The following is a 57671-nucleotide window of genomic DNA, read 5'->3' as shown; positions in this document are numbered from 1 at the left end:
CCATGAGGCGGTGAGTTTTTTACAGATTTGGGTCATCCCAAACAAAATGAACGTTGAGCCTCGTTATCAGCAAATCCGTATGGGTGAACTGATGAAGCCAAATGCGTTTAACCAAATTTTATCGCCTAATAGCGATGATGCAGGCGTGTGGATTCATCAAGATGCATGGTTCAGTATGGGCGATTTTGATAAAGGCGTGACAGAGACGTATCAGCTTAAAAATCCTAACAATGGCGTCTATATTTTTGTCATTAGCGGTAAAGTCGTTGTAAACGGTAACACTTTGAGTACCCGCGATGGTCTAGGTGTTTGGGATACTAAGAACTTTACGATGGATGTCCTCGATGGTGCTAAAGTATTACTAATGGAAGTACCTATAAACTTTTAAGACTAAATGAGCTTTTAATGCCAAATAATAGACATTAATTTTTATCTTTTGGTCACACTAGATTCTATATCACATCATAAGAGGTAAATTATGAGTATTGAAACCCTAGGGCCGCGCTTAGCAGATGTGGGCGGCATTCCCATTGCTCGTCTGTTACCCAGTAAAGGTAAGCAGCCAATTGGTGCTTGGTGCTTTCTAGACCATGCAGGTCCTGCTGAATTTAGCGAAGATGAAAGCGGTATGCAAGTCGGTCGTCATCCGCACACCAACCTGCAAACCTTTAGCTGGATGCTAAATGGTGAAGTACTGCACAAAGACAGCTTGGGTAATAAGCAAGTGATTACCAAAAACCAAGTCAACGTCATGACAGCAGGTACTGGCCTTACCCAAGGTATCAGTCATACAGAGCAGAGCGTTTTTCCTGATACCGGTGGTTCGGCAGATGCCGCTCGTGGTCTAAGTATGGTACAACTGTGGATTGCGCTACCGACCGATCAACAAATCGAACGCAGTTTCCACCATTATCCAGAGCTACCGACATGGCGTGAAGATAACGTCGAGATGGTATTGACGACGGGCAGCTATGACAGCGTCACAGGTAAGCGCTATGAAGCGCCAACCATTCAGTACTCAAAAATGGTCGGTATCGACGTTTACTTTTTAGAGGATGGTGAAGTTACGCTTAACCTAGAACCGGGTTTTGAATATGGTATCTTGGTGACAGAAGGACAGATTGAGTCTGAAGGCAAAATTTGTGAGCAAGATCAATTGTTCCGCTTCCACGATAGCGACGTTGCCAATAATAAAAGCATCAAGCTAGTCGCCAAAAAAGGCACCCGTGTGATGTTTATCGGCGGTGAGCCATTAAACAATCAAGTGCTGCTGTGGTGGAACTTTGTCGCCGACAACAAAGAAGAGATTGAGCAATCTATCATCGACTGGAACAACGGTCATGAGCGTTTTGGTAATATCGACTCAGACATGAAACGCTTGCCAGCACCAGAATTACCACAAGGCTTTAAAGGTTAGTTTGTTTAGTTTATTTTGGTTTTCATAAACTATTAATAAGATATAATTACAAAAAGGAAGTATTGATTAAGGTCAATCTTTCTTATAATACAGCAGATTTGTTGATAGTACGCTTGCTTGGTATTACCCATTAATCGTACTCGTATTCATTAGCCTCTAATCACTAATATACTTAATCACTAATATTCCTAATAAATAATATGGAGAAAACTATGTCAGACCTAAAAACATTAGAGAAATTGGCAGAAAAACGTCGTTCAGTTTATGCTTTGAGCGATCAATTACCCGTTTCAAATGATGAAATCGTCAAGTTGGTTGAACATGCGGTTTTACATACGCCATCGTCATTTAACTCGCAATCAACGCGTATAGCTGTTTTGTTTGGTGACGACCATAACAAGCTTTGGCAATTAACCGAAGATACCCTACACGATATCGTCGATAACGAAGAGCAATTTGCGGCGACCAAGCAAAAAATGGATGGCTTTAAAGCAGGTGCTGGTACTATCTTGTTTTTTGAAGATCATAGCGTCGTCAGAGACATGCAAGCTGCTGCGCCTTTGTATGCAGACAAATTTCCAATTTGGGCGCACCAAACCAATGCGATGCACCAGTACATTATTTGGACGGCGTTAGCCAGTATTGATGTCGGCGCCAACTTACAGCATTACAATCCTATTATCGATAAAAAAGTCGCTGAAGAGTGGAATATCGATGAGCATTGGGAGATGAACGCGCAATTGGTATTTGGCGCTATCGAACAACCCGCAGGCGACAAGGAATTTAAGCCTCTCGAAGAGCGTATGAAAGTATTTGGTAAATAAGCTATTTTTTAAAATAGCTAGCAATTAGAAAGAGCGCCACTCAATGGATTATTGGGTGGCGCTTTTTCAACTGTATTAAACGGAAAAGTTAAAATAGTAGCAGCATTAAATACCGTTTATTGAGCTTTTTTACGGCGCATCAAGCTATTAGCTACCCATGCTGGACCAATCAGCAAGAACTGCAAATCTTCAAAGAAAGACGGTTTTTTGCCTTCAATTTTATGGCCAACAAATTGTCCAATCCAAGCAACCACAAAGATAGCTGCCCAAACCTTAAAGCCCCACGGCAGTAGCGTCATCACTGATAAGCAAATGAGAATAAATATGCCCATTGCCAAAAACAGCGGCGTCGATAAACGCATATAAAATATTAAAACTAAGGCGCTCATCACCAAGGTGAACCAGACCGATAGCGACATGCCCATGCCTAAGATACTGACAAAAATGGTTGGAACACAGAGCCAATGGATTTTTTTATTGACTAGGTTTTGATGGCTGACAGAATATTCACTGAGCCATTGCTCAAGTGTGCGTTTTGACATACGGCCTTGACGGGTACGAGACATACTAACCTCCTTGTTAGCAAATAAATTTATTCTTACCAGTTGTAGCACTAATTGGCACAACCTGCCATTTTATCTGGTAAACCGCACAGTCAAATCATACCAGCACTTAACTACATTAAACCGTTCTTCAGCTTCATATCGTTTATTAAAATTATCCCTTAACGTACTGGTTGGGCTGACTCCCTAGAGTCTTGCTCGCTGCGATACCATTCATACAGTCCGACAAACGAGTTGACTTGGTAAACCATGGTTTGAATAGCAAAGATATAATTGCCCGACATTAGGTTCACGGTTAGCCAAACGAAATTGGATAAAATCCATAACCACCAGTTAAATGAATAACGCAGAATCATCGCTGCCTGCGCAGTGATAGACAGCACAAAAGCGATAACGTTAATCCAAAAGAAAGAGATAAAACCTAAGAATTTACTGTTATCATCTTCAACGACGGCGTAACCATAGCTGGCAAGTAAGTTATTTACTGTAGGAAACAGCGCCAAACCGATGACCATAAAAGCGATGGTTAATAGCCAAATCCAGCGACTGGCAGATTTGGGCACCATATCGCCATCGGCGTCGGTATGCTTGGACCAATAAAAAATCCCATACAGATGACTAAAAAAGTTAAATAACGGCGCGAGCATCAAACCAACGGCGCCAGAGGTCGCTTGAACCACAAATTCACCTGCGGTTGCCGCCATTCCAAAACCATTACCCAAAATATTTTTGCGGAACGATAATGACACCACGCAAATCAAGCCAATAAATGATACGGCTAAGTAAAACCAGTCAAGGGTCGTATGTTCGGTGGTCAGCCAAAAGCCTGCTGATAAGGCAATCACGCCGCAAATAAACCAGATGACAATCCATTGTATCGCCCATTTTCCGGTGATGTTGTCTAGGAGCTGTATACGCATAACGCCTTTTTCCTTAAAGTATAAAAGCTATAATAGTTTTTTTCTTTTTTTTAGTATGGTTTAGTATGCCGTTTTTGCCATTTCTAATACTTGTCATAGTCATTTACTTCTAGCAATAATTTTTGCTTTCGTTCTTTTTATTTTCGTTTTTTGATACTGTTACTTGCCATAAATAACCTCATCAATAATTAACAAAGCTTGCCTATAGCGGGCATCATAATCTGGTTTATCAATCATATGCGGCTTAATATCATGACGGGCGAAAATATCTAATAAGCGCTGCTCAAAGCGACCGCGAGCCTCAGGCGTACCCAATGAGCGCATGCCATCATCAACCCATGGGGTATTGTTATCGACCATAATGGTATGGTCTAGGCGAAACTCATCGATACAAGCAGTCACAAAAGGATGGCTACGACCCTCGTACTCTTCACAAAAAGCCTGAGTGGTGACAAAGTCAGTATCAACAATAGTTACGGGCGCTGTTGCTCTAGCGGCGGCATCACGGATTGCTTGGGCATGATTGAGCGCAATGGGTCCGTAATCGCTGTACTGCAAGCCAATCTCGCTACCGCCCAAATCTGTACCGACATACAGCCGTCCCATCTCTAGCGCAAAGCTGGCCCCATAATAGTTGGCAAGCTTATGTACCAATGTCGTCTTGCCCGAGCTTTCACCGCCAACAATCGCCACCGTTTTGGTATAGTCGCCGCGTACTTGTGGGTGCAGCGCCGACCAGTGGGCGACCGGATTATGTGCAATAGCGTAAGAATCAAATTCAGATTGCAATGGCGTCGTGACTACTGGCATGACTAACTGTCCAGAAATGTCCGATTGGGCTAATGGATGGTTTTCTGCGGCAAACAAAACCGTGTCCGCCGGCAGCGCTAACGCGTCTATCAATCGTTGCAGCTTGGCATTGCTAGCTGCAATATCGATGATTACATCGGCAAAGCTTTCATGCAGCGGCAGCTCAATCTCATCAGTGGTATGAATATGGATAAAGGGCAAATCTGCGCACGCCATCTGTAGCCAACGTGCCTTATCTTGCAAGGTAATAGTAAAGTCTGGATGCGGCGCAGGGTGCGTCATAATCACAATATGCAGCGTCTTTGCTTGTCCTGCGGCGTCCAATATACTGCGCATTTGCCCCAAATGTAGCGGTTCAAAATGTCCAATTATTAGTCCTGATTCGTACATAGCTTTCCTTATGTGCTGTTTTTATTTTAGTTATGATTCATCGTGGCAATTCATATTTCCTAAGCCTTGATGATTTAATAGCATGGTATAAAGGTTTGGATAGATTTACAGGTAGGTTATTGTAAATAGGCGTTATTTTAGAAAGGGCTTTTAATATTAAATTATCAATAGATAATAAAGTTTTTACACCTAAACAGATTTAAAGTGATTGCTTGAGCTTTTTAAACTTGTAACAGAATATGTAATATAAGCGAAACAAAGTGAATAGTGAAACATTTTGAAATAGTTATTTAAAATCAGGAGTTTAGGCGCAATTATGAGAGCTTAGAGTAAGCTTAAGTAGCATAAACTCACAAAGCACGTCTATATCATCAACAGATAAAAAGTCAATAGTTGCTATACTTATTTATAAGTTCATAAGTTCATAAGTTCATAAGTTCATAAGTTCATAAGTTCATAAGTTCAAAAGTTCATAAGTTCAAAAGGGCTATGAATTTTTATAACGTTTTAAAATAAATGATAAGAATAACGTTACATAATACATTCAAAATAAGTAGAAATAATAAGAGAGGTATTTGATTTGGCTAAGTTAGCAAAATTACATCGCTCAAGAAATAATCGTATGATCGCAGGTGTGATGGGCGGTATTGCAGAATATGTCGGCTGGTCGCCAACATGGGTTAGATTGTTATTTGTGATTGTCTCCACCATGAGCGCCGCTGTCCCAGGCATCTTAATTTATATTATCTTATGGATAATCATGCCTAAAGTAAATAATCAGTCTTATCAGTAAAAGCAAAGTTATAAAGTTAAGATGAATATTGATTGTTAATATTAATGTTATCTAAATCTAAAGTCATTTAAATAAAGACAACGTTAAGAACGTAAAATACAAGGCTAGAATAAAAACAATAGCCCATGAAAAAACAAAAAGCCTGACTCATCAGGATGCCTGCGACACACTTTTCCTCCTGCCCGAATGCTCACGCATTTGGGTATTTTTTTATCTTGTTTTTATATCTATCGGCTTAACGACGCTGATAGGTATAGTTTGACGATGAACATAGCCAATAACTGGCTATTTGAGCGATTTAGACAAATTTAATTGCGCTAAATATAGATAAAATGGTCAATTTTTAGTAAGGTGAGCAGGCAAATAGAGCCGTTGCCAAATAGGCCATACGCGCGCTATCAATATCTTATTTTATAATACCTATTCCACCGCGGCGTTATGACATGCCCCAAACTATGACAATCCAAACTATGACATCTCAAGCGACAACTTCGATGACCGCAGAAAAACACGCTCAGCCGATGACTTTTCAAGATTTAATTCTCACCTTACAGAACTACTGGGCTGATAAGGGCTGTGTGGTTTTGCAGCCTTATGATATGGAAGTCGGCGCTGGTACCTTTCATACCGCGACATTTTTGCGCTCGCTAGGTCCTGAGCGCTGGAATGCGGCGTATGTGCAACCATCACGCCGTCCAACCGATGGCCGCTACGGTGATAACCCGAACCGTTTGCAGCATTATTATCAATTTCAAGTGGTTTTAAAGCCCAATCCACCCAATATCCAAGAGCTGTATTTGGATTCACTACGCGCTATCGGTATTGATCCATTGGTGCACGATGTGCGTTTTGTTGAAGACAACTGGGAGTCGCCAACGCTTGGTGCGTGGGGACTTGGTTGGGAGATTTGGCTCAACGGCATGGAAGTCACCCAGTTTACTTATTTCCAACAAGTTGGCGGTATCGAGTGTTTCCCCGTGACAGGCGAGATTACTTATGGGCTTGAGCGCTTGGCGATGTATGTGCAAGGCGTTGATAGCGTCTATGATTTGGTCTGGGCAGATGGCGAATTTGGCCGCGTAACCTATGGCGATGTTTTCCATCAAAACGAAGTTGAGCAATCAACCTATAACTTTGAGCACGCTGATGTGCCAATGATGGGTCAGATGTTTGATTTTTATGAGCAACAGGCGGATAAGTTGGTTGCTGAAGGTTTGCCATTACCTGCCTATGAGATGGTACTAAAAGCGTCGCATGCCTTTAACTTGCTTGATGCGCGCGGTGCGATTTCGGTGACAGAACGTCAGCGTTTTATTCTGCGGGTACGTACGCTGGCGCGTAAAGTTGCCTTTGGTTACGTCGAAGCACGCGCCAAATTGGGCTTTCCGTTGGCCGATGAGGCCCATCGTCAAGCGGCGCTCGATAAGTATTTGCCAAAAGAAGATGTGCTAACTGAAAATACAGATGATAATCAAACTACTAACAATAATAAATAGGAGCATCCCATGAGTACTATTTTATTTGAACTGGGGTGTGAAGAGCTACCTCCAAAAAGCCTAAAACCGCTACGTGATGCGCTACAAGCAAGTGTCACCGAGCAGTTAAATGAGGCTGATATCACGTTTGATAGCATCAAAGCATTTGCCGCGCCGCGTCGTTTGGCGATTCAAATTGAGGGTATCAGCGATAAGCAGCCTGATCGTAGCGAGCAAAAACGTGGTCCGGCTATTAAAGCGGCGTTTGATAGCGATGGTAATCCAACGCGCGCAGCGATGGGTTTTGCTAAGGGTTTAGGTATCGACGCCAGCGAGCTGATCACTATTAACACCGATAAAGGTGATTATGTCGGCTATGAGCAGATTATTCAGGGTCAAGCGACGACTGAGTTACTACCTACTATTTTCCAAACCGCGCTTGATAATTTGCCGATTGCTAAGCGTATGCGTTCTGGCGCGAGCCGCAATGAGTTTGTACGTCCGGTACAATGGGCGGTATTGATGCAAGATGATGTGGTCATTGATGCGACTATCCAAGGACATCAAACTGGCAAGCAAACGCGCGGTCATCGCTTCCACAGTCCTGACTATCACGAGATTACGCACGCCAATGATTATGAGCAGCTGCTCGATGGTTTAAAAGTCGTGGCAGATTTTGATAAGCGTCAAACGTTGATCAAAAATCAAGTCAAAACGCTAGCCGATGAAGTTAATGCCGATCCTATCGTGCCGCAAGATTTGTTAGATGAAGTGACGGCGTTGGTTGATTTCCCGATTGCGCTGCGAGCAAACTTTGAGCCGCGCTTTTTACAAGTGCCGCAAGAAGCGCTTATCTCGACCATGCAAGCGGATCAAAAGTATTTTTGCTTGACCGATAAAGCAGGCAAATTGCAGCCGTACTTTATTTTTATCACCAATATTGAGTCAAAAGATCCGAATCAAATCATCGAAGGCAATGAGAAAGTCGTGCGTCCGCGTTTAGCTGATGCGGAGTTTTTCTTCTTGCAAGACCAAAAGCAGCCTTTATTTGCTTTGACTGAAAGCCTAAAAACGCGTGTCTTCCAAGATAAGCTCGGTACGATTTGGGAAAAGTCTGAACGTATTGCTAAGCTTGCTGCCTTTATCGCTACACTGATGCAGCAGCAAGGACGCGATATTAATGTTGATGAAACGGTACGAGCTGCAATATTATCCAAAGCGGATTTGGCTAGCTCATTGGTCGGTGAATATCCTGAACTGCAAGGTATCGCCGGTACGTATTATGCGCGCTTAAATGATGAACCTGAAGCCGTCGCGGCCAGCCTGCAAGAGCAATATTTGCCTAAGTTCAGCGGTGATGTATTACCGCAGACACCGATTGGTATTTGCTTAGCGTTGGCTGATCGTTTAGATACGTTGGTTGGTATTTTCGCCATTGACCAAGCACCGACTGGCTCAAAAGACCCATTTAGCTTACGTCGTTCAGCCATTGGAATTTTGCGTATTTTGATTGAAAAGCAATTACCAATTAATTTGGTGGCGCTCGTTGAGCAAGCGATTAAAGGTTATAGCACCAGTGAAGGCAGTAAAATTGCTAAAATGGGCGATACCTTTACCCAAGTGATGGCGTTCTTAAACTCGCGCTATCGGGCGATGTATACCGAGCAGGGCGTCAGTGTCGATACGATTCAAGCCGTGCAAGCAATCAATCCGCATATGCCGCTCGATTTTGATCAGCGTATTCGCGCTGTGCAAACCTTTAGTGAATTGCCACAAGCCGAAAAGCTTGCCGATTCAAACAAACGTGTTGCCAATATTTTAGCGAAATCAGAAGTAAGTGTCGCTGACACTGTCGATGAAGCGCTATTATCTGAACCTGCTGAGCAAGCGTTATATCAAGCGATTCAGCAAGCGCAAACGGCGGTCAAACCTTTGCTAGAAACTGCTGACTATACGCAAGTATTGCAAACGCTGGTCAGTTTGGATGCGCCTTTGTCAGACTTTTTCGCTGACGTCATGGTCAATAGTGAAGATGCGGCGCTGAAAAACAATCGCTTAGCACTGCTCAAGCAAGTGCGCGCCTTATTCTTAACCGTGGCTGACATCAGTGAGCTGCAGCTGTAGTTTGTTCATTATAGTTCGACAGTGATAGACCTCTGTTAGTTTAAGCATCTATGAGGTTAATTTATTAACGACTTAAAAAACTGGCTGTATATGGCCAGTTTTTTATACGTTTATTCTACAGCGTTGGGTTTATAATGTCTTAGAACGTATCCAAAGGAGCATTGCCGTGTTGGCCGTTATCATTGTAATTCTTATTATCTGGGCTGTGATGTGGGGCTTTTATAAGTTTATGTACCCGCGTGCGCCAAAAAGCATGATGCCAAAAAAGGGCGATGTGACCACGCCGCGCCAGTGTGATTTTTGTGGCAACAGTTTGGCTGAGTATCGCGGTGTGCTGGAATCTACACCTACTTTAAATAGTAATAATGATATGGCCGCTAATAAAGCATTGTTCTTTTGCAATTATGAGCATCAAGCAGACTTTCATGCTGGTAAGACTTATCAAGCAGATGCCTAACTTGTAAGCCATAAGTTGTTAATCACAAGTCGATAAGCTTTTATCACCATTTAAAAAAGCGCTTAGCTCTGATGAGTTAAGCGCTTATCTTTTTAGAATACCTATTTAATATTGAGGCAAATTTATAAAATGGAATGCGCATCTTTCATAATTTTGTTGAGCAGTGCTTCAGACTGTTTGCTTTGTTGGAGACGATCTTCTTCGTTTCTTTCATGAGTTTGGATTTTTTCATATAAATTTAAGCAGGTTAATACCAGTAGGTTTTCTTGGCTAAGACTTGGTGCATCTCTTCTTAACTTTAGAGCAAAGTCGTTGATATAGGAAACTGCTGCACGCAATTCTTCTTGCTCGTGTACAGGACAAAAAATAGGGTAGGTTACGCCAGCAATCGCCACATCGACCTTTTTAATTTGTGGTTCAGGAGCGCTTGCAGGTTTAGCAGCGCTATTTACCGTATTACTATTTGTCTTATTGTTATTTGCGTTATTGTTTACATTGCTATTTGCATTGTTATTTTGCGGGTTCGAATTATTTGGCATGGCTTTTTGTGGTTGCGTGGTTTGTGTTTGATTGTCTTTTGCTGGAATGGCTGTTGATTGAGTGTTTTTGGATTGAATGTTATGGGTCTGACTGCTTGGCAGCTGACGCTCTACAGGGTTTGCGCGGTCATCGGTCATGATAAATCCTACAATATGTGTCATTAAAGTGAATAAATAGCTGTCACTGCTCTAAATAGGGTGCTGATAAACCTAATAAACTTAAATGCTGAATAGATAAAGTTAATCAGCAAAATTGCTCAAGTTAAGCATGATGAATATCAACGTCTGCTTAACTTTCGGCTTGGTCAATGCGTGTCAAACGCTGTAAGACCACTTGGGTACGCTCAGCGGCCAATTCATTTTTCTTCTTCAAGTCACTATTTTGCTGCTTAATATCGCTATACTGCTGTTTTAATTCATTATTACGCTGCTGCAGTGCATGGTTTTGGTGCTGTAATTGCTCAATCTGCTTGTTTAATTTGTCTTGTTCTTCGCCAATCATATGATGGGCTTCGGCAAGGCTTTGGTAGCGCTTATCAAGATCGTTTAATTGTTTTTTGGCACCGTCACGCTCGCTATAGCTGCTATCGAGCTTGGTTTTAAGAGCGGTAAGCTCTTTTGGGTCAGTCACTGGTTGTTGTTTGAGGCTGCTAAGTTCAGCACTGACAAGCTGATACTGTTTTTTAATATCGAGTACCATTTTTTCTAATATTCTAAGTTGGTCATACATAGTCAGTTTTTATCCTTAACAAGTAAGCGTAAATGAATTTTGTTCTCTGCGTTTAATAATGCCATAGGTGACCGCATAATATCTATATCAACAAAGTAATTGTATGGCGCTTTGTTTTGTGACTTTTATCACTTGCCGCTTTATGAATCATATCGGGCGGCGTCTGTTGGTATTTACCACTATTAATCAATTACTAGGACATCTATTATGAATGACAATATCTCTGGCTGGAATACTTGGCTGGCTGCGTTTGATGACTGGACGGACGTGTCTATCAGCGAGGTACACGGCTTGATGACGGGGCTGATGACCGCCTGTAATGCCCCTGATGAGCCAGTTTGGGCAAAGGTGTTTGAAGAGCTGAGCTTTGCGCCGCTGCCTGATGCCGCATTAACTTTACTCACCGAAGAGGCAGAAGACATCGTTTTTCAGTTAAAAGACAAAGACGATGCTTATGCGTATATGCCACTGGTGCCAGATGATGAACATGACCTGTACGAGCGCGTGATGGCGCTGAAACAGTGGGCAAATGGCTTTATGACCGGTTTTGGTATTACCGATTGTGGTCTAAGCGCTGAAGAAAACGAGATACTTTCAGATTTGGCAAAAATTGGCGCGATACGTTTAGAAGATGATGAAGACTTCGAAGGTGGCGAAGAGTCTTATCTGCATATTTTTGAATTTGCACGCATGGTTCCGGTTAGTTTTGCTACGCGTCAACGCAAGCCTGTGAAAGATATTGCTCTGATTGCTGGCTTGGCTATCGATGCCAAAACCACCAAAGAGCTACAAGCAGAAGGTAGGTTGCCTAAACCGATGCCGCCGGTCGTTGATGTGATGAATCAAAACCGCCCATCATAATTAACATGATAGGATAAAGGGAATGAGAAATAGCTGAGATTGATGCCAGAGAAATGGTACTTGGCTATTGGATAGCTATCCAAAATAATGAAAGGGATATGATGATGACTACTGATAATGAGATGGTTTATTTACGCCGCTGCATTGAGCTCGCTGCTGAAGCATTAGAGGCGGGCGATGCGCCGTTTGGTAGCGTGTTGGTCGATGGCAATGGCAAAGTATTACAAGAAGATCGTAATCGTGCCAATACGGTCGATGCGACTTACCATCCTGAAATTGCCGTCGCCAAGTGGGCCGCGCAAAATATGACCCCTGAGGCACGAGCAAAAGCCGTGGTATATACCTCGGGTGAGCATTGCGCCATGTGCTCAGCGGCACATGCGTGGGCTGGTCTGGGTCGTATTGTCTATATCAGCTCATCAAAACAGCTCGGTAAATGGATGGACGAGATGGGTGTGAGCTCAACATCGCCCATCCATTCATTAAGTATCCAAGAAGTTGCACCGAATGTGCCCGTCGAAGGTCCGATTGCCGGTTTAGATGAAGAAATCAGAGCCCTACAGCAGCGTTCATTTCAAAAAAATAAGTAAAAAACTTAAATAAAAAATCTGCTTAAAAAGGCTAGGGCGTGTCTTCATTATTACGCTTATTAAAAAAGCTGTGCCTTTTTATCTTAGTACGATAAGGAAGTCTTATGACGCTAAAAAATTACGATAACGTTGCAGAACGAGAAACGCCCAATACTCATTATTCTACTGGCAATTATCCAAAAGACAGTATTGATTGGCTGACAAGATTAATTGCGTTTGATACGGTCAGTCGCCATTCAAATTTGGCGTTGATTGACGATGTGAAAGCGTATTGCGAGCAATTGGGCTTAACGGTAGGTTTAACCTTTAATGATGCTAAAAATAAAGCCAATTTATTCGTTACGGTGCCAGCGGGAAAAGATGCCGATGAAGTGAATCATGGTCTGGTACTATCGGGTCATACCGATGTCGTACCAGTAGATGGGCAAGACTGGACGTCGGAGCCGTTTACCGCGACCATTCGTGGCGACAAGCTATACGGTCGCGGTGCTTGTGATATGAAAGGCTTTATTGCTTGTGCGCTGACACTATTGCCGCAAGCGGTAAAACTCTCTAACGCAGGCCAGCTGCGTCGCCCATTGCATTTGGCATTGTCGTTTGATGAAGAGGTCGGCTGTTTGGGCGCACCGCTACTCTTGGCAGATTTGAAAGCGCGCGGTATTACGCCTGATTACTGTATCGTCGGTGAGCCGACTAACATGGCGATGGTGGTGGCGCATAAAGGCATCGCGGTTTACCGTTGCCGTGTTCATGGCAAGTCTGGGCATTCGTCATTGACTGCCCAAGGTGTCAACGCTATTAGCTATGCCAGTCGTTTGATTGGTTATGTTGATACTTTAGCAGAAGAAATCAGCCAGCGCGACGATAACGACGCCATGTTTGATGTGCCTTATTCGACATTGTCTGTTGGCACCATACAAGGCGGCACCGCGACCAATATCGTCCCTAAACTGTGTGAATTTACCTTTGATTATCGTAATCTGCCGCATATGACACAAGACGATATCCTCGCACCGATTGCGGCAAAAGTTGCAGAGCTCAGCGCCCAAATGCAAGCACGCGCTGCCGATACTGGTATTGAGCTGCTACAAGAAGAGAGTGTACCAGCGATGACCGATAGCGATAGCGCTGAGCTACAAGCGTTAATTATCGCTCTGACCGGTGACGATACACGTCATAAAGTCGCTTATGCAACTGAAGGCGGTCAGTTTACTAATAGCGGCATCCCAACGATTATTTGCGGTCCTGGTAGCATTGAGCAGGCGCATAAAGCCGATGAATATGTCGCGCTAAGTGAAATGGCACGTTGTGATGAGTTTTTACAAAAGCTGCTAAACAGCTGTGCTATTAATTGATAAAATAGTCAACAAGCAATTCTATTGCAATATAGATGCGCATGACATACACCGTCTTTATGGCGGTGTTTATTTTTTCAACATGACGCATGCTTTTCAACATGGCGCATGTATTATTTAAATTTTTACCCCACTCTCAACTTCGAAAGTGATTGAAAAAAGAAGAGCACCTCACTAATCTATTGTTTTCGACCAAGAATACAATGGAGTTGTGAGATGCCCATAGACGAATTTATCATCAATATCTATTTAATGGTAGAGCAATATTACAAAATAGTCGTCACCAAACCCTTGCGAAGTGCAGGTTACGCGCCAAAGCTGAGTGATCCTGAGGTTATTTGCATGGAGATGGTCGGTGAATTTTTACACCTTGATCAAGACAAACAAATTTGGCAATACTTTACCCAGCATTGGCAAGCCTGGTTACCAGCCATCGGCTCATACCCTAACTTCGCAAAGCACTGCGCCAATCTGTGGCAAGTCAAACAGCAGATACAAGATAACGTCAGTCAAATTGAAGGCCGTGACAACATCCATTTTATGGATGGTTTTCCGATACCCGTCTGTCATTATGGACGCGCTTATCGGCATAAGAATTATCAAGACTTAGCAGCTTTTAGCTACTGTGCCGCTAAGCAAGAGAGGTACTATGGCTTTGAAGGCCATTTGCTTGTTAACTTATCGGGCATGATTAAAGGCTTTACCTTTGCTCCTGCCAATGTTGATGAAAGAGCGGTTGCGCCTGATATTACTGACCATATTTATGGTTTGCTCGGTGCTGATAAAGGGTATATCAGCCCTAGTCTGACATCGTACTACAATGTTCAAGGCGTGGATTTACAAACGCCACTCAGAGCCAACATGAAAGAGGATAGACCCAAACCTGTGGTAAGACGGCTGATGAAAGTCCGCCGTATCGTTGAAACAGTCATTGGTCAGCTATCAGAAAGATTTAACTTACAAAGAGTGAGAGCAAGAGATTTATGGCATTTGTCTCATCGATTGATTCGTAAAATCCTGTCACACAATCTGTGCTTTGTACTCAACAAAAAACTTGGTAACCCGCCTCTTCAGTTTGAATTGCTTATTTCAAGTTGAGAGTGGGGTAATTTTTATAAAAAAGTAGGGGTTGGTTGATGTCTTGGCATCTGTTTGCGGTATTTTTTGCAAGTACGTTTTTTATCTCAGCGACCCCCGGTCCAAACATGCTACTGGCCTTTCAGTATGGCCTTAATTATGGCGTCAAGCGTACCTTATGGACGCTGGCAGGTTTAAGCCTTGGGCTGTTTATTTTACTGCTGTCAACGCTCCTTGGACTTGATGTTATTAGTCGTCAATCGCCATGGTTATTGACAGTGATTAAGACCGTTGGTGCGATTTACCTTATTTATTTGGGTGTCGCATCGTGGCGCGATAGTGGTAGTAGCAGCTTAATGAGTGATGCCAGCGAGCTGAGTACAGAAGTTCATAAAGAGCTGACTACGACTGCGGAAATGGCAGATAAGCCTATGCCGCGCTCACTTTCGAGCGCGGCTGTTAAAGCGCCGCCTAGCGATTGGTTATTGTTTCGAACGGGCATGTGGGTGTCACTGTCTAATCCAAAAGCGATATTGTTTTTTGCCGCCTTTTTTCCCAAATTTATCAATTTTAGCGCGCCGCTGTGGCCGCAGTATATTATGCTGACTTGTGGGCTGTTTTTGAGCGAGACGATTTGGCAGCTGATTTATACCATTGGCGGTAAAAAGCTGGCTGGTTGGCTTGATGTTGGTGAGCGTTTGGCATGGCTCAATCGCGGTTGCGGGGTGATATTTATTTTAATTGCCGCGGCGTTATTGGCTGAGGTGTTAAATAGTTTCTTGGCTTAGGAATTAATCAGGTTTATGTTTAACGTGATTTTTTAAAAAGTGATACGTTTTCTAGAAAATTTTTATATAATTAAATTAATTATTGACTTTATTTTTTAAATCATTATTATTATCTCATTGATTTATAGCGCTTATCTTTCATAGGTGCTACATTATCCCAATTAATCTGCTATTGTCGCTCTGACATTGGCCACAACCTACGGAGGAATCATCGTGTCCTATTTAAACATCAAGACGTTTTCAAAGATTGAACGTATAAACTGCATGACAGCAATGACGACTTCGAAAAGGTTTGGCTGAATCTATATATAAGCTATTGAGTGATATCTTGTTTATTGATATCAACGCATAGCCTTCTATATCTACTCACTCTATCCCTCTTCTAAGTGCGCTATGTCAACATAGCTCGTAATCGTGCACGGCATTTTCGCGTTTGCTATTAGCTGTTTATTCGAAATTCTACCTTACTATTATCACTAATATTCTCGCTCAGCTCACGCTATTATTTAGTAAATAACTATTTATGTGTGTGCTATCTAAGCTTTCATTTTTAAGCTGAATATTTTGGTAGCGTAAAAATTCTTTTTAAAACGTCCATCATAAAGTAATCATACATTTTTATTGATTTTTTAATCAATAAAGAAGCGGTATTTTATTGTCTATTTCTTATGAAAAATAACTTATTGAGTGTTTTACTTAATGGTAATCAATAAGTAAATGATAAAGTTAAAGAAATAGGTAGATTAAAATATATTTTGTATGGTGATTAAAATAATAAAATGGAAATAATACATTATGAGCATTCAATTAGTATTAAATGAAAATAGTAAGTCTGGCGTACCGGTCAAGATTTATACATCAGATATTGAACAAGAGGCGATGCAGCAATTACGAAATTTGGCTCAGCTGGAGTTTGTACATTCGCATATCGCGGTGATGCCTGATGTACACGTTGGCAAAGGCGCTACCGTTGGAAGTGTGATTCCGACCAAATCCGCCATCATTCCGGCTGCAGTCGGTGTCGATATTGGCTGCGGTATGAACGCGGTGCGTCTATCTCTGACGGCAAGTAATTTGCCTGATAGTTTAAGGGCATTACGCTCAGTAGTGGAGCAGCAAGTGCCAGTTGGCTTTAATATGCACAAACAAATCCAAGCCAAAAACTCAACGCTTGATCCGTTAGGTAAACGCCTAAGACCGATTACTGATAAGCATCCAGGTTTGCTCAAGATGCTCAAAGGCTTTGAGCGTACGTGGGCAAAGCAACTTGGCACATTGGGTGGTGGCAATCATTTCATTGAGCTGTGCTTAGATGAAAACAATGATGTCTGGGTCATGCTGCATTCTGGTAGTCGCGGCATTGGTAATTGTATTGGTCAGTACTTTATTAATCTTGCCAAAAAAGAGCGTCAATCACGCTTTGGTCATGTGCCAGATCGGGATTTGTCTTACTTTGCTGAAGGCTCTGATAGTTTTGTTGATTATGTTGAGGCGGTGGACTGGGCGCAGGATTATGCGCTAGAAAACCGCCGTGAGATGATGCGTTTGGTCATTAAAGCCATGCAGTCACCACAAGCGGGGTTGCCACGTTTTCAGCTGACCAAAGAAGCCATCAATTGCCATCACAACTACGTCAATGAAGAGGTACATTTTGGTGAGCAAGTCTATGTCACGCGTAAAGGCGCTATCAGTGCCTACCAAGGTGAGCTGGGGATTATTCCCGGCTCTATGGGCGCAAAATCCTTTATCGTCCGAGGTCTTGGCAATGATGAATCGTTTTGCTCGTGCTCGCATGGCGCAGGGCGACAAATGAGCCGAGGCAAAGCCATACGGGCATTTACCATTGATGAGCTAAAAGCGCAAACCGAAGGCGTTGAGTGCCGTAAGGACAAAGGCGTCATCGACGAGATACCCGGTGCTTATAAAGACATTGAAGAAGTGATGGCCAACCAAGCCGACTTAGTCGAAGTGGTGCATACGCTGAAACAGGTCATGTGCATTAAGGGTTAGTTGGTTTTGCAAAACAGATTTAGAGATATTAAAAATATAGGTAACAATATGAGCTTAAAACAAACCTTAAAAAAGGCCAAGCAGATTGAACGGCAGCTGGAACAGCAAGATGCCACAGCCAATCAAAACTTACTTGGTGCTGTAAAACCGCGAAATTATCTGGCGCTAAATCCACTGCTCAAAAAAGGCGGTATTCATGAAAAAGAAGATATTGATATCATGCGCAAAAAACGTCGCCGCGAAACCAAGCAGCAATTGCGGAAGACCGATTGGTTATCGCAGTAAAGACAATTAATTTTAACATCCACGCACAAAAAAGCCGCTCCCTACTTAAATAGAGAGCGGCTTTTTTATTTATACAGTTTTTTATAAAGGGTTAAGCCAATACCTCGATAAGCTCGCCTTTTACCATATGCGGACTGACAAAATCGGTCACGCGTACGCTAACGATTTTACCCAGTAGTTCATCTACTTTATCAACGTCAAAAGGGAACATCACGGTACGGGTATTGTCTGCTGTGCCGATTAAGCAATCAGGATGACGATTGGCCACTTGCTCGACTAAGACGCGAGTCGTAGTGCCGACCATTTCATGGGTTTTGGCAAGGGTTGAATCAATAATAACCTGTTGAAATTCTGCCAAGCGTGCTTTTTTGGTTGCGAAGCTCACATCATCAGGCAATTCTGCCGCCGGCGTACCCGGACGCTTAGAGTAAATAAAGCTATAAGAGTGATCGAAGTTTAATTCTTTTGCCAAGTTTAAGGTATCTTGGAAGTTCTCATCAGTCTCGCCAGGGAAGCCAATAATAAAGTCACTCGATAGGTGAATATCAGGGCGTATGGCTTTGAGCTTATTAATCTGATTGATATAAACATCAATGGTATGGTTGCGTTTCATCGCCGCCAAAATAGCATTTGAGCCACTTTGAACCGGTAGATGCAGGTGTGACACCAGCTCTGGCAACTTGGCATAAGCATCGATAATATCATCGGTGAACTCTAGCGGATGGCTGGTGGTATAGCGAATGCGCTCGACACCATCGACATGCGAGACGTAATGCAAGAGCTCAGCGAAACGGCAAATACTGCCGTCGTCTTTTTCGCCGCGATAGCCATTGACGTTTTGCCCGAGCAGGTTAATCTCGCGCACGCCTTGGGCAGCGAGGCTATCAATCTCTGCCAAGACATCATCAAGCGGACGCGACAATTCTTCTCCGCGCGTATAAGGCACCACGCAAAATGAGCAATATTTTGAGCAGCCTTCCATGATGGAGACAAAGGCTTTAAACCCTTCTACTCTTGGTTCTGGTAAAAAATCAAACTTTTCGATACTTGGGAATGACACATCCACCGTACCGATACGGTTTTTAGGCGAGATAGAACGCTGCTCATGCGACTGGTCATACAGCTCTGGCAGACGGTGTAAGGTTTGTGGCCCAAAAACCATATCCACGTAAGGCGCACGTTTTTGGATATTATCGCCTTCTTGCGAGGCCACGCAGCCGCCAACACCGATAACCAGATCAGGGCGTTTTTCTTTTAATTTGCGCCAGCGACCCAATTCTGAAAACACTTTTTCTTGCGCTTTTTCGCGAATTGAGCAAGTATTCATTAGTAGCACATCGGCTTCGTCGATATTGTGGGTGACTTCCATACCGTGTGAATCGCCCAATACATCAAGCATTTTGCCAGAGTCATAGACGTTCATCTGACAGCCTTGAGTGGTAACAAAGACTTTTTTCGGCGTACCACTGCCATTGACTGGAGTTTGGGCAATAAACGCTTCAACAGAGTTTGACGCTTCGAGTGCCGTAACGGCAGGCGCAGTAACCCTGTTCTCAACAGCAGCGTCATCGATGCGGGGATTAAATACAGTAACACTCATAAGCGAAGTCCATGATTGACTAAAAATATAGCGAGGTAGGCGATTAACCGGTGGCGTATTTTATCATAATCTGCCATCAATGTGAAAAGTTAGCATGGGCTTAAACTGTTGACGCCATTTGATTATTTATAATAGTATCAATTGCTTATCTATTACCATCACTCAGATAAAGGCTTTTAGTACAATTAAGCCTAGTAAAAGCGCCGTAACACCTTCGTGTTACGCATGGCTATCCAATTTATTAACGAAAAGTAAAGCTGATGGTTGAATGTGCAACGAGTATAGTATGATGCAGACAACCATATCCGCACTATTGTTTAAATGAGCGTTTTAAGCAGGGTGAAAAATACTATTTCAAGCCTAGATTTAAACTGTTTATTTAGCCAAATTATTTAGACTTATTATAAAGAGAGTCCGTATGTCAAAGCCGCAAGTTGCTCAAAGTATCAAGGATAAAGATGCCAATTATCAAAATCATATGCCTAAAAATCATAAAACAACGATGCTAAAAACCAGTGTGCTGAGTGTGGCAACGGCGATGGGGGCGCTGGCATTGTCGCAAGGGGCTTATGCTGAGCTTACTTGGGGTAATAATACCAGCAGTAATGTCAATAGTTATCCGCAACAAGGTAGCTACCAACCGGACAACTATCAGCCTCAAAGCTATCAGCCTGATAACTATCAAGCGCAAAGCTCGCAGCCAAACAGCAGTTATCAAGCGGATAGTGGTGCAAGCTCATTTACAGCAGCAGCTATCGCCGCAGAACGCGGTGATGTCAACGCCCTTTATAATTATGAGCAGGAGATGAGTGGCGGTCTATTTGCCATGTATCCGCCTTATTGGCGTATGAATTTGGACCTAAACTCACAAAGCCCAGCAGCGGTTACACAGTTTGCCCGCCAGTATCCAGAGACGGTAATGGCAGAAAAGCTGGTTGCCGATTTTGCAGAAACCAAAGCAGGTTCCAATGATTATGCCGCCGTACGCCAAGTGGCAAATCTCATTACCAATGCCGATGACAGTGAAAAGTGCGCCGTTGCCCTTGGCTTTAACAATGGCGGCGATAGCATGCGCGCGATGGCGGCCAAGTCCGATGTCTGGCTAACCACCAAAAAACAGCCAGCGCTGTGCGATCAATTGGCGCTAGAGATGAATAATAATGCGCTGATTAGCAATCAAGATAGGGTATCGCGCCTCAAACGTATGCTGCGTAAAGGTAAGACCGGCGATATTATGGCCTTGTCCTCAAAGTTGGGTACACCGATTCCTTACTCGTCGTTAAGTGAAATTCAGCTCAATCCCTCAGCATTTTTTAGCCGTTTTGCTCGCGAGCCAAACAGCCAGATGAATCAATATCTGTATTTGTATGCTATGGGGCGCTTGGCAGAAAAGTCCTACCGTGAGGCAGCGCTACAATTAGATTTTGATGTGAAACAAGACCATCAGCGTGCAGCGAAGTTATTAAATGATGACACCCGTCGCTATGCTTATCGCATTCTTGGCGTTCAGCGTATGAACCACAATACTGACGATGGTTTTAATGTGGAAGCGGTCGATTGGTTCCGTAATAGCTTAGATAATGATTTTAGCTTTGAAGAAGCCGAATATTATGCCATGGCGGCGATTCGTTTTAGTCGTTGGGACGATGTGGTCGAAGCCATCTCGAAAATGGATGCTGAAACGCAAAAAACCAATCAATGGCAATATTGGTTGGCGCGTGCTTATGAGCAATCAAGTGATGCCAACAAACGCAACACTGCCAAAAAAATGTATCAAAATCTTGCAAAAAGCAATGAATACTATGGTTTGATGGCCAAGGATAAAGTCGGTCAACGTTTTGATGCCAGCCGCTTAGGTGGCAGTAATTTGCCTAACGTTAGTAGCGCCGACCGTGCCCGCGTCATGCAAAACCCGCACTTTGCACGGGCGTTTGCTCTATATAACGCCGATGCCAGCCGCGCTTATGCCAATCGCGAGTGGAACTGGGCGGTGAAAAAAGCGCGTGACAATCGCGATAATAATTTGATTATTGCGGCCGCGCGTCAAGCGTATGACATCGGTTGGCTCGATCGAGCAATTTATGCCATTGATAATACTGAGACGGTAAATAATTTGGCTCTATCACATCCGATGCCGCATCAATCGGCGGTCGTGCGCTACAGCCAGTCGGCAGGTATCGATCCGGCATGGGCGTATGGCATCATGCGTCAAGAGAGCCGTTTTGTCTCGTCGGCTCGCTCAAACGTTGGGGCGAGTGGACTTATGCAGGTTATGCCTGATACCGCTAAATATATCGCACGTAATTTGGGCGAAACTTATAGCGCTAGTCGCGCCAATAGCGGCGATACCAATATCCGTTATGGCACATGGTATATGGGCGATATCTTTGGTAAATTAAACAGCCAGCCAGTCTTGGCCACAGCGGGTTACAATGCCGGACCCAACAATGCCAAACGTTGGCAGCCAGTTTATGGCTCACTTGCGGCCGACCAATATGTCGAGTCGATTGCCTTTCCTGAGACCCGCAATTACGTCAAGCATGTAATGGAAAACGCCACCATCTATAGCAGTTTGCTGGGCCGTGGTCAGCCTATTAGTCAGCGCATGGGAACCATTCCCGCCGCCTTCTAATTCTCTTTGTTTTCTTAAAAAGCCATTAATTGCTCGCTGTTAATGGCTTTTTTTATAGGGTTCATTTAAAAGCAGTAAACGATCTATAGTCAAAATATCCTAAAAACGCGACGGTATTGCTGATATCAATTTTTTGTAGCCTCTGTCTGTGCAGGCATATCAAGCAAGAAAAATTGATATCAGCAGTGCGTGATGTATTGATATGACTTTTCACTCACTATATTACACGATGCATCAGCCATGTTTACGTTTCTGCTATAGATTAAAAAAAGCAATTTGCTACCATTGTTTGAGTTTCCGTCTGGATTTTCTGTTGGCTCACTTCCAGCCTGCGGACTTACTCCCAGAAGGCTAAATACTTTCAAGCGACCTAATGTGATCAGTGTCTTAGTTTGGATTGTGGAAATCAATGAATCCTAAAAGCTCCTATTCGTCATTGCTAGATGCTCTAACTTCTTATGATTAAAAAATATTTCAAGTTGCCCATATCGTCGCAAGCTAAGCGTCAATTAACTCTTCAGACAAAGGTGGGCTCGATGTCAAAGACAGCGCTATCAGAGCATTTTCATAAATATTGGTTACGTACAAAGTATGATAATAATAAAGGTAATGCTGCGTTTGGTATAACAGCGTTACTATTGTTGCAGGGTGCAATAACGCTGCCAGCTCAAGCGGCGAATGCCAGCAAACCGGGTCAGCGAGTGTTGATGATTGAGATGACGCCAGCGCTATGCAGCTTACAGCCAACGCGCGCACGTATGCGCCAGTGCTTAGAAGGCTATTCGCTTACCGTTTCAGGTCTCGATATGGGCTATGGCGAGCGCTGCGGCCGCGGCAGTGAGCCACGCTTGACGCCCTTACAGTTAAAAGTTGTCAACCGTATCATGCCTGATACCACGGTGCGTACCCAAGCATGGCAACGCTATGGCGCTTGCAGCCCGCTTAGCGCTAGCAGCTATTTTCGCCAAATTACCAATTATGCCGGCGACTTAAAGCTACCGAATGAGTTAAATACAGGCAACAGCTATACGGTATTAAAATCGCGTTTTGTCGGTCAGATGACCCGCTTGAATAATGGTATGTCAGCGAATAGCGTGGATTTGATTTGTCAGGTAGGCACGCGCCGGCAAATGGTATTGACTGATGTGCACGTATGTTATGAAGGCAGCTCATTCGGCACTTGTAGCAATGTCGTCGACAACTGCGGTAGTAAGTTTATTATTTCAGGCGGAAAATAATTCTATTTTGACATTGAGTTATTGCGCATTAACCACCTTCTTTCTGCCTTTAATGAATAAAACAGTAAAGTACAAATGGCAAAAATATAGGCGATTTTTCTTATAACTCCCCTAAAATCTTAGCCATTATTCTGTCTAAAACGCTTTTAAACCGTCTTTTAATACTTCTTTTGCACCTTTCTTGAAGTCCCTCTAACGCCTTACTCCTCTAATGTTGTGCCAAAAATCTCATTATCTATCCGTATAAAATGTAACAATATAATTTGTATTGTCCGCAAACGCGTTCGCGCTTTCTCTAGACGGTTAATAGGCTGAGGTGCTACACTAGTGAACGGTTTATGACTGCTATATTCAGCGAGCAGGTCGCTATCTCAAACGATATTCATCAATCAAAACCATCTATTACAACCATCCATTAGAATTGTGAATTATCTAATCTATAATTAGGGAGTATTCAATGTCAATGAAACAGCCTTTACGTGTTGCCGTCACTGGTGCCGCTGGTAATATCAGCTATGCTATGTTATTTCGTATTGCATCTGGTGAAATGCTAGGTAAAGATCAGCCAGTTATCTTGCAATTGCTTGAAATCACGCCAGCTCTTGACGCCCTAAAGGGTGTGGTCATGGAATTAGAAGACTGTGCATTCCCATTATTGGCAGACATCGTGCAAACTGATGATGCGACTGTTGCCTTTAAAGACGTCGACTATGCACTATTGGTTGGCGCGCGTCCTCGTGGCCCAGGCATGGAACGTAAAGATTTGCTAGAAGCCAACGCGGCGATTTTCTCAGCGCAAGGTAAAGCATTGAACGATGTTGCTAGCCGTGACGTAAAAGTATTGGTGGTCGGTAACCCTGCCAACACCAACGCTCTTATTGCTCAGCGCAATGCACCAGACCTAGATCCACGCAACTTCACTGCTATGACGCGCCTAGACCACAACCGTGCCATCGCCCAGTTGGCTGGTAAAACAGACAGCACTGTCAATGACGTGAAAAAAATGATTATCTGGGGCAACCATTCATCAACTCAGTACCCAGACCTAACGGCTGCGACTGTTAACGGTAAACCAGCGTTAGATTTGGTTGACCGTGATTGGTACGAAAACACCTATATCCCAGAAGTACAACAACGCGGCGCTGCTATCATCAAAGCTCGCGGTGCGTCATCTGCCGCTTCTGCTGCCAACGCTGCCATCGCTCATATGAGTACGTGGGCTCTTGGTAGCGATGAGAACGATTGGGTTTCTATGGGCGTTTACTCAAACGGCGAATACGGTATTGCTGAAGGCTTAATCTACTCATTCCCAGTGACTTGCAAGAATGGCGACTGGTCTATCGTAGACGGCGTTGATGTCTCATCTGATTTCTCAAAAGAGAAAATGGCAGCCACCGAGCAAGAGCTTAGCGAAGAGCGTGATGCCGTAGCACACCTGCTTCCATAAGCAATCAATTTGCTAAAGCTAATATATAAGCATGAAACTAAATAATCGTTAAGCTAAAAAGCCCTCTTATTAGAGTAATGCCAGTCAGTTAAGGCAAAAACTCAATAAAAGTAATAAAATAGCCCATCTAATAAGTAGATGGGCTATTTTACTATGAGACTACAAAACGCTATTAATGAGACGCATAAAAGGATTCCAGACACCCTAGAACAATTTAGTGAATTAATAGATCCTGAGTGGATACAGCAAGCTTTAGAATATACCGGCAAAGCGAGCATTAGAAGGCGTAAGCTACCTGCTGAACACGTTGTTTGGATAGTCATCGGCACAGCTTTATATCGAAACCGTTCAATTTGGTATATCACAGAGCAGATGCGGCTTAATATAGACTCACAGGCCTGCGTACCCAGTGCAGTGGTACAAGCAAGACAACGCCTCGGGCATGAGCCTCTAAAGCAGCTATTTCATCAACTAAGTGCTCACTACCAAACAGAATCACGAGCCCAGCAGCAAGACTTTATGGGACATAGCGTCCAAGCTGTAGACGGTGTCGTATACTCACTACCCTATACTGATGAGAACCTTCAGTACTTTATTTCAAGCAAAGGCAGAACTAAAGAGGCGCCCTATCCCCAAATGCGTTCGGTATGCCTGATCAATACTGACACGCATGAGATCATTGACACAACCCTTGGAGATATGGGTCAAGGAGAGATCACATTAGCCCGTCAGCTAAATATTCAAGACAACAGCATTACGCTCTTTGATAGAGCCTATTTCTCAGCAGACCTACTGATTAGTTGGCAACAAACCCATCCAAACAGTCACTGGCTCATGCGGGCTAAAGATAATCTGCGTTACAGTGTGATTGAAACCTTTAGTGAAGGGGACTACTTGATACAAATGCCGGTTTCTCCCCAAGCTCAAAAGAAAAATCCAAACCTACCTGCTACTTGGCAAGCTCGATTAATTGAGTGTCGTTATGAGGGTAAGATAAGACGATACATCACCTCTTTAATAGATGATAAACGCTTTACTAAGGATAAAGTGGCACAGCTGTACTTGCAGCGCTGGGAGATCGAGATGGCTTTTAGGGAAATTAAGTCTGATCTACAGCAGGGGCTGTTGTTAAGAAGTAAGCTGCCACAGCTTGTGTTACAAGAGTTCTGGGAGCTTATGATTGCTTATAATCTGATAAGACGTTTGATGCGCTATATGGCTCTTAGAGCTAAGGTTAGCCCTCTACGAATTAGCTTTCATATGGCGTCTATTACGATTGTTGATCTGTTACGGTTTGCGCCTTTACAGGCTGCAGGACTCTTCCCTAAGTTGTTAGATGCAGTTTTAGAGGAAGGAAAATTGTTTGTCATTCCTGAACGCAGAAAGCGATCTTGCCCGAGGGTGGTTAAGGGTAAACCACAAAAATATCCCAAAAAAAATACCAGTCAGCGTTAACTGACTGGCATTACTCTTATTAGAGGGCTTTTTTGTGGCTTAAATAATAGACAATACAATTGATAACGTTAGCTAAACGTTGATTTACAGCTATTCAAATAAAGCTTGCTACAATAAAGTGGTAAATCCAAACAATAAACACAATTAAATCTGTATCATTTAAGGAGAAAAGGTATGTTGGGTGAACCTGAATATAGTATGAATGAACTTTTTGCGCAATTAGGGCTGGATAGCTCGGACGAAGCAATAGATGCATTTATTGAAAAGAATCAATTAGCCAAAGAAGAAGAGCTCACCGATGCGCATATTTGGAACGACAATCAACGCGCTTTTTTAAAAGAAGAATGGTTTAAGGATGCCGCTTGGGTAGAGACTATTGACGAATTAAATGTACGTCTGCACCCTGACGCCTAAAAACAATAAAGTATAGACATAAAAAGTAGTACCGTAAATAAAACCCACAAACGTTATGAACGCTGTGGGTTTTTTATTATCGGTCTGATAATGATAGCTATCTATTTAATCAGGCTGCTGGGCACGCCATTCGAGTAAATCAATCACGTCATTATGAATGCCTGCTTTTAACGCCTCTAAACTTTCATAATGGCGCTCACCATGCAAATAATGCAAAAAGCGTACCTGCAAGGTTAAGCCGTATAAGTCTGCTTGCAGCTTAGGAAAGTGTACTTCTAAGCGCCAATCATGTTCTTTATCTACCGACGGTCTGATACCAAGATTGGCAGTACCAAATAAGCTATGCGGACGTAGACCTTTCACCCCTGGATTTTCATTATCAGTGAGTGCGGTTAGACCATTTGGTATGACATTGCCATTGTCATCGAGACTAACAACATCGACAGCAAAAATACCATGTAAGGCAGGTTTGATGCGTTTTAAATCGACATTGGCAGTGGGGAAGTCCATGGTACGACCGATTTTATCACCACCAATGACGACGCCTGTCATCGCATAGTCGCGTCCCAGTAGGGCGTTAGCTGCGTCAATATCGCCAGCCATCAATAAGTCTCGGATACGCGTCGAGCTAATGCGCGCGCCTTTACCTTTATCGTCGATAACGGTGTGCAGATTGGTCACATCTAAGCCATAATCGCGTAGAAACTGACTGTCACCAGTACGGTCATGACCAAATTTAAAGTCATCACCCAATACCAAAGCTTGGACGTTTAAGCGCAGTGCCAAAATATCGGCGAATGCCTGCGCTGATAGGGAGCGAAAATCGCTATCGAAGCTGGCGACAATTAGTGTCTCGATGCCGTATTCTGCCAGTAAAGCTTGCTTTTCGGCAAGGTTGGTGAGGCGAGCAGGCGCGGTCGCTGGCGCAAAGAACTCACGCGGCTGTGGCTCAAATATCATGACAGCTGAGCCAAGATTTTGCGCTTTGGCAAGCTCACGCACTTGCGACAGCATCGCTTGATGACCTAAATGGACGCCATCAAAGTTACCGATAGTCAGTACGCAGGGCGGCAACGCTACTGGGATAGTATTGGCCGGTAAAGCGTTTGGCGACGCCATCAGTTGCTCAAGAAAATAGGTGTTCATAAATGTCAGCTATGATAGATAAGACCAATAAAAAATGAAAAACACACTGCGATTAAAACAAACTTTTAAAACAGATGTGTTTAAAAGCAGCCATTATAAAGTAAAATAGCCCTACTAACATCCTATAGTCTGTTGTTAATCAAACAACCATGCTAACAGCTAAACGTCTATTAATCACTTATCCCTATTTTTATTATTATCTATGAATATTCATGATGGAAACGCTATGCCTGCTGCTATCTCTACGACGGATTATGATAATGGCTATGACTCTATACAGCCTACATCATCCGTCTATAAACTTAACGAGCGCTTTATAGTGCAGCGTGCCATTCAAGACGACTTACCCGCAATTTTAGCCATTTATAACCAAAGTATCGCCGGCAAGCAAGCAACCGCCAATCTCACACCCGTGACTTGCGCAGAGCGGCAAGATTGGTTTGATGAACATCTAAATAGTGACACGCGGCCGATTTATATTGTTAGAGCTGTGCTTGAAGATGCAGATATGAGTGTCGAAAAAATGGTTTTGCCAATCGTCGCTTGGGGTAGCTTTAGCGATTTGTATACACGGCCCGCTTATCATATCAGCACGGAGATTAGTATCTACTTGCATCAAGAGCATCATGGTCAAGGATTGGGCAGCTTATTGACCCGCTGGATGCTGACGCAAGCGCCGAGCTTAGGTATCCATAACGTGGTTGCGCTTATCTTTGCCCATAATCAGCCAAGCTTAGGATTGTTCCGTAAACTTGGCTTTGAGCAGTGGGGCTATATGCCAAAGGTTTGCGATATGCAGGGATTTATCGCCGATGTCGTGATGCTTGGTAAAGCGGTCATTGCCGATAGTAATGATCAATGAAGATAGCGATGACTAATAAAAATAGTAATGACCAGTAATAACGCCAAATGAAGCAAGGTTAGAGAATGGCAGCTAGATGCCTTATCCTAAAATCTTCCATTTGCCGTCGATTTTTTGTAGCTCATAAGTCAATGGCGCAGGCTTACTTTGACCTCTTAACATAATCTCACCCATGATGGTGGCACGGGTTTTATCATCGTTGTATTTAGTATCAGTAAAAGTCACCCCATCAACGGTTTGCTGAAACGCGGATTGCGTTTTGGCAAGCTCTTCCTCAAAGTTTGTCATATCAACTTTATAATACGTTGCAGCTTGTTTGGCGTCGCCATAATACAAACTGTCTAACGCTTTTTTAACCGTATCTTCTGGCGTGCCATTTTGAGTTGGATTGGTCACCAAGCTTTTTTGCTTAGCGTCATCGTTCACTGAGGCCACTGGATTGATAGTATCGCTCGTGATGATGGTTTTATCTTGAGTGCTATCTGTTACTTGCGCATCTTCACTCATATTATCCGTACCCACTGATTTTGCTTCGTCAGTCACAGTGTCATTAGATGTTTCAGCGATTGCTGTAGTGTCTTCATTATTATTGACAGCAGTCTCAGTGTCGCCCTTATCATTATTGCTACAACCACTTAAAAGTAGTCCAGTAGACAAGATGCCAACAGTCAGTAGGCTTGGTAAGCGTGACAAGGTTGTTGATAAAGCTGTCTGTGAAGCTGATGATTTAATCGTCATGTTAGTCCCCAAAATTATGTATTTAGTAGTAATTATGGCAACTATCAGCCGCATTCACTGTCAATTCTCATACCTAGCTTGTTTTGGTTTGGTAAGTTACAGCCCTACTCAGGGCTTAACAATAAATGCTTAATAATAAGTGCTTAACCATGCTTTAGCTGGCGCGGCCGGAAACCTGTTGCTAGTAGCACGACGCCATAAACCACCGCACCAACGACGCACATAATCAGCAGCGCAACGATACGTTTCCACTGCGCATCATTGGTTGGGAAATAGGGCAGCATGACATAAAGCACCGCAACCATAGAGGCGGTAGAAAGCCCAAACTGGCCAAACAGCTTTTTCCAATGACTGCCAAAGCGGAAAATCTCGCGCTTATGCAAGAAGTAATATAACAAGCCTGCGTTCACAAATGCCGCACCCGTCGTTGCCAATGCCAAACCACCATGTAGCGGCATATCTAAGAAATAAAAGATACCGATAAAAATCACACTAAAAATCATATTGGCAAAGACGGAGATAATACCGATTCTGACTGGCGTTCTGGTGTCTTGACGGGCAAAAAAGGCGGGCGCGAAGATTTTAATTAACATAAAACCTAAGATGCCGCCTGCCATGCTTTTTAGCGCCAGTGAGCTCATTTGTGCATCGCGTAGGGTAAATTCGCCACGTAAAAACAGCGCTTGCATGAGTACGTCAGAGAGTATAAACAGTGCTGCCGATGCCGGTACGCCGACCAAAATAATTAAGCGCGCTGCCCAGTCGATGGTCTTTTTGAAGCTGACGTCGTCTTTTTGCGCTTCACTTTTCGATAGACTTGGTAAAATAACCGTACCGATTGCCACCCCAATTAAGCCAAGTGGCAACTCGCTCATACGCTCAGCAGCATATAACCAAGAAACCGAACCGCCAATCATTAATGAGGCAAATACGGTGTTGAGCAGCAAATTAATCTGGGTGACAGAGACGCCAAAAATAGCCGGCAGCATCAATTTCAAAATACGGCGCACGCCTTCGTGTTGAAAGTCTATTTTTGGGGCGACCAGTAGTTTTTGTTGCGAGAGCTGTGGTAGTTGTATCAATAACTGCAATAAACCTGCGATAGCGACGGAATAACCCAGCGCCATAATAGGCACATCAAACATCGGCGCAAACACTAGAGCACCACCAATCATACATAGATTTAGCAAAACAGGCGCAAAGGCGGGCGCGGCAAAACGCCCGTAGCTTTGTAAAATACCGCTGGCAAAAGCGGTCATAGAAATAAACAATAAATAAGGGAAGGTTAGGCGCAGCAATTCAGCAGTGATAGCAAATTTATCGGGCTGATCAGCAAAGCCTGGGGCAAATAAGGTCACTACCCAAGGGGCGATTAATATCACCACGACCGTCAGCATTGATAATACTAGCAATAGCGCCCCTGACGTGCGACTGACTAAAATCTGTACCTGCTCTAAACTATATTTTTCTTTATATTCAGACAGTACAGGAACAAACGCTTGGCTAAAGGCCCCTTCGGCAAATAGGCGGCGTAAAAAGTTGGGAATCTTAAAGGCGACCAAAAAGGCGTCCATCAGACCGCCGGCGCCAAAGACGCCTAACAAGACGACATCACGCACCAAACCTAAGATACGCGACAGCATGGTCATACTACTGACCACCATGGTTGAACGAAATAACCGACTTTTTGCCATGAGAACCTATTTTGCTAATTTGTTTGCTGATGGTTGTTTGCTAATGTAGCATTGTTGAAAAACTGACGGATTATAGCACTTTCATTGTCCTGATAAATGGATTGAATGTGGAATAACATCTGTCGTTTACAGAAATTTTAATAAGAGTGTTTACTCAATCTTGGTTGTAAAGTGATGACTGACTTGCAATATGGCGGGTAACCATCTCTCGCAACTTTGTCCATTCAAAATAATCACCGGGGTCAGTTTTGCGACCGGGCGCGATATCACTATGACCAGTAAGATGCCTACGAGTTTTTGGATAAGCGTCATAGATAGCGACGATAACTTTGGCAAGTGTTTCGTATTGAGCCGCGCTAAAGGACACAAAATCTGAGCCTTCAAGCTCAATGCCAATGCTATAATCATTACATTCAGGGCGACCCAAGTAGCTGGAGCGCCCAGCATGCCACGCGCGTTCGTTAAAATCGACAAACTGGGTAATCGCGCCATCTCGCTCTATAAATAAATGTGCTGAGACTTCTGCACCTTTAATAGTTTGAAAATATGGATGCGCCTCCCAGTCTAATTGATTGGTAAACAAGGCTTTGACATAATGTAGACCGTCAGCATCACAAGCGCCAAACTCATTGGGCGGCAAGCTAATATTGTGAATAACGATAGCATCAATCGCGATATTTTCAGGACGTTTATTAAAGTTGGGCGAGGCAAGCCAAGTCGCAGCGGATAATCGACCGGCATGGATAGTCATTGGCGATGCTATGGACATAATACTCTCTTCTATAATGTGATAATAAGTGCGCAGTAAATACTATTAGTTATATTTTATTATCAATAAATGGCGCATTTAACTAAAAATAACCTTTAAAAAAAGTTGTTTAAAATGTTTTAAGACAGTGATACATCATATCACTCTAATAATTCGATAGAATTCTAACGCGTTACGCGTCTGACCCCTACAGTGCGAGATGTTACTCATGTCCATATATTCAAAATATTCGAACCTTTTGGCGCTAGATTGTACGCCAACAAACACGCCAACAAACATTGGCAGGCGAGCGCATTTGCCGCTTACCATAGCTGGACTGCTACTGACCTCGCAAGCACAGGCGTTTTTGCCAACGCCCGCGTCTCTTGTGACGACAGGGGAGTTGGCGCTGGATGCCAATGAAACTATTGATAGCAACTTGGTCACTACATCACAAAATGCTGAGCCAATATTATCGACTTATACGAAGCCCATTGTTGCCAAAGCAAATGCCGAAACAAATAATATCATCGAAGAAAGTCACAGCCCAAAGATAGAGGTAGCTTCTTCTACATCTCATACTAAAAATATTAATAACGCCGATACAGAGCAGCTATTAGCATCATGGCGCGCGCACGCACAAGTAAAAAATCTTGCCCAACATATAACATGGCGACGGTTATTATATTTCTTTGATGATCAAAGGAATCTAATCGGCAAGAAAAAAGACAGCAGTATCGTTGATGATGATGCATTTTACTTAAGTAAAAATGGACAGCATGATTCAGCGGCCGAGCTTGATGCCTTGCTCGTTGCCCTTGCTGACGAAATGGCTACGACTCCGGATAATAGGACTGCTAATAGCAAGCTTTCTAATCCTACCGCTCAAAATTCAGTACAAAGCTCAGTACTATGCCGTTTTCCCGCGCGCGTACAATGGCTGACTGATACACTCAATATCGACAAAAGCGGCTTGCAAACCGACTGTCCAGAGCTGAATGACTGGATGCAAAAGCTGGCACCTGAGCAGCTGTCTATTATGTTTGCACAAGAATATTTAGACAATCCTATTTCAGCCTTTGCTCATACATTATTGCGTATTGACTCTAAAGCCAGCGTTGCCGATCCAAGCCAAATTCATCATGCGGTTGCGTTAAATTATACGGTAGGTGGCGACTCAAGCGATAACTTTTTGGTCTATGCCATCAAATCGATGAGCGGTGGTTATGACAATTTGATTGAAATTGACCCATATCCGGAGAAGCTGGCGAAATACCTGCAAGAAGATGAGCGCGATGCGTGGACCTATCAATTGGATTTGACCCCAGCGGAAGTGCAGCAAATTATGCTGCATGTTTGGGAGATCAAGGATTTGAAGTTGCCATATTACTTTACCACTGATAACTGTGCGTCTGAGATTTTACGCTTGATTGATGTAGTACGCCCGCAGCAGCATTTATTAAGCCGCCTGCCTTATGCGGTTATTCCCTCAGATGTCGTGCAATTGCTCGATAGCGAAAATCTACTTGCCAGCACCAATTATACGCCCGCCGATAGCACCTTGCGTCAAGCGCAGTTAAACAAGGTTAAAGAGCAGCGTGCGCAATTGGGCTATCATAATAGTGCTAAGCAGACGCTGAATGAGATTAAATCTGCTCAGTCTAATGCTGTCTCAAGCATAGCCGCTGACGGTCAGACATTGCTCCCACGGCTTATTACAGTAGCGGATAACAATCCGATAGACAGACATCCCTTGCAACTGGGATTTATCGGGCTAGGGCAGCGCGGTGATAATAATTATATTGATTTAGGCGTGCGCGCAGGTTATCACGATACCCTTGACCGTCCGTCAGGTTTCCCGCAGTTCTTTGATTTAGAAGGCGCGGCTGCAACCTTGCGTCTGTATGACAGCGATAATGATAAGGCCAATCATCCAAGTAGTGTGGTCTTGCAAAATGTGACCTTGGTGCGCGGTCGCTCGTTCAATCCAGTCAATTCTGCCAAAAAAGGTAAAACCTGGGGCGCAAGTATCGAAGCGACACGCGTAAATGACGGCTCACAGCAAGAGGGTAGCGATCATTTAGTCGGCAGTTTGGGCTATGAGACGGGTTGGTCATGGGCGTTTGGCACCCCTAGCGCGGGCACAGGCGAGATGCCGCCGCAGCTATGCTATACATTCTTGGCAGGTACGGCGCAAGCAGGCCGCGGTATTAATAAAGGCTATCGTGTCGGCGCAGGCGTCAATGCTGGTTGCCGTTATCAGATTAACAATCAGTTACGTGCGCAGGCTGAATTGCAACTGCCATATTGGTATCATGGCAGCAGCGACGAGTCTAATGCCCGTGGGCATTATTGGCAGCCGATATCGACGTTAGGGCTGCAATACGATATTGATAAAAAACAAGCGTTACGTATCAATGCCAACTACGAATGGCAAGATCGTATCGATGCCAAAGAAGACATACAGCTGTCGTATAGACGCTATTTTTAGCATCTTTTATGAAAAGCCGTTTTATTAATAAAGGTTTTAATAGACAGTCCTCACAAGCAGTTATCGAACAAAGGATAAATGATGAGTACGCAAAATTTACTAATTATTGGTCAAGGTGATATCGGCTTACCCGTCACCAATAAGCTCGCTCAAGACGGCCTAAACGTCATGGGGCTGGCACGCCGTGAGCGTCATCATTATGATATCCATGATTCAGCTAAGTTTTTGCAAGCCGATGCGTTAACGCTCAGCGCTGAGCAGCTGCAAGACTTTACTGCGATAGCGATTATCGTCACCCCTGATGACTATTCGACCAGCGGTTATCATGACAGTTACTTAGCCATCAGCCAGCATTTGGCAACATTGGCGGATAAACTAACCAACCTTACGCGCGTTGTTTTTATCTCATCAACGGGTATCTATGGGCAGGATAATGGCGCATGGATTGATGAAAATACCGCCCCTGTAACGCCAGAGCGTGAAGCTTCGCAAGTGATATTGCAAGCAGAACAAGTATTGCAACAAGGTTTCGGTAATAAGGCGATTATCATTCGCCCGAGTGGTATTTATGGACGCGAGCGCCTGATGCGGCTGTGTAAAGCCCGCGAGGAACAAAAAGAGCCAGTGGCAGCAGCGCACTGGAGCAATCGCATTATGGATCGTGATTTGGTTACTATTATTGCCAATGTCATGACCATAGGCACGCCAAAACCACTTTATATCGCTACTGATTATGCACCAGTCACCACTTTTGAGCTGAGCACTTGGTTAAGTGAACAAATAGATGCAAAGCCGCCTGCTATGGATAATTCAAAAACGAAAGTAACGGGAAAACGTTTGCATAGCAATATTTCGTTAGCGTGGCTGGACTATCCTGATTGGCAAGCAGGTTATCGAGATATTTTGCAGCATCAAGAGCAAAAACAACATCAAAAGTAAAATGACTGTTTGATTGCTTTTATTTTTACATCTTTTAAATTGGTAAGCCTAGGGAACATCTATGACTCAGCATTCTACTTCTGACGATGGTTTATCCAGTGCTGATTCTATGGCAGAGAAGCAATTTGCAGAAGGTTATGCTGAGCAGTCCGCTCATTTAGCAAATAGTCAGCAGCCGGCGATTGTCCATCCTAATTTTGATCCTAAGCGTTTGCCACTCGATCCTGCTCGGCCATTGACTGATATTCCAGAGCCTGCGCGGCGCTTAAATGGTCAGCTGCGCCGCTTATATGGCAGCTCGGCACGTTTTTATCAGCCTAAGACGGACCGCTTATCGAAATGGGCGCTAGTGGCTTCAGAAGCATTGGCCGAGCATTTATCACTGCTCAGTGCGGCAAAGCTGATTGAGTTGCCCGAGAGTTTTTATCACAATCATAGCGATCAGCCGTTATTATCGCCATTGACTGATATGACGTTGCTTGATATGGCAGATATTCAGCGCGCGCTACAGGCATACCCAAAGCTGACACGTTATGGGTTTGCGAGTGTCGATAGCATAAATATTGATAATAATATTAATAAGCCTTTAAAGACAGAATCCCTACGAGCATTGACCAGACGTTATAATCCTGATGAGCTGCTTAATAGCGTCTATGCTGACGATTGGCAAGTGGTATTGCAGCCGCAGCAATTTGACAGCGGCGCGGGCAGTTTGGCGACCGATATTATGGCTTGTAGTGTCGCCGTCCATGCTTTAAAGCAATGCGGTACGCGCAGAACCATCAATCACAGCTACAGCGCGGCGCAAATTTGTCAGCATCTGCGTAGTTATTTGCTCAGTCAAATAGTGTTTGAGCCCGCACAGCGCCATGCTTATCGTCAAGTGCGCTTATTTACGGGGCATATTATCGTTGCTGCCTATCATTTAGGCTGGGACATACAAGTCAGTCACGATGGGCAATGCTACTTTACTATCTCATCGCGCTGCGGATTATTGACGCGTTATGCGAATATGCAAGATTATGATATCAACGGTTGGTCAAGTTAAGCCGACGCGACTATAATGCCTTGCACAACTTTTTGATTGTTCAATTTTCATTTTTCTTTGCTGATAGGAAGACCCTATGCTGAATGCCGCCACGCTTAATAACGCTCAACATGCACAAAACGCCTCATTTTCATCGCATCAATTTATCCAATTGGCTTTAGACAATCAGGTCTTAAAATTTGGCGAGTTTGTGCTTAAGTCTGGACGTATTAGTCCATACTTTTTTAATGCAGGTTTGCTGGCGTCAGGTGAGATGTTATCGTTATTAGCCCGTGGTTATGCCGATGCCTTAGCGGAAAAGATGGCTGAACAAATGGCAGCTAGTGATAATGGTACAAATGAGCAAGAGCTGGTCATTTTTGGAGCGGCTTATAAAGGCATACCCTTTGTCGCCGCAACCGCACAAGCGTTATGGCTACACCATGGCATCAATGCTAAATGGGGCTATAACCGTAAAGAAGCCAAAACCCATGGCGAAGGTGGTAATTTAGTCGGCGCTGATGTCAGTGGCAAGGCCGTCTGGGTGCTTGATGATGTGATTACCGCTGGTACGGCAATGCGCGAAGTGGTTGAGATTTTGGAGCAAGCGGGCGCCAGGGTGGCTGGTATTATCGTTGCGCTTGACCGTAAAGAAAAAGGTTTAGCGGAGCGCTCTGCTATTCAAGAGTTGGCAGAAACCCTAGACGTGCCGGTACGTGCCTTGGTCGATATTGACGATTTAATCAGCTACTTAGCAGGAAGTAGCACAGATAAAGATGCTGCCCAGCTTGCAAAAATGCAGCATTACCGCGCCCAGTACGGCGTATAATTTATCGCAAATGTGGCTGCACTCAGGTCATGTTTAAATAAAGTTTAAGTGACATTTGAGCCATACGCTATGTCCTCAATGTCTTTGAGATGTTTGCTTAAATAATTAATACTATAACGAAAGTGAGCCTTATCATGAGCCAAGAACAACAAAAAAAATCGTTAAAAATACTGGTCATTATGGATCCAATTGAGCTGGTCAATTATAAAAAAGATACCACGCTGGCGATGATGTGGTCGGCGCAAGACCGTGGGCACAGCCTTGGCTACTGTCAGATTCATGATTTATGGCTAGACCGTGGGCAATTGATGGTCGATAGCCAGCCGGTGACAGTCAAGCGTGACCCCGAGGATTTTTATGCGTTAGGGGATAAAGCGACAGCGCCAGTCAGCGACTATGATGTGATTTTGATGCGTAAAGATCCGCCGTTTGACATGCGCTTTATTTATGCCACTTATATGCTTGATCATGCTAAAGCCGCAGGCGTGTTGGTGGTGAATGACCCACAAGCGATTCGTGATTGTAATGAGAAGCTGTTTGCGACGTGGTTTAGCGATTATATGAGCCCAACGATTGTGACCAGTAAACAGGCGCATATTCGTCAATTTATCGCTGAGCAGCAAGACGTTATCGTTAAGCCATTAGATGGTATGGGCGGTACGGGCATCTTCCGTTTGACCGCTGACAGTCCGAATATCGGCGTGACGCTGGAGATTTTAACGGAACTTGAGACGCTACCTATTATGGCGCAGCGTTATTTGCCAGAGATTAAGCAAGGTGATAAGCGTGTGTTAATCGTCGATGGTGAAGTGGTCGATTATAGCTTGGCGCGTATCCCGGTAAAAGGTGAGACGCGCGGAAATCTTGCCGCCGGTGGTAGTGGGGTTGCGATGCCGCTCACCGATATCGAGCGCCAAGTAGCAGAGGTAGTGGCACCGATTGTCAAAGAAAAAGGGCTAATGTTCGTCGGTTTAGACTTAATCGGTGGCCGTATCACTGAAATTAACGTCACCAGTCCAACCTGTGTGCGTGAGATTGATGACCAATGCGGTACTGATATTGCAACTGACTTTATTGTCGCTATCGAGAAAAAACTGGCTGTTTAAGCTATTTATTCTAAAGTATTGGTCTAAATAAAGCCTTTAAACGATAAGTTTAGGCAACGCCGTAAGGATAGAGTAATTTATCACTAAGCTATGTGCACAATACTTAAAAAACAGTGTGCTAAGCTATAATGATAGACCGTATCTCTTAATAGCACTTTTAAAAAGTGATAAAAAATCATGAAAAATGATTTTTTGACCTGTTAAGTGAATTTATAAAAGCCAAGCCGCGATGAATCACGGCTTGGATTTTTATTATTCATACGGCACAAAATGCTGTCTATCCGGCAGCGATTTACACTATACTATGCGGGCTTTTATAAGGCTGTTTTGGTTCGATAGATAGCGCAATCAAAAGATAATAAGTCTTTCATATACATAAAGAAAAGATAGGCAGACGTTCATGAAAACACCGCATATATTAATGATGGCTGCGGGGACAGGCGGGCATGTATTTCCAGCGCTAGCAGTTAGCGAAGAATTGACCAAGCGCGGCGCTGTTATTCACTGGCTGGGTACGCCACATGGCATGGAAAATCGCTTGGTTGCACCGACTGGCTATCCTTTTCATGCGATTGATATGCAAGGGCTGCGCGGTAAAGGCGTAGGGCGCTTGCTTAAGTTACCGGTTAATTTGTTGTCAGCGACGATGGCGGCGATCAAAGTCATCCGTGGCAATCAGATTGATGTGGTTGTTGGTTTTGGCGGATATGTCACCGCGCCCGGCGGTATTGCGGCGCGCTTAACCAAAACGCCGCTAATTATCCATGAACAAAATGCCATTGCAGGCATGAGCAATCGCTATTTGGCCAAGATGGCGACCAAGGTCATGCAAGCGTTTGAGAATACCTTTGCGAATAGCCAGCATGATAGCAAGATTGAAACGGTGGGAAATCCCGTGCGCAATGCTATTAGCGGAGTTGCCGAGCCTAGTGTGCGTTACGATGTTAATGATAACTCGCCGCTTAAACTGTTGGTGGTTGGTGGTTCGCTTGGCGCGCAAGTGTTAAATGAGACGCTGCCAAAAGCATTGGCTTTGCTTGACCGTCCGTTTGAGGTGCGTCATCAATGTGGACGCGATAATGAAACCGCTACGCAAGCGGCGTATGATAGTGAAGCGTTAAGCGCTCATCAGTTTACTGTGCAGCCATTCATCGATGATATGGCAGCGGCGTATAATTGGGCTGATATCGTGGTTTGTCGAGCGGGGGCATTGACGGTGACGGAAATTCAAAATGTTGGGATAGCGGCAATATTTGTCCCGCTACCAAGCGCCGTTGATGATCATCAGACCGCCAATGCGCGCACCTTGACCGAGCACCAAGCAGGGATTTTGTTGCCACAAAGCGAGCTAACTCCTAACAAGCTGAGTAATGAGCTCAATATGCTAGATAGACGCGCTTGTTTGGAAATGGCAGAAAAAGGCCATGCGCTTGCCAATCGTCAAGCTTGTCAGCGAGTTGCCGATATTATCTGGCAAGCGTTATAAAAACTGATTGTTTTGTTTATTATTTTTATTACTTATTATTAACCAAATTTGTTCGTCTTCAATAAAGAGAAAACCCTATGCCGACCTCTGCTAAATCTTTAACCAAACGTTTGATTGAAATACCAGAAATGCGCCGTATCCAGCATTTGCATTTTGTTGGCATTGGTGGCTCGGGGATGTGTGGTATCGCTGAAGTGATGAACAATCAAGGTTATACAGTCAGTGGTTCGGATATTGCTGAAAGCTTGGTGACGAAGCGCCTAGCACAGATTGGTATTGATATCGCGATTGGGCATGATTCCAAAAATATCGCCAATGCCGATGTCATCGTCGTCTCATCTGCCATCGACCGTAGCAACCCTGAAGTAAAGGCAGCGCTTGAAGCGCGTCTGCCTGTGGTACGCCGTGCAGATATGCTCGGCGAGTTGATGCGCTATCGTCATGGTATCGCTGTAGCGGGCGCGCATGGTAAAACCACCACCACCAGTCTGCTGACGACGATGATGGCAGAAGGTAAGCTCGATCCGACTTATGTCATTGGTGGTAAATTAAATGCTTCTGGTAAAAATGCCGCGCTTGGTAGCAGCCGTTATTTAATTGCCGAAGCCGATGAATCTGATGCGTCGTTTTTAACTTTGCATCCGATGGCGGCGATTGTCACCAATATTGATCAAGACCATATGGAAACCTATGGCAACAGTTTTGATAAATTAAAAGCCGCTTATATCCAGTTTTTACAAAATATGCCGTTTTATGGTTTAGCGGTGGTCTGCGGTGACGACCCTGAATTGTACGCTATGATTGATGACATCGGGCGTCCGGTATTAACCTTTGGGCTTGAGCCGTTTAACGATGTACAGGCGGTTGATTTGGTCAGCGAAGGTACAAAAACTCACTTTACCGTGCTACGCCGTGATCGCGAGCCATTACGTCTGACTTTGAATATCCCCGGTGTACACAACGTTTATAATGCACTGGCTGCTATTACCATGGCAACCGACGAAGGCGTCGACGATGAAGCAATTACCCGCGCCCTACAAAAATTTGCCGGTGTCGGTCGCCGCTTTGAGCAGCAAGCGTCTGTAGAGATAGACGATGGTAACGTCTTGCTGATTGATGATTATGGTCACCATCCAAGAGAAGTCGATGCCACTATAAAAGCGGCGCGTCAAAGCTTCCCTGAGCGCCGCTTAGTCATGATGTTCCAGCCGCACCGCTATAGCCGTACGCGTGATTGCTTTGATGATTTTGTCGAAGTGCTTTCAAGCGTTGATGAGTTGTTGTTATTGGACGTTTATCCTGCTGGTGAAACTCCGATTGCGGGCGCTGATACCAAAGCCTTGGCACGCAGTATCCGTTTGCGCGGCGCCGTTGAGCCAACGATTATCGATAAAGCTAATATCGCCCCGGTCATGCAGCGTTTGCTCAAAGCCAATGACATGCTAATCACCCAAGGGGCAGGAAATGTCGGACAAATAGCAGTCGAATTGGCCGCTAATAATCTATATATCAAACAAGCCGCAAAAGAATTTTAGGAATAAGACTCATGACTATTAATAACCAAGAAAACATTAAACAAGAAAACAATCAGCAAAAAAATGAAAGCAACATTGATAAAAGTATCAATGCAGACGCTAAAGCTACGATTGTCAATCCAGATCTGGCGTTAGCAGCGGCGGCACAAGCACAGCAAGATAATGCTGCAAGTCATGAGCAAAACGATAAGGCCGTTCCTAGCATCGCAAACAGCAAAGTCAAAGACGCCAGTCAGTTTGGTAAAGTTGCCGTCATTTGTGGCGGCAGTAGCAACGAGCGCAGCGTGTCATTAGACAGTGGGGCTGCCGTATTAAAAGCGCTACAAAACCAAGGTGTTGATGCCACTCATTTTGACCCAAAAGATCAAGATATTACCGAGCTACGTAAGTTTGATCGCGTTTTTAATGTCTTGCATGGTCGCGGTGGCGAAGACGGTCTGCTACAAGGCGTGCTGCAATGGTTTAATATTCCGCAAACTGGTTCAGGTATTTTGGCATCAGCGCTTGGAATGGATAAAGTCCGCACCAAGCAGCTTTGGCAAGGCTGCGGCTTATCAACCGCGCCATTTTCATTGTTAACCGCGGATACCGACTGGCAGCAAGTGGTGAATATGCTTGGCTTGCCGCTGATTATCAAACCAGTCCATGAAGGCTCAAGCATTGGTATGACCAAAGTCAATAACCTCGATGAATTGCCTGCCGCTTATGCAACGGCGGTGCAGTGCGGTGACGCGGTGATGGCTGAGCGCTGGATTACTGGGCGCGAATTTACCATTGTTATTATCGATGACGAAGCTTATCCGGTTATTCGCCTTGAGCCTGCTGATATCACCAACTTCTATGATTTTGAAGCCAAATACAATCGTAACGATACCAGCTACTACATACCTTGTGGGCTAAGTACTGCGGATGAAAAGCACTTGCAAGATTTGAGCTTGGCGGCATTCCGTGCTGTCGATGCTAAAGGCTGGGGACGTATTGATGCGATGCAAGACGAAGCAGGCAACTTTTGGCTACTCGAGATTAATACCGTGCCGGGTATGACCAGTCATAGTTTAGTGCCAATGGCTGCCAAAGCTCGCGGTATGGATTTTGATGCTTTATGCTGGCATATTCTAGCGCAAACTTTATAGTTAGGCATTTAGCCACATATAAAATTGTGTGAATGGTTTTTAAATTGACTATATAAGCTCTATTTGATCATAAGTTCTATTTGATCAGCGATATATTTAATCATTAATAGCGCTGTCTAATACAGACAAATGTATCGCTAGCCCTGCTATAACACAGCTTCGTGTAAACTTGTGTAAATTCGTTGTTAGTAGTAAGGGTTAGGCTATTGTTTAAACGTAAAATACGTTAATATTGTAATTATTGGTCTATATTAGTGATATTTATGGTTATTTATGCAAATTTCTTTAAGTTATTCATTAAATAAGAAAAATGTTACGTTTTAATGCGCCTAACTGAGCTTTATCGCTCGTTTTAGACAAATAAATTGATAATATGGCAGTTTCATCGATTGCTGTACCGATTAGCAGATTTACCATTAATAATAAGCACTATTGGCGTTATGCAAATAGTTTAAGCAAAAATAGGGACGACGTGTATTATGACTCAAACTGTCAATGACATCGCTGACTTGATGAGTGATAACACCTCGCGCCCTAAATCTAATTTGCAAATACCCTCTATGCTCAGATATTTTTTCACAGTGTTGGTGTTAGGTTTGCTGGTGCTGATATTGGTCATGGGCGGTAAAGCATTGCGTGATGCACCGCCTGCCGCTATTCATGTCGACGATAGAGGGCTGACCGTAGCGCAATATCGTGCGTTACAACAAGTGATGAACCAACAGAGCGTGAGCAGTTTTTTTACCTCTGATTTGCAGGCGCTCAGAGATATCTCTACCGGTCTTGCTTGGGTTGACCAAGTCAGTATCAGCCGTGACTGGCAACAAGGTATTGTCGTGAAAGCGCTACCAAAACAGGCCGTGGCAAATTTTGGTACCGAGCGTTTAGTTGATGCGAAAGGCGCGGTTTTTGTGCCGGCTGATAGTAGAGAGCTGACGCAAGAGCAATTTGCGACGCTGCAAGGCGATATAGCGCAAGCGCCAGTTATTATGCAACAGATGCAACAAGTTAACGACTGGTATGCACCGCTCGATATGCAAGTTGAGGATATCATTTTATCGCCAAGAATGACGTGGCTGATTCGCTTTGATAATGGCTTACGTGTTATCGTTGACAATGAAAACACTGCGCAAAAACTGTTGAATTTAAGTCAACTGCTTGGTAATCAATTAAGTAATCGCCGCGATGAAATGCAGTCCGTCGATCTTCGTTATAAAAATGGATTTACTATCGCATGGAATTTGGCGCCCCCAAAAGATGGTGAAACACCGCCATAAAATAGCATCGTAAAATCATACTAAGCAATAAAAATAAAGCACCATAAATTAAGAAAGCAATCGATTTCCAATACCCGTTTGCTTCTTGATAAAGAGAGTTTACTGATAATATGACCGCGTGATCATAACGCATTTTTCAATGATTTAATGGAGACATCATTTGCTCTCCTGTTTAGCGATAATTTGTCTGGTACCATGAAAAATACTGAAAATCTGGTTGTTGTCCATTTAAGTGCCACGGCAGTCTATGTCGTTATTGGTAATGTTGTGTCTGCAAAAGACATACGTATTATGGGTGTGGGGCAAGTTAAAAATAACGACTTCTATCAAGGTCAGATAAAGCATCGCGAACGCTTACAAGGCGCTATCAGACAAGCGATTCAAGAAGCTGAAGACACTGCCAATTGCCGCGTGCATAGCGTTTGGCTGACCTTAGCGACTCCTGAGCTGTTAAGTAAAAACAGTGCCGGAGATGTTAGGGTAGAAGACGAAGTTGTCCGTGCCCAAGATATGGTGCAAGCGTTATCCAATGCTAAGTCACAAGATTTGTCGCCTGATTATTATTTGATGCATTGTTGCCAACAAGGTATTTATATCGACAATCAAGAGTTTATGGTTGACGATGCCATTGACATGGTCGCCCACAATATCACCGTCATGTATCATATGATGATGATGCCTGTCTCTAGCCGTCAGAATATTCAAAAACTTTTGCAAAGCTGTGACGTCGGTATCGACCACATTGTTTTTGATGCGGTGACCAGCGCAGAATATAGCTTGATGCCCGATGAGCGCCAGCAAGGGGTTTGTTTGGTCGATATTGGTGCCAGTACCACCAGTATTTGCGTCTATAAAGAAAATAAGCTGATTTTTACCCATTGTATTGCCACGGGTAGCCATGAAGTGACGATGGACATTTCAGCCGATGTTGGTATCTCAATGATAGAAGCTGAGCGCCTTAAAAAAACGCACGGCACGGTCGATGTCAATAGCGTCGATCCCAGCTCGTTCTTTCTTTTTAAGCCGCAAGGCTCAGGTGACGAGATTAATATCGGTACTTATAATCTAGCGCGCATTATCGAAGCGCGCTATGAGCAAATATTTACCGAAGTGGTACGCCAATTACACGACGCCGACTTGTTAGGCTATATTGATAAAGGGTTGGTACTCTCAGGCGGCGGCAGTTCTATTAAAGGCATGATACCTTTTGCCAAAAAATTGCTAAAAATGCCAGTAGTATTGACCAATACCCATCCTGCGATTAGCGCTTATAATCACTTTGACAATGATGAATCGTTCAAACAGCTGAATATGCAGGTCAATGATCGCGCTTATCAAACCGCATTTGGTACCTTACTATATAGTCAGAGCGAGCAATTTCGTCGTAGTGAAAAAAGTGAGCCAGAAGCGATTCAAAAAAGTCGCGTGAAGGGTGTTTTTCAAAGTGCCGGACAACGTTTTGCCAGTGTACTCAAAAAGATATTATAATTCTGCTGGCAAATTTGCTTCTGTTAAGCGTTAAGCAGAGAAGAGTAAGTCACAGCATAATAAGCAAACAGATTAATAGCAGCACCCTGTACCATAACGGCATACATTGGCAACGCATGACTATTTAAGCCATTGCCCTGTTTTAATTAAATACGTTTATATATAGTAAGTCGATAGCGCGCCCTATGAGTGTGTTACTACGTATCGACCATCACGCTATCTGCAACTGGAGAAATCTTTTTATGTCAAAATACACCATGCCAGATGATAATCAGCTTCAAAGTAACGGCCAGGCAAGCTTCACTGTATTCGGTGTGGGCGGCGGCGGCGGTAATGCGGTTGAGCATATGGTACAACAAGGGATTAGAGGTGTAACATTTGTCTGTGCCAATACCGATAAACAAGCGCTCGATCGTCTTACAGCGCCGCATAAATTGCAGCTTGGTGCCAAAACCAACCGCGGTCTTGGCGCAGGGGCAAACCCAGAAGTCGGCCGTGAAGCGGCAGAAGCAGATGAAGAAGCCATCCGTGCGTTACTCGAGCATTCAGATATGGTGTTCATTACCGCAGGTATGGGCGGTGGTACAGGTACGGGTGCGGCGCCAGTGGTTGCGCGTATTGCCAAAGAAATGGAAGTCTTGACTGTAGCGGTTGTGACGACGCCGTTTAAGTTTGAAGGTGGTAAGCGTATTAAGGCTGCCAAAGCAGGTATTGAGCAGTTGACCAATTTCGTTGACTCAATCATTACGATTCCTAATGATAAGCTTATGAGCGTCTACGGCAACATCTCTATGCAGGATGCTTTCAAAAAGGCCGATGACGTTTTATTGCATGCGGTACAAGGTATTGCAGAAACCATCGCTAGCGAAGGTATGATTAACATTGACTTTAATGACATTCGCACCGCAATGACTGCTAAAGGTCATGCTATGATGGGGATTGGACGTGCTAGTGGCGATGATCGTGCGCGTCAAGCAACCGAAAAAGCCATTAGATCGCCGTTACTTGATGATTTACGTTTAGAGAATGCCAAAGGCTTACTCGTTAACGTTATTTCATCTGAGTCATTATCACTCGATGAGATGAGCAAAATCAGTGTTATCGTTGAAGAAATCACCGATATCGACGATGCCCATATTTTCTACGGCTCTGTTATTGATGAAAAAATGGGTGATGATTTGCATGTGACGGTTATCGCAACGGGTCTGACCTTAGATGAAAATGCGGGTCAAGAGCCTGAAGTCGTGGAGCAGCCAGTACCTTCTGTTAATAGTACCCAGCCTGTTGATCCGAACTTGCATACCAGTGCGCTAAACAGCCAAAAGCAAGCCCAAGCGCAGTATCAAGAAAGCCCCGTACGCGCAAATGTGACGCAAGAACAGCCTAAAACTAAAACCAACAGCATTCAAGACTACCTTAAGCGTCAACAGAATAAATAGTCTTTAACAAAGCAATCGTTAGATAGTTTGGATAAAAAAGCCAGTATTTCGATACTGGCTTTTTTGTTTTTTAAAAAAATAAAAAAATATAAGGTTGATGGTTAATAAATAGGCTTTAGTCATAATTTAGCTAAGATTGAGCATTTGTTACGTTATAAAAATAAACGTTAAAATAATGACGATAAGTGTTATCAATCAAAGAGATAAGCAAATTAACGCTTTTTAGCGCTAGCGAAATAGGGTCGGGTAATGCTACACTATGGCAATTGTAACAAAATATGTGAGAAGACAGCCATGAACCAACGAACCATAAAAACAGCAATAGCCGTTACAGGTACTGGTCTTCATAGTGGTCAACCTGTTGACTTAGAGTTTCATCCGCAGCCTATTAATACTGGCATTATTTTTGAGCGTTCTGATATAGCAGGTAGCGAACCGATTCCTGCCAGTGCCTTTTTGGTACAAGATACCATGATGTCATCGAATCTAGTATTTGGTGGCACGCGTGTGGGTACCGTTGAGCATCTGCTCAGTGCGATAGCAGGGCTTGGGGTTGATAATCTATTAATTCGCGTGTCAGCGTCGGAGATACCGATTATGGACGGTAGCGCCGCGCCATTTGTAGGTTTGCTGCTGCAAGCAGGTTTCTGTGAACAAGAAGCAGCAAAGCGCTTTATTAAAATTGTACGTCCTGTCCGCGTCAAAGTTGACGACAAATGGGCAGAGCTGCGTCCTTATGACGGCTTTGAGTTAAATTTCGAGATTGATTTTGACCATCCTGCTATTAATAAAGATTTTCAGCATGCACAATTGCAGTTCTCGACGCAAAATTTTATTGAACAATTAAGCTCAGCGCGTACTTTTGGTTTTTTACGAGATATCGAGGCTCTACGCCAAAATAACTTGGCGTTAGGTGGCAGTATGGACAATGCGATTGTTATTGATGATGCCAATATTCTTAATGAAGAGGGGCTACGTTTTAATGATGAATTCGTGCGTCATAAAATTCTCGATGCTTTAGGCGATTTATACCTCATTGGCTATCCTATTTTAGGCCGTTTTAATGCTTATAAATCTGGTCATGCATTAAACAACATGTTGGTACGCGAGATATTATCCGATCCTAGTAACTTTGAAATTGTAACTTTTGATGACAATGTAAGTTGTCCTATCGAATATTTACCTTTGAATCGTATAACAGTCGAAGGATAAATACACGAATATACACGAAGTATCGAAACATTTACGCAATATTACATAACTTGGTTATAAGCAGTACTAAATAATATTCATTTAAATAGATATTTTCTCATCTATTTTTGAAAAAATGAGCTACAACTTCGATAGAATAAAAGCTGTAGGAGATAAAAAAATCATCTGTCAGTACGGTTCACATTATGAATCACACTGACAGATGATTTTTTTTGTTTGTAAGATTACAAAAACGCAGCTTTATCCGGGTCGAATATGGGTCTAGTTTACATAACTTTACATAGCAAACCGTACTTTTTTAGGAATTAATTAAGCGCAAAAGTGCATTTTTAAGATTTTTATCGGTGGTGACATGCTCTGCAGCCTGTGATATAGTCCGCTTTGTGTTTTGGCTAAGGGCCTGATTTTCATGGGCTTTACGAGGCTTTGATGAGGTCGCTGATAACGCTTTTGATGATTTAGAATAATTATTATGAGCGGGAATATTGGCTACGACGACGCGAATTTGCTTGAGTTGTTTAAATGTAATCGACTGCTCTGTTAATACCTGCAAATAGGCGTTCTGTAAATAGCGAATATGATTGGCAGCGGTTATCGAGCCCACACTGAGTATAAGTTGCTCAGCGGTTAAGCCCACGACCCAGCAGTTATTGAGGATTTCCTCAGGTAGACAATCTACCAAAAGCTCTTTTACCTCGGTCGTTGCTTGTAGATATAAACGCATATTGTCAGCAAGAGTTTGTGGTAGTGCGCTACCGGCAAAAGCTTGATGATCAATCAGTTTAGCAAGTCGGTTAGGTTGTTTCTTTGACATCGTAAACACTCATCTTCTAGGTGACAGCAGCGATATTCATCATAAACAGCGAGCTTTTGTACTACGGATTTTATCATGTTTATTTCATGGTCATCTTCCCTAAATTAATTCATGCTTTGTCACGGACGGCGAGCAATCCTGTATTTACAATAGGTAGTAAATTTATGAAACAAGCTTTATTAATTTTGTCAGTATTGGGAATGGGTATAGCACAGACGAGTGGTGCTGTCGAAACAACCTTTCAACCAAATAATACCTTGAGTCATACCATTACAAATATCTCTACTTCTGCGAACTACGGTTCAAGTCGCAATATCTATAGCACCAATAGCGGTGCTTATGTTTCTAGCAATGACGAAATCAGCCAAGCGATTGACAATCTTAGTGCGCATGCAAAACAGAAAGAATATCAGCTTGCTTCGCTAACCAGCCGCTTATCTTATGAGCAGCGTCAGCAGCAAGCAAAATCAGTACCTGATCGTTATTCTGCTCCTGCTATCGCCGCCGCCAATGCGTCACGCGTTGCGCGCTCAAGCAGCACAGGTTACTGTGCCCGTTACGTCCGTAAAGCATTACAATCAGCAGGTTACGAGTTTACGCCAAATCCGTCAGCCTATCAGTATGCCTCTCGTGGTACGCTAGCCCAAGCTGGCTTTGCTAAGATTAGTAATAATACACAGCCACAAGTAGGCGATGTTGTGGTTTATGATCGCAGCTCAAAGCATCCGCATGGTCATATTCAAATCTTTGATGGCAATGATTGGGTATCTGACTTCCGCCAGAGTAGCATCAGCCCATATAGCGGTGTATACAGTTATACCACTTGGCGCGATTCTAAATACGTTGACGATGCATCGAACCGCGGTATCTATCTTGCTATGGCTGACTAATCAGCAAGCGTGAAATAACGATTATAGATTTTAGAATTCAGTGTTTTCTCCGAACCCAGTAATGCTCTTGATGGCATTACTGGTTTTTTTTTGCTCTAAAGCATGAGAATAAAAGGTAAATATGATTAAAGAATAGAATGAGGTTTGAGCATTGCCACTTTTTCATCAAATACTGACCAATACTGCGTGTCGTGAAAATCGGGCGGGGCGGCGTGATTGGGCGCGAAATATAACGCCGTCTTACCGAATTTAGTATCAAAGCTTAAAATCACACAAGGATGGATGTATTCAATGCCAATCTCATCGTTGGTAGTCTGTATTTGGGATAATTGGTTTAATGATAAATAAAAGCTACGCTCGAAATGATAAGTTTTAGCGCCAGCTATTAATGGACCATTAAAAGAGGAGGTTGGCATCGAACCCGATTGCAGCGCTGCGTTGTCAGCGGCGTTACTCACTGAGAAGGGAGGAGCTGTCCAATTAATAGAAGCCCGTGTTTGCCCATTTCCTTGTAACAGCGGCGTTGGCGGTAATGTCGCAGGCTTACGATAGTCGGCAAATTGATAAAGCGCATAACGGCCGTCAGGACTGGCGTTAATTTCCATATAAGGATTTGTTTTGTTATTATTTTCATTTATCGAAACGGCGCTGTTTATCAACTTGCCTGCTAAAAAGCACTCAAGACAAGTCTGCTCCCATAAATAATCTGCAAAACCCACTTGTTCAGCTTGCCATGTTGGCCAGTACAATTGCGCTGCTAACGATTTAAGCGGTAACGTGATGCAGTAATCAAGCTGTAATTGCCATTCTGTAGGCTGGGCAATGACAGCCCTATTGACCAAAGTTGCGACCACTTCTATTTGAATGCTTTTTAAGTCTCCTATGGTGACACCTAGCTGCTCGGCATCAGCGGCTAGCGTATCAGTTGCTAAGCATAAATTAAAAATTTGGCTCATAGGTCGATAATATCCAGAGTTTAATAACAGTAGCGCATTATGATACTTGTAGTATTTTATTTAAACTGACTATAAATAGCATAAAAGCCGCGAGCAAATGCAGCGCGGCTTTTATTCAATAAGATAGAACATAAGCTAAAATTAAATAGGTAGCTTATTTATTGGGCGTGACGCGCAAGGTTTGACAGCTTTGGATTGGCGTTTGGGTTTTGACGCAGTAACAGTGCCATACGGCCAATTGAGTGTATCAAAGTCGCATTAGCCGCTGCGGCAAGCTCAGCGCCAATGACATCGCGCTCTTCTTTGCTGCCAGCTGGCAATTTTACTTTGATAAGTTCATGATCGGTCAAAGCACGATCAATCTCTTCAGCGATACTTGGGGTAATGCCTTTATTGCCAATCATAACAATCGGTTTTAGGTCATGACCAATGCCTTTTAGGCGTTTAACGGTAGCGTTATCGAGTTGCATACTATTCCTAGATGTTGGTAAAAATAAAAGCAGGTACTATTGCGAGCAGATAATGACCATTATAGATAATCTATGGTCACCTTGCATGAGATCAGCAGGATTTTGCACGATTTTACGTGATGAAAATGTTAAACTGAAAGTATGAGTACATTATAAACGCTACAGGTTTATAAAGCAGTGTTTTTGCCAAGAGAATTTCGCGGTTAAAGGGTAATGAGACAGATACAAGATTTCGTTGTTCAGCACTAGCGTAATCATATGCTGATAAAAGCGCTTTTATAGATAATTAGTAGACACTTATTAAAATTGTCATAAATAACCCCTTTATAAACCGCCAGTCGTGTTTTACAAACGATGTATTTGCAAGCAGGTATATTACCAGACAATAGGAGCAGTCATTTTGGTCACGCGTATTGAAAATAAAAAATTGTCAAAAAGTAGTAGTGCTTGGATGCAAGAGCATATTGACGATCCTTATGTGAAAAAAGCCCAAAAAGATGGCTACCGTGCCCGCGCTGCTTATAAATTGCTGGAGATAAATGAGAAAACCAACCTGATTAAAAAAGGCATGACCGTCGTTGACTTGGGCAGTGCGCCCGGCAGTTGGTCGCAAGTCGCTGGCAAATTGGTCGGTGAAAAAGGCGTCTTGATTGCCTCTGATATACTGCCGATGGATACTTTGCCCGATGTGACCTTTATTCAGGGTGATTTTCGTGAGGCAGATGTGTTCGAGCGTATCATGGCAGAAGTCGGCAACCGAAAGGTCGATGTGGTGCTATCGGATATGGCACCTAATACCGCTGGTAACAGTGCCATTGATCAGCCGCGCATGATGTATTTATGCGAGCTGGCGGTCGATTTCGCGCTGGCAACCTTACCCGAAGGTGGCGCGCTTATTATGAAAGTGTTTCAAGGCGAGGGTACGCAAGAATTACGCAAGCAGATGCAGGCGGATTTTAGTAAAATTCGTAGTATCAAACCGGGTGCTTCACGACCACGCTCAAAAGAGATGTTTTGGATTGCCATTAAGTAGTAGGTCGTTTAACTATTTAATAAAAAGGTTTTAACGTCAAGCAGTTGCGCAAATCATCCATCCTATAAAGTGTGATAAAAGGTCACCATAAAGGCTATGGTTAATGAGCGTAAAAACGCTACAATCCGTTAACTGAATAAATGTGATTGCTGCTTGAATTATACAGGTTAGCACCACATATCATGATATATTAACTTTGTTTTAAATCTATATTTTTACATCTACGTATCAAGCCTATGTTTTAAGCAAAGTCGTCTGAGAGTAAACGCTTTAACCGCTCAGTTATTCATTTTAGTTCGTTTATTTATTATTTTGCTCAGGTTTTTAGAGTCATTAAATCTAAGTAAAAATAATAATTTGCAGCTAGGCATTGAATAGTGAGACATACGTTTATATATAGACGTCACGTGTTTAGTAAACACACCAATAAGTAAGGGATGGGAATAACTAGTGAGCGACATGGTAAAAAATACCTTATTGTGGCTGGTGGTGATCGGTGTTTTAGTGCTGGTGTTTAGCGGCTTTGACAAATCATCTGAGCCGGATAATCTTAACTACTCGGAGTTCGTGACCGCCGTGTCAGAAAACCAAGTAGCCAGTGTTGAAATCGATGGCGAGCAAATCACCGGCGAGAAGAAAAATGGTTCATCATTTGAGACCATTCGTCCAGCTGTGACTGATGATCAGCTGATGCCACTATTGCGCGAAAACCAAGTTGAAGTTCAGGGCACCGCGCCTAAGCGTCAAAGTGTTTTGATGCAACTGCTAATAGCCAGTTTCCCAATTTTATTGATTATTGGTCTGTTTTTATTCTTTATGCGTAATATGCAGGGCGGTGCTGGCGGCAAAGGCGGCGGTCCAATGAGCTTTGGCAAATCAAAAGCCAAAATGCTGACCGAAGACCAAATCAAGGTGAACTTTGATGACGTTGCTGGCTGTGAAGAAGCCAAAGAAGAAGTCGTCGAGGTTGTTGAGTTTTTACGCGACCCTGATAAATTTACTAAGCTTGGCGCGACGATTCCACGTGGAATCTTAATGGTTGGTCCTCCAGGTACGGGTAAAACACTATTGGCAAGAGCCATTGCTGGTGAAGCCAAAGTACCCTTCTTCTCGATTTCAGGTTCTGACTTTGTTGAGATGTTTGTCGGTGTTGGTGCCTCACGTGTGCGGGATATGTTTGAGCAAGCGAAGAAGAGCGCGCCTTGTATTATCTTTATTGATGAGATTGATGCGGTCGGTCGTCATCGTGGCTCTGGTATGGGCGGCGGTAACGACGAGCGCGAGCAGACATTGAACCAATTATTGGTTGAAATGGATGGTTTTGAAGGTAACGAAGGCGTTATTGTCATCGCGGCAACTAACCGTGCAGATGTCCTTGATAAAGCATTATTGCGCCCAGGTCGTTTTGACCGTCAGGTGCAAGTAGGTCTGCCCGATATTAAAGGTCGCGAGCAAATCCTAAAAGTGCATCTACGCAAATTACCAAATACTATTGGTGTTGATGCCCATGCATTGGCACGTGGTACGCCGGGCTTCAGTGGTGCGCAGCTTGCCAACCTTGTTAACGAAGCGGCGTTATTTGCCGCGCGTCGTAACAAACGTAGCGTTGATATGAATGACTTTGAAGACGCAAAAGACAAGCTATATATGGGTCCTGAGCGCAAATCTATGGTTATCCGTGAAGAAGAGCGCCGCGCGACAGCCTATCATGAAGCGGGTCACGCGTTGGTTGCAGAATTGCTACCAGGCACCGATCCTGTTCATAAAGTGACGATTATGCCGCGTGGCTTTGCCCTTGGTGTGACTTGGCAGCTACCTGAGCATGATCAGACCAGCATGTATAAATCAAAAATGCTTAACGATATTGCGATATTGTTTGGTGGCCGTATTGCTGAAGAAGTCTTTATCAATCAAATGTCAACGGGCGCTTCAAACGACTTTGAACGTGCGACCAAAATGGCACGCGCGATGGTAACCAAATATGGTATGTCAGATGCGCTAGGCATCATGGTTTACGAAGACGATGATAGCTCACAAGGTTACTTTGGTGGTGGCGGTCGGACGATCTCGGAAGCCACGCAGCAAAAAGTTGATGAAGAAGTACGCCGTATGCTAGAAGAGCAATACGATATCGCCCGCGAATTGATTGAAGGCAATCAAGACAAAATGCATGCGATGGTAGATGCGCTGATGAAATGGGAAACCATTGACCGCGATCAGTTGCAGGATATTTTGGCAGGTGAAGAGCCTCGTCCGCCAAGAGTCTATCAGCCTAATGAAGTAGACTTATCGAAAACTGATATTAAACCGACGAACTCTACACCGCCGCCATTACCAGCGATGTAGTTTCTCGTTTATTACAATCTCATAGATAGTCGATAAAAAGCCCTTTTTGATAAAGGGCTTTTTTGTGGGCGTCATTTGACGAAGGCTTTAGGACGGAATAAGATTTGCTGCTATCATGGACGTTTATAATCTTAAACAGTGTAAATACCGCTAACACAGTTCTTTAAAATACAATTTATAATGGATAAGTTATGTCATTATTCCAGCATTTACCCAGCTATAAAGTAACGAGCCGCGATAAAACTTTAGATTTATCACAGCCGCATATTATGGGGATCTTAAACGTCACACCTGATTCCTTTTCTGATGGCGGACGGTTTACTGCGATTGATAGCGCCATCATTCACGCTAAAGACATGATAGGCGCGGGTGCAACCATTATTGATATTGGCGGTGAGTCTACGCGGCCCAATGCCGCTGCTGTGTCTACCGAAGAAGAAGTGCAGCGTGTCGTGCCAGTCGTCAAAGCGATTCGCCAACAGCTAGGTAGTCTAAACAAGGATATTTGGTTATCTATTGATACCAGTAATCCTATCGTTATGCAGGCAGCGTTTGAAGCGGGCGCTGATATTTGGAATGATGTTCGCGCGCTGAAGCGTGAAGGCGCAGCAGAGATGGCAGCTAAGCTTGATATTCCTGTCATGCTGATGCACATGCGCGGTGAGCCTACGACGATGAACAATCTTGCTCAGTATGATGATGTGATTAAAGAAGTCAGTACCGAGCTAACAGCGCGTATCGCTGAAGTGACAAACGCGGGCATCAAGCGCGAAAAAATCATTATCGATCCAGGTTTTGGCTTTGCAAAAAACTATGAGCATCATTGTGCGTTATTAAGTCAGCTCGAACGTCTGCAAACGCTCGGATTGCCAATGATGTTTGGTATTTCACGTAAGCGTTTTTTAGCTGAAGTATTAAGCAAAAGCGGAGTCGAAGCGTTTGCCAATACTCAAGCGCTAGAGCGTGACGCGGTAGGAACGGCGGCGGGGATTTTTGCACTACAACAGGGCGCTAGTATTATCCGCACCCATAATGTCGCTATGATGCAGCAAGCGGTGACGCTATGGCAGCAATTATCGGCGTATAATCAAAGCTGATAGGCTAATAGCTTTTTATAAGCTGGCTGTTGCTAGATTGCCTTTTATAGACGAGGCTTTTATAAGCACGGCTGACTCCTGTTATTTATTAATCTTACTATTTATTTAACGTCTATTTAGTTAAATACCATTTAAACCTATGGGAATATTTTTATGACGATTAGCAATCAACCAGAGCCAAACAAGCAACCAGAACCCACCCTCGAGCAACGCCGCATTATTTATCAAGCACGCCGTGGCTTAAAAGAATTGGACTTTTATATTGATCCTTATATTAAAGAGTTATATTTAACTGCCGACCCGAGTGAACAGGCGACTTTCGCAGAAATGCTGACCCATGAAGACCCAGATTTATTGGATTATTTTACCAACCAAAGCCGTCCAGAAAATGCAGCGATATGGGATTTGGTTAATAAAATTAAAACATGGCGTCATAGTAAAAGTTAAACGTAACCATTAAGGTTTTTTCAAAGTACCAGCCTTTTAGATAGAGGCTTTGAATACATAAAATCCTGCTTGGATGCTAACGATGACATTGCTAAGCTCCTTACGTATCGACGCGCCAATCCAGCCTGCGAGCCGTATACGTTTGATGTTTTATCTGCTTTTGGTCAGTGCGCTGCTGATATTGGCAGCGCTTGCGTCATTGGCGTTGTGGCAGTATGTACTCATATTGATTGTAAGTGCCGCTGCCCTAAGCTATTTAGCGCTATCGCGACCGATTTTACTGCATCTAAGCCAGCCGCCCTTAAATAAGAGCATCTATCAACATTGGCAACTTCTGATGCGGAGCAGTCGCGGCGATAACTTGTGGCAAGCTGAGCTGGTCGCAGTCAGCAGCTATTCTTGGGTGATATGCTTTAAATTTTTATTGTCAAAGAACCTTATCAGCGCCCTTTAGCAGTCGCGATATTTCGGGATCAAGTCAGCGCCGAGCAATGGCGCAAATTGTCTATTTTAGCCAATAGCGTTTCTGCTAAAATGGCGTAAATAAAGACCACGCGTTAAGAAAATAATACAAGTAGCGTCATCTATATGGTGCAATTCTTTATATATCTTTTCCTACCTCTCATTTCATCCTTTCAATCACTAACATGCCGCTACATGCCATAACAAAACGTCTATCTAGGCTAAGTAAGGGTTTTGCTATAGTAATCATAATCGTCAAAATCTTATTTGTTTTATTATTTAAGGATTTGCCATATCCGTGGCGAATAGATTTTTAGATGAGTAAAGAAGATCAGATATTTGACGATACATTATTTATAATAAAAGGACGATATCATGAGCTTATTAGGAAACTTAGTCAGCCAAGTGGCGCGCAGTGCGATGGACCCAGAGGATAGACAACGCAACCCGGTCAACCAACGTATTAATCCACGCCGCACCGGTGGTTTAGGCGATATATTGGGCAGTGTATTAGGTGGTGGCACCCAGCCAAGTGGCTACAATCCACAGCAGTATGAGCGCCGCAGTGATAATGGTTTTGGTTTAGATGACATCATCGGCGGGCTTACGGGCGCAAACCAGCGCGGCGGTATGAGTGCAGGCGCGGGTGGACTTGGCGATATTTTAGGTAGCGTCTTAAGTGGTCAAATGGGTGGCGGTCGAACCTCGCGCGCGGGATTTGGTGGTAAAGGTATGCTGATCGCTGCATTGATGCCGATGGTACTCAGTTGGATCAAACGCAATGGTGGTTTGAGTGGCGCTTTATCAAAAATCACTGGCATGGGTTACGAGAATCAAGCGCGTTCTTGGATGAGTAACCAAGAGGTCAATGATAATCTTGATCCTAATGAGATTACCCGTCTATTTGATGAAAGTGAGATTCAGCAGGTAGCGGCGCATACCGGCGCAAATGAGATGGAAGTTCACCAAGGTCTGGCTGAGCTACTGCCTGAGGTTATGAACCAATTAACGCCAAATGGCAATTTGGAAAATGAACCTGAAGCCAATGAAGAGATTGACCAAATTATCAATCAGTTATCAAATCGATTAGGCACATTAAAGTAAAATAATTGTCCTTTATAAATCTTCCTTTCCGTCATTAAGAAAAGAGTGCATATACATGCGCTCTTTTTTTTGTTTTAGCTTAGCAAAAATACTTACATTCTAACGCGA

52 protein-coding genes (1 of these 52 only partly in view) are annotated in these 57671 nt (G+C 43.6%); 39 read left to right on the top strand and 13 right to left on the bottom strand.

Going from position 1 to position 57671, the window contains the following annotated elements; translation table 11 throughout:
- From AB8P72_RS11025 to AB8P72_RS11015, 3 genes are all read left to right on the top strand, one after another.
- On the top strand, positions 1 to 388 hold the 3' portion of the coding sequence (locus AB8P72_RS11025; protein ID WP_369957751.1) for a pirin family protein. 326 nt of this gene lie to the left of the window's left edge; 388 of the gene's 714 nt are visible here — the last part of the coding sequence; its start codon lies off the left edge, out of view; it ends in the stop codon at positions 386 to 388.
- Between the two features lie 90 nt (positions 389 to 478).
- Positions 479 to 1417 (top strand): pirin family protein, encoded by a 939-nt coding sequence (locus AB8P72_RS11020; RefSeq protein ID WP_369957750.1) that lies wholly within the window; start codon positions 479 to 481, stop codon positions 1415 to 1417.
- A gap of 212 nt (positions 1418 to 1629) precedes the next feature.
- Positions 1630 to 2241, top strand: a complete 612-nt coding sequence (locus tag AB8P72_RS11015; RefSeq protein WP_068407496.1) for a nitroreductase family protein — start codon at positions 1630 to 1632, stop codon at positions 2239 to 2241.
- 116 nt (positions 2242 to 2357) lie between these two features.
- Here the strand turns inward: AB8P72_RS11015 and AB8P72_RS11010 are convergent, their stop codons facing one another.
- The 3 genes from AB8P72_RS11010 to nadR all read right to left on the bottom strand — a co-directional run bounded on the left by AB8P72_RS11010 (position 2358) and on the right by nadR (position 4924).
- The gene (locus tag AB8P72_RS11010; RefSeq protein WP_144296691.1) at positions 2358 to 2807 is read right to left on the bottom strand and encodes a DUF962 domain-containing protein; all 450 of its coding nucleotides are present in this window, start codon (positions 2805 to 2807) and stop codon (positions 2358 to 2360) included.
- A 158-nt stretch (positions 2808 to 2965) separates the two neighbouring features.
- Positions 2966 to 3724, bottom strand: a complete 759-nt coding sequence (gene pnuC / locus AB8P72_RS11005; protein WP_068407490.1) for a nicotinamide riboside transporter PnuC — start codon at positions 3722 to 3724, stop codon at positions 2966 to 2968.
- 159 nt (positions 3725 to 3883) lie between these two features.
- Entirely contained in the window at positions 3884 to 4924 is a 1041-nt protein-coding gene (gene nadR, locus AB8P72_RS11000; RefSeq protein ID WP_068407488.1) for a multifunctional transcriptional regulator/nicotinamide-nucleotide adenylyltransferase/ribosylnicotinamide kinase NadR, read from the bottom strand.
- 580 nt (positions 4925 to 5504) lie between these two features.
- On the opposite strand from nadR, the gene AB8P72_RS10995 reads away from it, so the two are divergent.
- The 4 genes from AB8P72_RS10995 (at position 5505) to AB8P72_RS10980 (ending at position 9773) form a co-directional block, all read left to right on the top strand.
- Positions 5505 to 5717 (top strand): PspC domain-containing protein, encoded by a 213-nt coding sequence (locus AB8P72_RS10995; RefSeq protein WP_369957749.1) that lies wholly within the window; start codon positions 5505 to 5507, stop codon positions 5715 to 5717.
- 470 nt (positions 5718 to 6187) lie between these two features.
- Positions 6188 to 7213, top strand: a complete 1026-nt coding sequence (glyQ, locus tag AB8P72_RS10990; protein ID WP_369811331.1) for a glycine--tRNA ligase subunit alpha — start codon at positions 6188 to 6190, stop codon at positions 7211 to 7213.
- Positions 7214 to 7222: 9 nt separating this feature from the next.
- Positions 7223 to 9316, top strand: a complete 2094-nt coding sequence (glyS, locus tag AB8P72_RS10985) for a glycine--tRNA ligase subunit beta (RefSeq protein ID WP_068407480.1) — start codon at positions 7223 to 7225, stop codon at positions 9314 to 9316.
- A 166-nt stretch (positions 9317 to 9482) separates the two neighbouring features.
- Positions 9483 to 9773: a hypothetical protein gene (locus AB8P72_RS10980; RefSeq protein WP_369957748.1), complete on the top strand. Its 291-nt coding sequence runs from the start codon at positions 9483 to 9485 to the stop codon at positions 9771 to 9773.
- A gap of 122 nt (positions 9774 to 9895) precedes the next feature.
- Here AB8P72_RS10980 and AB8P72_RS10975 read toward each other — a convergent pair whose 3' ends face one another.
- Together AB8P72_RS10975 and AB8P72_RS10970 are read right to left on the bottom strand one after the other, a co-directional pair.
- Positions 9896 to 10450 (bottom strand): cell division protein ZapA, encoded by a 555-nt coding sequence (locus tag AB8P72_RS10975; protein WP_068407477.1) that lies wholly within the window; start codon positions 10448 to 10450, stop codon positions 9896 to 9898.
- Positions 10451 to 10601: 151 nt separating this feature from the next.
- Positions 10602 to 11042 carry a hypothetical protein gene (locus AB8P72_RS10970; RefSeq protein ID WP_068407475.1) on the bottom strand — a complete coding sequence of 147 codons (441 nt, stop codon included), beginning with the start codon at positions 11040 to 11042 and terminating at the stop codon, positions 10602 to 10604.
- Positions 11043 to 11249: 207 nt separating this feature from the next.
- On the opposite strand from AB8P72_RS10970, the gene AB8P72_RS10965 reads away from it, so the two are divergent.
- The 7 genes from AB8P72_RS10965 (at position 11250) to AB8P72_RS10935 (ending at position 18008) form a co-directional block, all read left to right on the top strand.
- Positions 11250 to 11903, top strand: a complete 654-nt coding sequence (locus tag AB8P72_RS10965; protein WP_369957747.1) for a UPF0149 family protein — start codon at positions 11250 to 11252, stop codon at positions 11901 to 11903.
- Positions 11904 to 12001: 98 nt separating this feature from the next.
- A complete protein-coding gene (locus tag AB8P72_RS10960; RefSeq protein WP_264753718.1) occupies positions 12002 to 12493 on the top strand; it encodes a nucleoside deaminase in 492 nt (163 codons plus the stop codon).
- Between the two features lie 104 nt (positions 12494 to 12597).
- Positions 12598 to 13848 (top strand): acetylornithine deacetylase, encoded by a 1251-nt coding sequence (gene argE, locus AB8P72_RS10955; protein ID WP_068407471.1) that lies wholly within the window; start codon positions 12598 to 12600, stop codon positions 13846 to 13848.
- A gap of 216 nt (positions 13849 to 14064) precedes the next feature.
- Positions 14065 to 14946 (top strand): IS982 family transposase, encoded by an 882-nt coding sequence (locus tag AB8P72_RS10950; RefSeq protein WP_369957746.1) that lies wholly within the window; start codon positions 14065 to 14067, stop codon positions 14944 to 14946.
- Positions 14947 to 14984: 38 nt separating this feature from the next.
- Entirely contained in the window at positions 14985 to 15713 is a 729-nt protein-coding gene (locus tag AB8P72_RS10945) for a LysE family translocator (protein WP_068408308.1), read from the top strand.
- Positions 15714 to 16508: 795 nt separating this feature from the next.
- A complete protein-coding gene (locus tag AB8P72_RS10940) occupies positions 16509 to 17723 on the top strand; it encodes an RtcB family protein (protein WP_198329180.1) in 1215 nt (404 codons plus the stop codon).
- Between the two features lie 48 nt (positions 17724 to 17771).
- Positions 17772 to 18008 carry a hypothetical protein gene (locus AB8P72_RS10935; protein ID WP_227515010.1) on the top strand — a complete coding sequence of 79 codons (237 nt, stop codon included), beginning with the start codon at positions 17772 to 17774 and terminating at the stop codon, positions 18006 to 18008.
- 91 nt (positions 18009 to 18099) lie between these two features.
- Here AB8P72_RS10935 and miaB read toward each other — a convergent pair whose 3' ends face one another.
- The gene (gene miaB, locus AB8P72_RS10930; protein ID WP_068408313.1) at positions 18100 to 19608 is read right to left on the bottom strand and encodes a tRNA (N6-isopentenyl adenosine(37)-C2)-methylthiotransferase MiaB; all 1509 of its coding nucleotides are present in this window, start codon (positions 19606 to 19608) and stop codon (positions 18100 to 18102) included.
- A 418-nt stretch (positions 19609 to 20026) separates the two neighbouring features.
- On the opposite strand from miaB, the gene AB8P72_RS10925 reads away from it, so the two are divergent.
- The 5 genes from AB8P72_RS10925 (at position 20027) to AB8P72_RS10905 (ending at position 26794) form a co-directional block, all read left to right on the top strand.
- Entirely contained in the window at positions 20027 to 22240 is a 2214-nt protein-coding gene (locus AB8P72_RS10925; protein WP_068408315.1) for a lytic transglycosylase domain-containing protein, read from the top strand.
- 536 nt (positions 22241 to 22776) lie between these two features.
- The gene (locus tag AB8P72_RS10920; protein WP_068408317.1) at positions 22777 to 23478 is read left to right on the top strand and encodes a hypothetical protein; all 702 of its coding nucleotides are present in this window, start codon (positions 22777 to 22779) and stop codon (positions 23476 to 23478) included.
- 463 nt (positions 23479 to 23941) lie between these two features.
- A complete protein-coding gene (locus tag AB8P72_RS10915) occupies positions 23942 to 24925 on the top strand; it encodes a malate dehydrogenase (RefSeq protein ID WP_068408321.1) in 984 nt (327 codons plus the stop codon).
- 153 nt (positions 24926 to 25078) lie between these two features.
- The gene (locus AB8P72_RS10910; RefSeq protein ID WP_369957745.1) at positions 25079 to 26380 is read left to right on the top strand and encodes an IS4 family transposase; all 1302 of its coding nucleotides are present in this window, start codon (positions 25079 to 25081) and stop codon (positions 26378 to 26380) included.
- Positions 26381 to 26554: 174 nt separating this feature from the next.
- Complete coding sequence (locus AB8P72_RS10905; RefSeq protein WP_068403769.1) at positions 26555 to 26794, top strand: DUF2789 domain-containing protein; 240 nt, start codon at positions 26555 to 26557, stop codon at positions 26792 to 26794.
- 105 nt (positions 26795 to 26899) lie between these two features.
- Here the strand turns inward: AB8P72_RS10905 and ribF are convergent, their stop codons facing one another.
- On the bottom strand, positions 26900 to 27913 hold the full coding sequence (gene ribF / locus AB8P72_RS10900) for a riboflavin biosynthesis protein RibF (RefSeq protein ID WP_068403847.1): 1014 nt from the start codon (positions 27911 to 27913) through the stop codon (positions 26900 to 26902).
- A gap of 253 nt (positions 27914 to 28166) precedes the next feature.
- Between ribF and AB8P72_RS10895 the strand changes: the two genes are divergently transcribed.
- Positions 28167 to 28802, top strand: a complete 636-nt coding sequence (locus AB8P72_RS10895) for a GNAT family N-acetyltransferase (RefSeq protein WP_082894233.1) — start codon at positions 28167 to 28169, stop codon at positions 28800 to 28802.
- Between the two features lie 81 nt (positions 28803 to 28883).
- On the opposite strand, the gene AB8P72_RS10890 is transcribed toward AB8P72_RS10895, so the two are convergent.
- The 3 genes from AB8P72_RS10890 to ampD form a co-directional block, all read right to left on the bottom strand.
- Positions 28884 to 29540, bottom strand: a complete 657-nt coding sequence (locus AB8P72_RS10890; RefSeq protein ID WP_068403771.1) for a hypothetical protein — start codon at positions 29538 to 29540, stop codon at positions 28884 to 28886.
- Positions 29541 to 29683: 143 nt separating this feature from the next.
- Positions 29684 to 31234, bottom strand: a complete 1551-nt coding sequence (gene murJ, locus AB8P72_RS10885) for a murein biosynthesis integral membrane protein MurJ (protein WP_068403772.1) — start codon at positions 31232 to 31234, stop codon at positions 29684 to 29686.
- Positions 31235 to 31388: 154 nt separating this feature from the next.
- Positions 31389 to 32003: a 1,6-anhydro-N-acetylmuramyl-L-alanine amidase AmpD gene (ampD, locus tag AB8P72_RS10880; protein ID WP_068403774.1), complete on the bottom strand. Its 615-nt coding sequence runs from the start codon at positions 32001 to 32003 to the stop codon at positions 31389 to 31391.
- Between the two features lie 208 nt (positions 32004 to 32211).
- Here ampD and AB8P72_RS10875 point away from each other — a divergent pair, with 208 nt between their 5' ends.
- From AB8P72_RS10875 to lpxC, 12 genes are all read left to right on the top strand, one after another.
- The gene (locus AB8P72_RS10875) at positions 32212 to 34473 is read left to right on the top strand and encodes a DUF4105 domain-containing protein (protein WP_227514908.1); all 2262 of its coding nucleotides are present in this window, start codon (positions 32212 to 32214) and stop codon (positions 34471 to 34473) included.
- 81 nt (positions 34474 to 34554) lie between these two features.
- Positions 34555 to 35412 (top strand): NAD-dependent epimerase/dehydratase family protein, encoded by an 858-nt coding sequence (locus tag AB8P72_RS10870; RefSeq protein ID WP_068403776.1) that lies wholly within the window; start codon positions 34555 to 34557, stop codon positions 35410 to 35412.
- Between the two features lie 61 nt (positions 35413 to 35473).
- Positions 35474 to 36460: a hypothetical protein gene (locus tag AB8P72_RS10865; protein WP_369957744.1), complete on the top strand. Its 987-nt coding sequence runs from the start codon at positions 35474 to 35476 to the stop codon at positions 36458 to 36460.
- A gap of 76 nt (positions 36461 to 36536) precedes the next feature.
- Complete coding sequence (pyrE, locus tag AB8P72_RS10860) at positions 36537 to 37268, top strand: orotate phosphoribosyltransferase (protein ID WP_068403780.1); 732 nt, start codon at positions 36537 to 36539, stop codon at positions 37266 to 37268.
- A 134-nt stretch (positions 37269 to 37402) separates the two neighbouring features.
- Positions 37403 to 38374, top strand: a complete 972-nt coding sequence (gshB, locus tag AB8P72_RS10855; RefSeq protein WP_068403781.1) for a glutathione synthase — start codon at positions 37403 to 37405, stop codon at positions 38372 to 38374.
- 400 nt (positions 38375 to 38774) lie between these two features.
- On the top strand, positions 38775 to 39860 hold the full coding sequence (gene murG / locus AB8P72_RS10850) for an undecaprenyldiphospho-muramoylpentapeptide beta-N-acetylglucosaminyltransferase (RefSeq protein ID WP_068403783.1): 1086 nt from the start codon (positions 38775 to 38777) through the stop codon (positions 39858 to 39860).
- Between the two features lie 77 nt (positions 39861 to 39937).
- The gene (gene murC, locus AB8P72_RS10845) at positions 39938 to 41395 is read left to right on the top strand and encodes a UDP-N-acetylmuramate--L-alanine ligase (protein ID WP_068403785.1); all 1458 of its coding nucleotides are present in this window, start codon (positions 39938 to 39940) and stop codon (positions 41393 to 41395) included.
- An 11-nt stretch (positions 41396 to 41406) separates the two neighbouring features.
- Positions 41407 to 42528: a D-alanine--D-alanine ligase gene (locus AB8P72_RS10840; protein ID WP_227514909.1), complete on the top strand. Its 1122-nt coding sequence runs from the start codon at positions 41407 to 41409 to the stop codon at positions 42526 to 42528.
- A gap of 479 nt (positions 42529 to 43007) precedes the next feature.
- Positions 43008 to 43805: a cell division protein FtsQ/DivIB gene (locus AB8P72_RS10835; protein ID WP_068403787.1), complete on the top strand. Its 798-nt coding sequence runs from the start codon at positions 43008 to 43010 to the stop codon at positions 43803 to 43805.
- Positions 43806 to 44000: 195 nt separating this feature from the next.
- Entirely contained in the window at positions 44001 to 45293 is a 1293-nt protein-coding gene (gene ftsA, locus AB8P72_RS10830) for a cell division protein FtsA (protein ID WP_197488851.1), read from the top strand.
- Between the two features lie 242 nt (positions 45294 to 45535).
- Complete coding sequence (gene ftsZ, locus AB8P72_RS10825) at positions 45536 to 46732, top strand: cell division protein FtsZ (RefSeq protein WP_068403791.1); 1197 nt, start codon at positions 45536 to 45538, stop codon at positions 46730 to 46732.
- Positions 46733 to 47026: 294 nt separating this feature from the next.
- Positions 47027 to 47944 carry a UDP-3-O-acyl-N-acetylglucosamine deacetylase gene (lpxC, locus tag AB8P72_RS10820; protein ID WP_068403793.1) on the top strand — a complete coding sequence of 306 codons (918 nt, stop codon included), beginning with the start codon at positions 47027 to 47029 and terminating at the stop codon, positions 47942 to 47944.
- A 298-nt stretch (positions 47945 to 48242) separates the two neighbouring features.
- On the opposite strand, the gene AB8P72_RS10815 is transcribed toward lpxC, so the two are convergent.
- Positions 48243 to 48758: a hypothetical protein gene (locus tag AB8P72_RS10815; RefSeq protein WP_068403795.1), complete on the bottom strand. Its 516-nt coding sequence runs from the start codon at positions 48756 to 48758 to the stop codon at positions 48243 to 48245.
- Positions 48759 to 48922: 164 nt separating this feature from the next.
- On the opposite strand from AB8P72_RS10815, the gene AB8P72_RS10810 reads away from it, so the two are divergent.
- Entirely contained in the window at positions 48923 to 49648 is a 726-nt protein-coding gene (locus tag AB8P72_RS10810) for a CHAP domain-containing protein (protein WP_068403797.1), read from the top strand.
- Positions 49649 to 49773: 125 nt separating this feature from the next.
- Here AB8P72_RS10810 and AB8P72_RS10805 read toward each other — a convergent pair whose 3' ends face one another.
- Together AB8P72_RS10805 and AB8P72_RS10800 are read right to left on the bottom strand one after the other, a co-directional pair.
- Positions 49774 to 50604 carry a hypothetical protein gene (locus AB8P72_RS10805; protein WP_068403799.1) on the bottom strand — a complete coding sequence of 277 codons (831 nt, stop codon included), beginning with the start codon at positions 50602 to 50604 and terminating at the stop codon, positions 49774 to 49776.
- 158 nt (positions 50605 to 50762) lie between these two features.
- Positions 50763 to 51074 (bottom strand): YhbY family RNA-binding protein, encoded by a 312-nt coding sequence (locus AB8P72_RS10800; protein WP_068403801.1) that lies wholly within the window; start codon positions 51072 to 51074, stop codon positions 50763 to 50765.
- A 400-nt stretch (positions 51075 to 51474) separates the two neighbouring features.
- On the opposite strand from AB8P72_RS10800, the gene AB8P72_RS10795 reads away from it, so the two are divergent.
- The 6 genes from AB8P72_RS10795 (at position 51475) to AB8P72_RS10770 (ending at position 57563) form a co-directional block, all read left to right on the top strand.
- Positions 51475 to 52107 carry an RlmE family RNA methyltransferase gene (locus tag AB8P72_RS10795; protein WP_305935806.1) on the top strand — a complete coding sequence of 211 codons (633 nt, stop codon included), beginning with the start codon at positions 51475 to 51477 and terminating at the stop codon, positions 52105 to 52107.
- A gap of 450 nt (positions 52108 to 52557) precedes the next feature.
- The gene (gene ftsH / locus AB8P72_RS10790) at positions 52558 to 54453 is read left to right on the top strand and encodes an ATP-dependent zinc metalloprotease FtsH (RefSeq protein ID WP_068403805.1); all 1896 of its coding nucleotides are present in this window, start codon (positions 52558 to 52560) and stop codon (positions 54451 to 54453) included.
- Positions 54454 to 54644: 191 nt separating this feature from the next.
- Positions 54645 to 55550, top strand: a complete 906-nt coding sequence (folP, locus tag AB8P72_RS10785) for a dihydropteroate synthase (protein WP_068403807.1) — start codon at positions 54645 to 54647, stop codon at positions 55548 to 55550.
- Positions 55551 to 55703: 153 nt separating this feature from the next.
- Positions 55704 to 55997: a succinate dehydrogenase assembly factor 2 gene (locus tag AB8P72_RS10780; protein ID WP_068403808.1), complete on the top strand. Its 294-nt coding sequence runs from the start codon at positions 55704 to 55706 to the stop codon at positions 55995 to 55997.
- An 82-nt stretch (positions 55998 to 56079) separates the two neighbouring features.
- Complete coding sequence (locus AB8P72_RS10775; protein ID WP_227514910.1) at positions 56080 to 56451, top strand: hypothetical protein; 372 nt, start codon at positions 56080 to 56082, stop codon at positions 56449 to 56451.
- A gap of 383 nt (positions 56452 to 56834) precedes the next feature.
- Positions 56835 to 57563 (top strand): YidB family protein, encoded by a 729-nt coding sequence (locus tag AB8P72_RS10770; RefSeq protein WP_068403810.1) that lies wholly within the window; start codon positions 56835 to 56837, stop codon positions 57561 to 57563.
- Positions 57564 to 57671 lie beyond the last annotated feature (108 nt).

The sequence above is a fragment of the Psychrobacter sp. CLB018 genome, assembly GCF_041222815.1.
GTDB classification, from domain to species: domain Bacteria; phylum Pseudomonadota; class Gammaproteobacteria; order Pseudomonadales; family Moraxellaceae; genus Psychrobacter; species Psychrobacter faecalis.
The sequence above is the reverse complement of the archived record's forward strand: the minus strand, read 5'-3'. Positions and strand labels throughout refer to the sequence as shown.

What these genes read in the sequence shown, in the direction of transcription:
- AB8P72_RS11020 (WP_369957750.1), top strand. Translation starts at nt 479, where the DNA reads ATGAGTATTGAAACCCTAGGGCCGCGCTTAGCAGATGTGGGCGGCATT.
- AB8P72_RS11015 (WP_068407496.1), top strand. Translation starts at nt 1,630, where the DNA reads ATGTCAGACCTAAAAACATTAGAGAAATTGGCAGAAAAACGTCGTTCA.
- AB8P72_RS11010 (WP_144296691.1), bottom strand. Translation starts at nt 2,807, where the DNA reads ATGTCTCGTACCCGTCAAGGCCGTATGTCAAAACGCACACTTGAGCAA.
- pnuC (WP_068407490.1), bottom strand. Translation starts at nt 3,724, where the DNA reads ATGCGTATACAGCTCCTAGACAACATCACCGGAAAATGGGCGATACAA.
- nadR (WP_068407488.1), bottom strand. Translation starts at nt 4,924, where the DNA reads ATGTACGAATCAGGACTAATAATTGGACATTTTGAACCGCTACATTTG.
- glyQ (WP_369811331.1), top strand. Translation starts at nt 6,188, where the DNA reads ATGACATCTCAAGCGACAACTTCGATGACCGCAGAAAAACACGCTCAG.
- glyS (WP_068407480.1), top strand. Translation starts at nt 7,223, where the DNA reads ATGAGTACTATTTTATTTGAACTGGGGTGTGAAGAGCTACCTCCAAAA.
- AB8P72_RS10975 (WP_068407477.1), bottom strand. Translation starts at nt 10,450, where the DNA reads ATGACCGATGACCGCGCAAACCCTGTAGAGCGTCAGCTGCCAAGCAGT.
- AB8P72_RS10970 (WP_068407475.1), bottom strand. Translation starts at nt 11,042, where the DNA reads ATGTATGACCAACTTAGAATATTAGAAAAAATGGTACTCGATATTAAA.
- AB8P72_RS10965 (WP_369957747.1), top strand. Translation starts at nt 11,250, where the DNA reads ATGAATGACAATATCTCTGGCTGGAATACTTGGCTGGCTGCGTTTGAT.
- AB8P72_RS10960 (WP_264753718.1), top strand. Translation starts at nt 12,002, where the DNA reads ATGATGATGACTACTGATAATGAGATGGTTTATTTACGCCGCTGCATT.
- argE (WP_068407471.1), top strand. Translation starts at nt 12,598, where the DNA reads ATGACGCTAAAAAATTACGATAACGTTGCAGAACGAGAAACGCCCAAT.
- AB8P72_RS10950 (WP_369957746.1), top strand. Translation starts at nt 14,065, where the DNA reads ATGCCCATAGACGAATTTATCATCAATATCTATTTAATGGTAGAGCAA.
- AB8P72_RS10945 (WP_068408308.1), top strand. Translation starts at nt 14,985, where the DNA reads ATGTCTTGGCATCTGTTTGCGGTATTTTTTGCAAGTACGTTTTTTATC.
- AB8P72_RS10940 (WP_198329180.1), top strand. Translation starts at nt 16,509, where the DNA reads ATGAGCATTCAATTAGTATTAAATGAAAATAGTAAGTCTGGCGTACCG.
- AB8P72_RS10935 (WP_227515010.1), top strand. Translation starts at nt 17,772, where the DNA reads ATGAGCTTAAAACAAACCTTAAAAAAGGCCAAGCAGATTGAACGGCAG.
- miaB (WP_068408313.1), bottom strand. Translation starts at nt 19,608, where the DNA reads ATGAGTGTTACTGTATTTAATCCCCGCATCGATGACGCTGCTGTTGAG.
- AB8P72_RS10925 (WP_068408315.1), top strand. Translation starts at nt 20,027, where the DNA reads ATGTCAAAGCCGCAAGTTGCTCAAAGTATCAAGGATAAAGATGCCAAT.
- AB8P72_RS10920 (WP_068408317.1), top strand. Translation starts at nt 22,777, where the DNA reads ATGTCAAAGACAGCGCTATCAGAGCATTTTCATAAATATTGGTTACGT.
- AB8P72_RS10915 (WP_068408321.1), top strand. Translation starts at nt 23,942, where the DNA reads ATGAAACAGCCTTTACGTGTTGCCGTCACTGGTGCCGCTGGTAATATC.
- AB8P72_RS10910 (WP_369957745.1), top strand. Translation starts at nt 25,079, where the DNA reads ATGAGACTACAAAACGCTATTAATGAGACGCATAAAAGGATTCCAGAC.
- AB8P72_RS10905 (WP_068403769.1), top strand. Translation starts at nt 26,555, where the DNA reads ATGTTGGGTGAACCTGAATATAGTATGAATGAACTTTTTGCGCAATTA.
- ribF (WP_068403847.1), bottom strand. Translation starts at nt 27,913, where the DNA reads ATGGCGTCGCCAAACGCTTTACCGGCCAATACTATCCCAGTAGCGTTG.
- AB8P72_RS10895 (WP_082894233.1), top strand. Translation starts at nt 28,167, where the DNA reads ATGCCTGCTGCTATCTCTACGACGGATTATGATAATGGCTATGACTCT.
- AB8P72_RS10890 (WP_068403771.1), bottom strand. Translation starts at nt 29,540, where the DNA reads ATGACGATTAAATCATCAGCTTCACAGACAGCTTTATCAACAACCTTG.
- murJ (WP_068403772.1), bottom strand. Translation starts at nt 31,234, where the DNA reads ATGGCAAAAAGTCGGTTATTTCGTTCAACCATGGTGGTCAGTAGTATG.
- ampD (WP_068403774.1), bottom strand. Translation starts at nt 32,003, where the DNA reads ATGTCCATAGCATCGCCAATGACTATCCATGCCGGTCGATTATCCGCT.
- AB8P72_RS10875 (WP_227514908.1), top strand. Translation starts at nt 32,212, where the DNA reads ATGTCCATATATTCAAAATATTCGAACCTTTTGGCGCTAGATTGTACG.
- AB8P72_RS10870 (WP_068403776.1), top strand. Translation starts at nt 34,555, where the DNA reads ATGAGTACGCAAAATTTACTAATTATTGGTCAAGGTGATATCGGCTTA.
- AB8P72_RS10865 (WP_369957744.1), top strand. Translation starts at nt 35,474, where the DNA reads ATGACTCAGCATTCTACTTCTGACGATGGTTTATCCAGTGCTGATTCT.
- pyrE (WP_068403780.1), top strand. Translation starts at nt 36,537, where the DNA reads ATGCTGAATGCCGCCACGCTTAATAACGCTCAACATGCACAAAACGCC.
- gshB (WP_068403781.1), top strand. Translation starts at nt 37,403, where the DNA reads ATGAGCCAAGAACAACAAAAAAAATCGTTAAAAATACTGGTCATTATG.
- murG (WP_068403783.1), top strand. Translation starts at nt 38,775, where the DNA reads ATGAAAACACCGCATATATTAATGATGGCTGCGGGGACAGGCGGGCAT.
- murC (WP_068403785.1), top strand. Translation starts at nt 39,938, where the DNA reads ATGCCGACCTCTGCTAAATCTTTAACCAAACGTTTGATTGAAATACCA.
- AB8P72_RS10840 (WP_227514909.1), top strand. Translation starts at nt 41,407, where the DNA reads ATGACTATTAATAACCAAGAAAACATTAAACAAGAAAACAATCAGCAA.
- AB8P72_RS10835 (WP_068403787.1), top strand. Translation starts at nt 43,008, where the DNA reads ATGACTCAAACTGTCAATGACATCGCTGACTTGATGAGTGATAACACC.
- ftsA (WP_197488851.1), top strand. Translation starts at nt 44,001, where the DNA reads ATGAAAAATACTGAAAATCTGGTTGTTGTCCATTTAAGTGCCACGGCA.
- ftsZ (WP_068403791.1), top strand. Translation starts at nt 45,536, where the DNA reads ATGTCAAAATACACCATGCCAGATGATAATCAGCTTCAAAGTAACGGC.
- lpxC (WP_068403793.1), top strand. Translation starts at nt 47,027, where the DNA reads ATGAACCAACGAACCATAAAAACAGCAATAGCCGTTACAGGTACTGGT.
- AB8P72_RS10815 (WP_068403795.1), bottom strand. Translation starts at nt 48,758, where the DNA reads ATGTCAAAGAAACAACCTAACCGACTTGCTAAACTGATTGATCATCAA.
- AB8P72_RS10810 (WP_068403797.1), top strand. Translation starts at nt 48,923, where the DNA reads ATGAAACAAGCTTTATTAATTTTGTCAGTATTGGGAATGGGTATAGCA.
- AB8P72_RS10805 (WP_068403799.1), bottom strand. Translation starts at nt 50,604, where the DNA reads ATGAGCCAAATTTTTAATTTATGCTTAGCAACTGATACGCTAGCCGCT.
- AB8P72_RS10800 (WP_068403801.1), bottom strand. Translation starts at nt 51,074, where the DNA reads ATGCAACTCGATAACGCTACCGTTAAACGCCTAAAAGGCATTGGTCAT.
- folP (WP_068403807.1), top strand. Translation starts at nt 54,645, where the DNA reads ATGTCATTATTCCAGCATTTACCCAGCTATAAAGTAACGAGCCGCGAT.
- AB8P72_RS10780 (WP_068403808.1), top strand. Translation starts at nt 55,704, where the DNA reads ATGACGATTAGCAATCAACCAGAGCCAAACAAGCAACCAGAACCCACC.
- AB8P72_RS10775 (WP_227514910.1), top strand. Translation starts at nt 56,080, where the DNA reads ATGACATTGCTAAGCTCCTTACGTATCGACGCGCCAATCCAGCCTGCG.
- AB8P72_RS10770 (WP_068403810.1), top strand. Translation starts at nt 56,835, where the DNA reads ATGAGCTTATTAGGAAACTTAGTCAGCCAAGTGGCGCGCAGTGCGATG.